At 72.2% G+C, this 56,098-nt stretch carries 51 protein-coding genes and 1 pseudogene; 36 read left to right on the plus strand and 16 right to left on the minus strand.

The features are described from left to right. Window positions 1-182 precede the first annotated feature (182 nt). The 12 genes from ACBJ59_RS08395 (at window position 183) to ACBJ59_RS08450 (ending at window position 11,185) form a co-directional block, all read left to right on the plus strand. Window positions 183-1,103 (plus strand): phosphate/phosphite/phosphonate ABC transporter substrate-binding protein, encoded by a 921-nt coding sequence (locus ACBJ59_RS08395; protein ID WP_375109580.1) that lies wholly within the window; start codon window positions 183-185, stop codon window positions 1,101-1,103. Further along, window positions 1,100-1,858: a phosphonate ABC transporter ATP-binding protein gene (phnC, locus tag ACBJ59_RS08400; protein ID WP_375109581.1), complete on the plus strand. Its 759-nt coding sequence runs from the start codon at window positions 1,100-1,102 to the stop codon at window positions 1,856-1,858. The genes ACBJ59_RS08395 and phnC overlap by 4 nt, the downstream gene beginning before the upstream one ends. 188 nt (window positions 1,859-2,046) lie before the next feature. Next, window positions 2,047-3,630: a PhnE/PtxC family ABC transporter permease gene (locus ACBJ59_RS08405; protein ID WP_375109582.1), complete on the plus strand. Its 1,584-nt coding sequence runs from the start codon at window positions 2,047-2,049 to the stop codon at window positions 3,628-3,630. A gap of 71 nt (window positions 3,631-3,701) precedes the next feature. Beyond that, on the plus strand, window positions 3,702-4,421 hold the full coding sequence (locus ACBJ59_RS08410) for a GntR family transcriptional regulator (protein ID WP_375109583.1): 720 nt from the start codon (window positions 3,702-3,704) through the stop codon (window positions 4,419-4,421). Between the two features lie 5 nt (window positions 4,422-4,426). Then, window positions 4,427-4,870 carry a phosphonate C-P lyase system protein PhnG gene (gene phnG / locus ACBJ59_RS08415; protein ID WP_375110210.1) on the plus strand — a complete coding sequence of 148 codons (444 nt, stop codon included), beginning with the start codon at window positions 4,427-4,429 and terminating at the stop codon, window positions 4,868-4,870. Next, window positions 4,867-5,547, plus strand: coding sequence for a phosphonate C-P lyase system protein PhnH (gene phnH, locus ACBJ59_RS08420; protein WP_375109584.1), 681 nt, complete (start codon window positions 4,867-4,869; stop codon window positions 5,545-5,547). Before phnG ends, phnH begins: the two co-directional genes overlap by 4 nt. Then, a complete protein-coding gene (locus ACBJ59_RS08425; RefSeq protein ID WP_375109585.1) occupies window positions 5,548-6,654 on the plus strand; it encodes a carbon-phosphorus lyase complex subunit PhnI in 1,107 nt (368 codons plus the stop codon). Continuing rightward, window positions 6,651-7,508 carry an alpha-D-ribose 1-methylphosphonate 5-phosphate C-P-lyase PhnJ gene (locus tag ACBJ59_RS08430; protein WP_375109586.1) on the plus strand — a complete coding sequence of 286 codons (858 nt, stop codon included), beginning with the start codon at window positions 6,651-6,653 and terminating at the stop codon, window positions 7,506-7,508. Before ACBJ59_RS08425 ends, ACBJ59_RS08430 begins: the two co-directional genes overlap by 4 nt. Then, on the plus strand, window positions 7,505-8,341 hold the full coding sequence (locus tag ACBJ59_RS08435; RefSeq protein ID WP_375109587.1) for an ATP-binding cassette domain-containing protein: 837 nt from the start codon (window positions 7,505-7,507) through the stop codon (window positions 8,339-8,341). Before ACBJ59_RS08430 ends, ACBJ59_RS08435 begins: the two co-directional genes overlap by 4 nt. Beyond that, window positions 8,338-9,093, plus strand: coding sequence for an ATP-binding cassette domain-containing protein (locus ACBJ59_RS08440; RefSeq protein WP_375109588.1), 756 nt, complete (start codon window positions 8,338-8,340; stop codon window positions 9,091-9,093). The genes ACBJ59_RS08435 and ACBJ59_RS08440 overlap by 4 nt, the downstream gene beginning before the upstream one ends. Continuing rightward, the gene (locus tag ACBJ59_RS08445; RefSeq protein WP_375109589.1) at window positions 9,090-10,280 is read left to right on the plus strand and encodes an alpha-D-ribose 1-methylphosphonate 5-triphosphate diphosphatase; all 1,191 of its coding nucleotides are present in this window, start codon (window positions 9,090-9,092) and stop codon (window positions 10,278-10,280) included. The genes ACBJ59_RS08440 and ACBJ59_RS08445 overlap by 4 nt, the downstream gene beginning before the upstream one ends. Window positions 10,281-10,309: 29 nt before the next feature. After that, window positions 10,310-11,185 carry an inositol monophosphatase family protein gene (locus ACBJ59_RS08450; RefSeq protein WP_375109590.1) on the plus strand — a complete coding sequence of 292 codons (876 nt, stop codon included), beginning with the start codon at window positions 10,310-10,312 and terminating at the stop codon, window positions 11,183-11,185. Here ACBJ59_RS08450 and ACBJ59_RS08455 read toward each other — a convergent pair. The 3 genes from ACBJ59_RS08455 to ACBJ59_RS08465 all read right to left on the minus strand — a co-directional run bounded on the left by ACBJ59_RS08455 (window position 11,182) and on the right by ACBJ59_RS08465 (window position 13,535). Then, window positions 11,182-11,430 carry a hypothetical protein gene (locus ACBJ59_RS08455; RefSeq protein ID WP_375109591.1) on the minus strand — a complete coding sequence of 83 codons (249 nt, stop codon included), beginning with the start codon at window positions 11,428-11,430 and terminating at the stop codon, window positions 11,182-11,184. The genes ACBJ59_RS08450 and ACBJ59_RS08455 overlap by 4 nt on opposite strands. An 8-nt stretch (window positions 11,431-11,438) precedes the next feature. Beyond that, a complete protein-coding gene (locus ACBJ59_RS08460) occupies window positions 11,439-12,431 on the minus strand; it encodes a hypothetical protein (RefSeq protein WP_375109592.1) in 993 nt (330 codons plus the stop codon). A 111-nt stretch (window positions 12,432-12,542) separates the two neighbouring features. After that, complete coding sequence (locus tag ACBJ59_RS08465; RefSeq protein WP_375109593.1) at window positions 12,543-13,535, minus strand: LacI family DNA-binding transcriptional regulator; 993 nt, start codon at window positions 13,533-13,535, stop codon at window positions 12,543-12,545. Window positions 13,536-13,546: 11 nt separating this feature from the next. Between ACBJ59_RS08465 and ACBJ59_RS08470 the strand changes: the two genes are divergently transcribed. The 12 genes from ACBJ59_RS08470 (at window position 13,547) to ACBJ59_RS08525 (ending at window position 27,865) form a co-directional block, all read left to right on the plus strand. Next, window positions 13,547-14,704: a trans-sulfuration enzyme family protein gene (locus ACBJ59_RS08470; RefSeq protein ID WP_375109594.1), complete on the plus strand. Its 1,158-nt coding sequence runs from the start codon at window positions 13,547-13,549 to the stop codon at window positions 14,702-14,704. A 41-nt stretch (window positions 14,705-14,745) separates the two neighbouring features. Next, window positions 14,746-16,005 (plus strand): ABC transporter substrate-binding protein, encoded by a 1,260-nt coding sequence (locus ACBJ59_RS08475; protein ID WP_375109595.1) that lies wholly within the window; start codon window positions 14,746-14,748, stop codon window positions 16,003-16,005. Then, window positions 16,002-16,889, plus strand: a complete 888-nt coding sequence (locus ACBJ59_RS08480; RefSeq protein WP_364117693.1) for a sugar ABC transporter permease — start codon at window positions 16,002-16,004, stop codon at window positions 16,887-16,889. Before ACBJ59_RS08475 ends, ACBJ59_RS08480 begins: the two co-directional genes overlap by 4 nt. Continuing rightward, window positions 16,886-17,710, plus strand: coding sequence for a carbohydrate ABC transporter permease (locus ACBJ59_RS08485; RefSeq protein WP_375109596.1), 825 nt, complete (start codon window positions 16,886-16,888; stop codon window positions 17,708-17,710). Before ACBJ59_RS08480 ends, ACBJ59_RS08485 begins: the two co-directional genes overlap by 4 nt. A 204-nt stretch (window positions 17,711-17,914) precedes the next feature. Next, window positions 17,915-18,205: a DUF485 domain-containing protein gene (locus ACBJ59_RS08490; protein ID WP_375109597.1), complete on the plus strand. Its 291-nt coding sequence runs from the start codon at window positions 17,915-17,917 to the stop codon at window positions 18,203-18,205. Window positions 18,206-18,222: 17 nt separating this feature from the next. Continuing rightward, on the plus strand, window positions 18,223-19,821 hold the full coding sequence (locus ACBJ59_RS08495) for a cation acetate symporter (RefSeq protein WP_375110211.1): 1,599 nt from the start codon (window positions 18,223-18,225) through the stop codon (window positions 19,819-19,821). A gap of 321 nt (window positions 19,822-20,142) precedes the next feature. Beyond that, entirely contained in the window at window positions 20,143-21,537 is a 1,395-nt protein-coding gene (locus ACBJ59_RS08500; protein ID WP_375109598.1) for an ABC transporter substrate-binding protein, read from the plus strand. Between the two features lie 40 nt (window positions 21,538-21,577). Then, entirely contained in the window at window positions 21,578-22,471 is an 894-nt protein-coding gene (locus ACBJ59_RS08505; RefSeq protein ID WP_375109599.1) for a carbohydrate ABC transporter permease, read from the plus strand. Continuing rightward, window positions 22,468-23,295: a carbohydrate ABC transporter permease gene (locus ACBJ59_RS08510; protein ID WP_375109600.1), complete on the plus strand. Its 828-nt coding sequence runs from the start codon at window positions 22,468-22,470 to the stop codon at window positions 23,293-23,295. Before ACBJ59_RS08505 ends, ACBJ59_RS08510 begins: the two co-directional genes overlap by 4 nt. Next, a complete protein-coding gene (locus tag ACBJ59_RS08515) occupies window positions 23,292-24,641 on the plus strand; it encodes a GH1 family beta-glucosidase (protein ID WP_375109601.1) in 1,350 nt (449 codons plus the stop codon). The genes ACBJ59_RS08510 and ACBJ59_RS08515 overlap by 4 nt, the downstream gene beginning before the upstream one ends. A gap of 3 nt (window positions 24,642-24,644) precedes the next feature. Then, entirely contained in the window at window positions 24,645-26,354 is a 1,710-nt protein-coding gene (locus tag ACBJ59_RS08520; RefSeq protein WP_375109602.1) for a hypothetical protein, read from the plus strand. Beyond that, on the plus strand, window positions 26,351-27,865 hold the full coding sequence (locus ACBJ59_RS08525; protein WP_375109603.1) for an FAD-dependent oxidoreductase: 1,515 nt from the start codon (window positions 26,351-26,353) through the stop codon (window positions 27,863-27,865). The genes ACBJ59_RS08520 and ACBJ59_RS08525 overlap by 4 nt, the downstream gene beginning before the upstream one ends. 61 nt (window positions 27,866-27,926) lie before the next feature. Here ACBJ59_RS08525 and ACBJ59_RS08530 read toward each other — a convergent pair whose 3' ends face one another. Then, entirely contained in the window at window positions 27,927-29,579 is a 1,653-nt protein-coding gene (locus ACBJ59_RS08530; RefSeq protein ID WP_375109604.1) for a beta-N-acetylglucosaminidase domain-containing protein, read from the minus strand. A gap of 44 nt (window positions 29,580-29,623) precedes the next feature. Here ACBJ59_RS08530 and ACBJ59_RS08535 point away from each other — a divergent pair, with 44 nt between their 5' ends. The 6 genes from ACBJ59_RS08535 to ACBJ59_RS08560 all read left to right on the plus strand — a co-directional run bounded on the left by ACBJ59_RS08535 (window position 29,624) and on the right by ACBJ59_RS08560 (window position 38,713). After that, on the plus strand, window positions 29,624-31,459 hold the full coding sequence (locus ACBJ59_RS08535) for an MBL fold metallo-hydrolase (protein WP_375109605.1): 1,836 nt from the start codon (window positions 29,624-29,626) through the stop codon (window positions 31,457-31,459). Continuing rightward, a complete protein-coding gene (locus tag ACBJ59_RS08540) occupies window positions 31,456-32,499 on the plus strand; it encodes a LacI family DNA-binding transcriptional regulator (protein WP_375109606.1) in 1,044 nt (347 codons plus the stop codon). Before ACBJ59_RS08535 ends, ACBJ59_RS08540 begins: the two co-directional genes overlap by 4 nt. 107 nt (window positions 32,500-32,606) lie before the next feature. Beyond that, entirely contained in the window at window positions 32,607-33,566 is a 960-nt protein-coding gene (locus ACBJ59_RS08545) for an ROK family protein (protein ID WP_375109607.1), read from the plus strand. A 10-nt stretch (window positions 33,567-33,576) separates the two neighbouring features. Continuing rightward, a complete protein-coding gene (locus ACBJ59_RS08550) occupies window positions 33,577-34,152 on the plus strand; it encodes an SIS domain-containing protein (RefSeq protein WP_375109608.1) in 576 nt (191 codons plus the stop codon). Next, complete coding sequence (locus ACBJ59_RS08555; protein ID WP_375109609.1) at window positions 34,137-36,731, plus strand: alpha-mannosidase; 2,595 nt, start codon at window positions 34,137-34,139, stop codon at window positions 36,729-36,731. Before ACBJ59_RS08550 ends, ACBJ59_RS08555 begins: the two co-directional genes overlap by 16 nt. Continuing rightward, window positions 36,728-38,713, plus strand: a complete 1,986-nt coding sequence (locus ACBJ59_RS08560) for a hypothetical protein (RefSeq protein WP_375109610.1) — start codon at window positions 36,728-36,730, stop codon at window positions 38,711-38,713. Before ACBJ59_RS08555 ends, ACBJ59_RS08560 begins: the two co-directional genes overlap by 4 nt. A gap of 12 nt (window positions 38,714-38,725) precedes the next feature. Here ACBJ59_RS08560 and ACBJ59_RS08565 read toward each other — a convergent pair whose 3' ends face one another. Then, the gene (locus ACBJ59_RS08565; protein WP_375109611.1) at window positions 38,726-39,370 is read right to left on the minus strand and encodes a TetR/AcrR family transcriptional regulator; all 645 of its coding nucleotides are present in this window, start codon (window positions 39,368-39,370) and stop codon (window positions 38,726-38,728) included. Between the two features lie 22 nt (window positions 39,371-39,392). Here ACBJ59_RS08565 and ACBJ59_RS08570 point away from each other — a divergent pair, with 22 nt between their 5' ends. After that, the gene (locus ACBJ59_RS08570) at window positions 39,393-40,313 is read left to right on the plus strand and encodes an NAD-dependent epimerase/dehydratase family protein (RefSeq protein ID WP_375109612.1); all 921 of its coding nucleotides are present in this window, start codon (window positions 39,393-39,395) and stop codon (window positions 40,311-40,313) included. Window positions 40,314-40,440: 127 nt separating this feature from the next. Here the strand turns inward: ACBJ59_RS08570 and ACBJ59_RS08575 are convergent, their stop codons facing one another. Beyond that, entirely contained in the window at window positions 40,441-41,691 is a 1,251-nt protein-coding gene (locus tag ACBJ59_RS08575; protein WP_375109613.1) for an erythromycin esterase family protein, read from the minus strand. Window positions 41,692-41,820: 129 nt separating this feature from the next. On the opposite strand from ACBJ59_RS08575, the gene ACBJ59_RS08580 reads away from it, so the two are divergent. Then, window positions 41,821-42,543: a TioE family transcriptional regulator gene (locus ACBJ59_RS08580; RefSeq protein WP_375109614.1), complete on the plus strand. Its 723-nt coding sequence runs from the start codon at window positions 41,821-41,823 to the stop codon at window positions 42,541-42,543. A gap of 82 nt (window positions 42,544-42,625) precedes the next feature. On the opposite strand, the gene ACBJ59_RS08585 is transcribed toward ACBJ59_RS08580, so the two are convergent. After that, entirely contained in the window at window positions 42,626-43,117 is a 492-nt protein-coding gene (locus ACBJ59_RS08585; RefSeq protein WP_375109615.1) for a 2'-5' RNA ligase family protein, read from the minus strand. A gap of 111 nt (window positions 43,118-43,228) precedes the next feature. On the opposite strand from ACBJ59_RS08585, the gene ACBJ59_RS08590 reads away from it, so the two are divergent. Continuing rightward, a complete protein-coding gene (locus tag ACBJ59_RS08590; RefSeq protein WP_375109616.1) occupies window positions 43,229-43,948 on the plus strand; it encodes a DUF6882 domain-containing protein in 720 nt (239 codons plus the stop codon). A gap of 119 nt (window positions 43,949-44,067) precedes the next feature. Here ACBJ59_RS08590 and ACBJ59_RS08595 read toward each other — a convergent pair whose 3' ends face one another. From ACBJ59_RS08595 to ACBJ59_RS08625, 7 genes are all read right to left on the minus strand, one after another. Beyond that, complete coding sequence (locus ACBJ59_RS08595; protein WP_375109617.1) at window positions 44,068-44,655, minus strand: ATP/GTP-binding protein; 588 nt, start codon at window positions 44,653-44,655, stop codon at window positions 44,068-44,070. Then, window positions 44,636-45,013 (minus strand): DUF742 domain-containing protein, encoded by a 378-nt coding sequence (locus ACBJ59_RS08600; protein ID WP_364135420.1) that lies wholly within the window; start codon window positions 45,011-45,013, stop codon window positions 44,636-44,638. Before ACBJ59_RS08600 ends, ACBJ59_RS08595 begins: the two co-directional genes overlap by 20 nt. Next, window positions 45,010-45,429, minus strand: coding sequence for a roadblock/LC7 domain-containing protein (locus ACBJ59_RS08605; protein WP_364135417.1), 420 nt, complete (start codon window positions 45,427-45,429; stop codon window positions 45,010-45,012). The genes ACBJ59_RS08600 and ACBJ59_RS08605 overlap by 4 nt, the downstream gene beginning before the upstream one ends. Further along, on the minus strand, window positions 45,426-47,834 hold the full coding sequence (locus ACBJ59_RS08610) for a nitrate- and nitrite sensing domain-containing protein (protein ID WP_375109618.1): 2,409 nt from the start codon (window positions 47,832-47,834) through the stop codon (window positions 45,426-45,428). The genes ACBJ59_RS08605 and ACBJ59_RS08610 overlap by 4 nt, the downstream gene beginning before the upstream one ends. Window positions 47,835-47,981: 147 nt before the next feature. Next, entirely contained in the window at window positions 47,982-49,508 is a 1,527-nt protein-coding gene (locus ACBJ59_RS08615) for a prenyltransferase/squalene oxidase repeat-containing protein (RefSeq protein WP_375109619.1), read from the minus strand. Continuing rightward, entirely contained in the window at window positions 49,505-50,344 is an 840-nt protein-coding gene (locus tag ACBJ59_RS08620; RefSeq protein ID WP_375109620.1) for a terpene synthase family protein, read from the minus strand. Before ACBJ59_RS08620 ends, ACBJ59_RS08615 begins: the two co-directional genes overlap by 4 nt. Further along, on the minus strand, window positions 50,341-51,687 hold the full coding sequence (locus ACBJ59_RS08625; protein ID WP_375109621.1) for a cytochrome P450: 1,347 nt from the start codon (window positions 51,685-51,687) through the stop codon (window positions 50,341-50,343). Before ACBJ59_RS08625 ends, ACBJ59_RS08620 begins: the two co-directional genes overlap by 4 nt. A 119-nt stretch (window positions 51,688-51,806) precedes the next feature. Here ACBJ59_RS08625 and ACBJ59_RS08630 point away from each other — a divergent pair, with 119 nt between their 5' ends. Further along, window positions 51,807-52,829 carry a polyprenyl synthetase family protein gene (locus ACBJ59_RS08630; RefSeq protein ID WP_375109622.1) on the plus strand — a complete coding sequence of 341 codons (1,023 nt, stop codon included), beginning with the start codon at window positions 51,807-51,809 and terminating at the stop codon, window positions 52,827-52,829. Window positions 52,830-52,839: 10 nt separating this feature from the next. Here the strand turns inward: ACBJ59_RS08630 and ACBJ59_RS08635 are convergent, their stop codons facing one another. Continuing rightward, window positions 52,840-53,793, minus strand: coding sequence for an alpha/beta hydrolase (locus ACBJ59_RS08635; protein ID WP_375109623.1), 954 nt, complete (start codon window positions 53,791-53,793; stop codon window positions 52,840-52,842). Between the two features lie 36 nt (window positions 53,794-53,829). Here ACBJ59_RS08635 and ACBJ59_RS08640 point away from each other — a divergent pair, with 36 nt between their 5' ends. Continuing rightward, on the plus strand, window positions 53,830-54,759 hold the full coding sequence (locus tag ACBJ59_RS08640; RefSeq protein WP_375109624.1) for an aldo/keto reductase: 930 nt from the start codon (window positions 53,830-53,832) through the stop codon (window positions 54,757-54,759). Window positions 54,760-55,066: 307 nt separating this feature from the next. Here ACBJ59_RS08640 and ACBJ59_RS08645 read toward each other — a convergent pair. After that, window positions 55,067-55,405, minus strand: a pseudogene (locus tag ACBJ59_RS08645) (STAS domain-containing protein); the annotation flags it as partial. Window positions 55,406-55,538: 133 nt separating this feature from the next. Between ACBJ59_RS08645 and ACBJ59_RS08650 the strand changes: the two are divergent. Continuing rightward, window positions 55,539-55,973 carry a helix-turn-helix transcriptional regulator gene (locus ACBJ59_RS08650; RefSeq protein WP_364135393.1) on the plus strand — a complete coding sequence of 145 codons (435 nt, stop codon included), beginning with the start codon at window positions 55,539-55,541 and terminating at the stop codon, window positions 55,971-55,973. Window positions 55,974-56,098: the final 125 nt, after the last annotated feature.

Here is a 56,098-nt window from a genome sequence, read left to right on the forward strand (position 1 = left end):
CCGGGGCCGGGAGGTGGCCGGAGGGTGGACCCGCACGGGACGCCGGGTGACGGGCGAGTGGGTTCAGCCGGTGTTAACCCCCCGGTTCGTGCACCGTCAGGCGCGTCTGACCTGCTCATCACTGTCGGCGACGACCGTGGCCAGCCAGATCTGCCACCTGCGACAAGCTCGGAGACCTGACTGTGAAACGTATCCTGACCGCCCTGGCCATGATCGGCGCGCTCGCGGCGGCGGGCTGCTCCTCCGCCAGCGGCAGCACCGGTGACGGCGAGGTGCTCCGCTTCGCCGTCGTGCCGGTCGAGCAGAACATCGACCCCACGGCCGAGTACAAGGACATCATCGCGCTCGTCGAGAAGAACACCGGTAAGAAGGTGGAGTTCGTCCGCTCGACCGACTACAACGCGGTCATCGAGGGCATGGTGTCCGGCAAGCTGGACCTGGCCGAGTTCGGGCCGCTGTCGTACGTGCTGGCCAGGAGCAACGGCGCCAAGATCACCCCGATCGCGTCCATGGTCGAGAAGGGCGGCAAGCCCACCTACCAGAGCTACGGCATCGTGCCCGCGAACAGCCGGATCGCCGACATCAACGGGTTCAAGGGCGCCAAGGTGTGCTTCGTCGACCCGGGCTCCACCTCCGGATATCTCTTCCCGAGCCAGGGGCTGCTGGGCGCGGGCATCGACCCCAAGACGGGCGTGCGGCCCGTCATGGCGGGCGGGCACGACAACTCCGTGCTCTCGGTCGCCGACGGCAAGTGCGAGGCCGGCTTCGCCGAGAACGCCATGGTCGACCACATCCTCATCGAGAAGGGCAAGCTGAAGGCCGGTCAGGTGAAGGTGGTGTGGAAGTCCGAGCCGATCCCGATGTCGCCGGTGGCCATGCGCGACGGGCTGCCCGCCGACGTGAAGGACAAGCTCACCCAGACCTTTACCAAGGACGCCAACAAGGACAGGCTCGTGCAGCTCGGCATCTGCAAGGACGAAGCCTCCTGCCGGGTGACGGCCGACTCGTCCGTGTGGGGCTTCCAGGCGGTCACGGACGCGACCTTCGACCCGGTACGCGAGGTGTGCGCCGCCACCCACAACGAGAAGTGCTCCACGGCATGACGGCGGTCGTACGGACCGACGGGCTGGTCAAGGCGTTCGGCGAGGTGACCGCGTGCGCGGGGATCGACCTGACCGTGGACCGGGGCGAGATCGTCGCCCTGCTGGGCCCCTCGGGGTCGGGCAAGTCCACGCTGCTGCGCCACCTCAACGGGCTGACCAGGCCGGATTCGGGGCAGGTCGAGGTGCTGGGGGTCGACGTGGTCACCGCCAAGGGGGCCGCGCTGCGGGCCCTGCGGCGCCGGGTGGGCGTGGTCTTCCAGCAGTTCAACCTGGTCGGGCGGCTCACCGTCATGGAGAACGTGCTCAACGGCGCCCTCGGCCGCGTCCGCGGGCCCCGGTACGGCGTCGTCACCTGGCCCAGGTCCGTACGCGCGGAGGCGCTGGAGCACCTGGACCGGGTGGGCCTGGCGGACCGGGCCTACCAGCGGGCCGGGAGCCTGTCGGGCGGGCAGCAGCAGCGCGTGGCCATCGCGCGGGCGCTGCTGCAGCGGCCCGAGCTGATGCTCGCCGACGAGCCCGTGGCCTCGCTGGACCCGGAGACGGCCGCGTCCGTCATGGACCTGCTGGTACGCGTGTGCCGCGAGGACGGGCTCACCATGGTGTGCACGCTGCACCAGATCGAGCTGGCGCTGCAGTGGACGCGGCGGGTGGTGGGGCTGCGGCTGGGGGAGGTCCGGCTGGACGAGCCCACCGACCTGCTGGACGCGGTCCGCCTGCGCGGCCTGTACGTGTCCGACCCCGTGACGGTGCCATGACCGCCCGCACGGCTCCCGACCGCCCGGCCCCGGCCGGGGTTCGCGGCGTAGGCGGGTCCGCGAACTCGGGCGGCCCCGAGGGTGGCTCCGGGGGCGGTCTCGGGGGCGGCTCGCGGCGCCCTGGGCACGGTGGCGGGGGAGCGGCGAGCGGGGCCCGGGCGGCTCGGCCGCCGCGTAGCGCGCGGCGCGTGGCGGCGTGGGCGTTCCCGATCGTGTCCGTGGTGCTGGGCGTCGTCGCGCTCGACCACCTCGGCGTCGGTGTCGCCGGCCTGGTCGGCGGGTTCGGCGAGGTGGCCGCGCTGCTGGCCCGGGCCTGGCCGCCGACGCTCGCCGATCCCGCCACGACGTTCGCGCACGTGCTGGACACGCTCTGGATGGCCGTCGCCGGCACCGCGCTGGCCACGGTGCTGGCCGCCGTGCTGGGCGTACTGGCCGCCGCCCGGGGCGGTGCCGGGGGATCGTCCGCCTTCGCGAAGGCCGTCCGGCCGGTCGCGCTCGCCGTGATCGTCGCCTGCCGGGCCATCCCCGACGTGGTGTTCGCGGTCTTCTTCGTGGCCGCGGTCGGCATCGGCCCGCTGCCCGGCGTGCTGGCGCTCGGCCTGCACTCCGTGGGCATGCTGGGCAAGCTGTTCGCCGAGGCGGTCGAGCAGGCGGACGCGGGCGTGCGCGAGGCCGTGGCCGGCACCGGCGCCGGTCGTGTGCAGCGGCTCATGACGGGCGTGCTGCCGCAGGTGGCGCCCTCCTGGGTGGCGGCCATCCTGTACCGGCTGGACATCAACTTCCGCGGCTCCGTGCTGCTGGGCGCCGTCGGCGCGGGCGGCATCGGGCTGGACCTGAAGACCGCGTTCGGGTTCACCGACTACCGCGAGGCCACCGGGATCGCGCTGGTGACCGTGGCCGTGGTGCTGCTGGTCGAGGCGGTGTCGGTGGCGCTGCGCGGGCAGCTGCTGGGCGCGGGACGTACCGGGGCGATTCCCCCCGTACGCGGGACCCGGGTGCCGTGGACGCGCGGCCGGCTGGCCGCGCACCTGACCGGATGGGGCGGGCTGGTGCTCGCGGCGGTGGCGTTCTGGCAGGTCGGGGCGGGTCCGGCGGCGCTGGCCGACGCGGCCGGCGGCTCCGTGCGGGCGCTCGGCGAGTTCTTCCCGCCCGACTTCGCGCCCGTCTCCGGGCTGCTCGGCGAGGGGCTGCTGGAGACGGCCGCCATCGCGCTCGGCGCCACCTTCCTCGGCACGCTCGCCGGCGTCCCGCTCGGCCTGGCAGCCGCGCGCGCCGTCGCCCCCAACGACGGGGTACGCCTGACCGCCCGCGTCCTCCTCGTCGGTCTGCGCTCCATCCCGGACCTGCTGCTGGTGCTGGTGTTCGTGGCGGCGTTCGGGCTCATGGACGGGCCGGTCGCCGGGACCCTGGCGCTGGCCGTCTTCACCGCCGCCCTGGTCGCCAAGCTCGTCGCCGACGACGCCGAGGAGCTGCGCCGGGGGCCGCGCGAGGCCGTGCTGTCCGCCGGGGCCGGCCCCGTGCAGGAGCTCACCGTGGCCGTGCTCGGCCAGCTCACGCCCCGCCTGGCCGCCACCACTCTCTACGCGCTCGACGTCAACCTGCGGGCCTTCTTCATCCTCGGCATCGTGGGCGCGGGTGAGCTCGGCTACGCGCTGAGCCAGCACATCAGGGCGCTCGATCACGATGTCGTCACCGCGATCGTGCTGCCGGTGTTCGTGCTGGTCCTGGCCGTGGAGGCGGTCTCGGCCCGGCTCAGATCCGTCCTGCGTTGATGACCTGCCCGCTCCTGCGGCGTCGTCCGCCGTTCACCTCCCGGTCAGGGGCGGCGCCGAGGCTGCTTGTCATGACAAGCACGCAGCGCTACCTGGAGATGGCCGACATCCTGGAGGCGGAGCTGGCCCACGTACCCGTGGGCGCGCAGGTGCCGAGCGAGCACGTGCTGGCCGACCGCTTCCACGTCAGCAGGCCCGCCGCCCGCGCGGCCCTGCAGGAGCTGGAGCGGCGGCTGCTGGTGCGGCGCGTCCAGGGGGTCGGCACCTTCAGGCGCGGGCGGGTGGAGTACGTGATCTCCGCGCACTTCCCGCCCTCGTTCAGCGAGACCGTGCGGATGGCGGGCGCCGAGCCGGGGTCCCGGCTGGTGAGCTGCGGGGTCCGGCGCGCGGTCGAGCAGGAACGCTCCAGGCTCGGCCTGGCCGGCGGGGCGGCCGTGTGGACGGTCGAGCGGGTGTTCAGCGTGAACGGCGAGGTCGCCGCGTACGCCACCAGCGTCCTGCCCCGGCGCCCCCTGCTGAACCTGGACAGGGAGCTCGGCGACGAGGTCTCCCTGCACAAGGTCCTGCGCCGCCGCTACGGGCTCACCGTCGTCCGCGCCCGCTACCGCATCAGCCTCGACGTGCCCCCGCAGAGCATCGCCGAGCACCTGACCGGGGGCAGCCGGGGGCCCGTCTGGCTGGCCGAGAGCGTGAACCGCGCCGTCGGCGGCCCGTACGTCGAGTACGCCCGCACCTACCTGCGGCCCGACGTCCTCGACGTCACCTTCGAGATCGAAGAGGAAACGCATTGACCGACGTGATGACCGACCCGATGAGCAGGGAGGAACGCGCCGGGCTGCTCGCCGCCGCGACTCCCGGCGAACTGCTGCCCCTCGCCGAGCGCCTGCTCCAGGGCGGCGACCTGGGCGAGCCGACCGTGCTGCACCCGCCCGAGGTCGGCATGGTGATGCTGACCGTGCGCGAGCCGGTGGCCGAGGAGCGCTTCCACCTGGGGGAGGTGCTGGTCACCTCGTGCACCGTCGAGGTGGCGGGGGCGGCGGGCTGGTGCATGCGCGGCGGTGACGACCGCGTGGCCGCCCTGGCCGCCGCCCTCCTGGACGCCGCCGCGGCGGCCGGGCTGCCCGCGGCCGGGGACGTGCACGCGCTGTGCGCGGCCGTCGCCGAGCGCCGGGCCAGGGAGGACGCGGCCGAGTGGGCCGAGGTGTCCATGACCCGCGTGGCCTTCGAGGAGCTGACATGACCAGCACCGCCGTACAGGGGATCGGCGTCCACGTCCGGGCGGTGACGCCGACGGCGGCGCGGGCGCAGGCCGACTTCCGCGCGCTGCTGAACGTGCTGTCCCGGCCGGGCGTCCTGGACGTCGTCGGACGTACGGACGGGCCCGCGGCGCTGGCCGTGGCCGCCGGGCTGGCCGACGTCGAGGTGCCCACGGCCGTACTGGCCGCTCCGGGCGCGGAGCACTGGGCGAGGGTCCTGCACCTGGCCACCTCGGCGCCGCCCGCCGCGCCGGCGGAGGCCCGCATGGTGGTCGCGCTGCGCCCGCCGACGGCCGAAGAGATCGCGGCCCTGCCCCGGGGCGACGCCCTGCACCCCGAGCGCGGCACCCGCCTGATCGTCGCGGTCACCGGCCTGTCGTCGCAGGAGGCCGGGGAACGGAACGTTCCCGGCCCGCAGGTCCCCGGCCCGCAGGTCCCGGGCGCGGAGGGGCCCGGGGTCGTGCTGGTACTCAGCGGGCCCGGGGTGCCGGGGACGCGGCGGCTGCGGGTCACGGGGCTCGCCCGGGAGGTCTTCGCCGCCCTGGCCGCGGCCAACGCCGGCTTCCCCGCGGGCGTCGACACGTTCCTCGTCGCCGCCGACGGGACCGTCGCCGGGCTGCCGCGCAGCACCCGCATCGAGATCGAGAACGGAGAGCACTGAATGGGGTACTCAGGTGCCAGCGGCGGCCACGAGGCCATCCTGGCGGCCGAGAAGCTCGTCGAACGCCACAGGTACGGCGGGCCCAGCGCCTGGCTCGGCATCGACCAGATCACCGGCCGGCTGCGGCCGGCCGTGGACCGCATCATGGGGGAGGGCGGCCTGTGGGCGCCGGAGCTGGCGGCCAGGGCGCTGCGCCAGTCCGAGGGCGACGTGCAGGAGGCGGCGCAGCTGATCCGGGCACACCGCTCGACGCTGCCCCGGGTGGCCTACTCGGAGCCGGTGCACGCCGACGAGCTGCGGGTCTCCCGCCGCATCTCGCCCGCCTTCCGCAACCCGCCCGGCAGCCAGCTCCTCGGCCGCACGCTCGACTACGTGGGCCGGCTGCTCGACCTCATGCCGGAGGAGCAGGCCAGGGCCCGCGTCGAGGAGCTCCAGGAGCCCGCCGCCCCCGACGGCCACGAGCACGGCCATGAGCGCGGCCACGACGGTACGGACCCCCGGCGCCCGCCGCGCCTGCTCGGCCTGCTCCGCTCGATGGGCCTGCTGGTCGACAGGAGCACCGAGGGTGACCCCGAGCCGTACGACATCACCCGCTCCCCCGTACGCCCCGGAATCCCGCGCTCGGCCCGCCTGACCGCGATGGCCAGGGCCGAGACCGGCGCGCTGGTCCACCTCTGGTACTCCAGCACCTTCCAGCCCGGCCGGCACAACCACGAGTTCCCCGGCGAGGTACGCCACGGCACCCTGCCCGTCAGGGTCCGCCACCCGCTCACCGGCGACCCGGTCACGGTGGCCGAGGTACGGGTCACCGAGGTCGAGACGATCGACGACCTGGACCGCGCCGAGGAGGACCGCAGCCGCCTGGACATGGGCTACGGCATGTGCTTCGGCCACAACGAGCGCAAGGCCATCGCCATGGCCGGGCTCGACCTGCTGGTCCACCGCGACGGCGGCCGGACGAGCCTGGAGCAGGAGGTGCTGCTGACCCTCGACGGCATCGAGGCGTCCGGCTTCCTGGAGCACCTCAAGCTGCCCCACTACGTGGACTTCCGCTCGGTGCTCGACCGCAAGCGCGCGGTGCGCGCGGCCATGGAGGAGGCCCGATGAGGACGATCACCGACCTGGCCGGGGACGGCGGCCCCCGAGGCATCTTCGACGAGCTGTCCAAGCGCGAGGTGCGCAGGGCCGCGCTCACCGCCGTGGCCGTGCCGGGCTACCAGGTGCCGTTCGGCTCGCGCGAGATGCCGGTCGCCCGGGGTTGGGGCTCTGGCGGGCTGCAGGTCACGCTGGCCCTCGTCGGCCAGGACGACCGGCTCAAGGTCATCGACCAGGGCGAGGACGGCGGCGTGAACGCCTCCAACCTGCGCCGCCTGGTCGTCGGCCACGTCGGCTGCGAGGAGGAGACCGACACCGGGAAGGCCAGCCTGATCCAGTCCAGGCACCGCATCCCCGAGACGCCGCTCCGCGCCGACCAGGTTCTCGTGCTGCAGGTGCCGGTGCCCGAGCCGCTGCGCGCGGTAGAGCACGACGTGCGCGAGCAGCGCAGGATGCACGCCGAGGCCGACTACTCGCGCATGTGGGTCGGCCTGTACGAGGACATCGTGCGCAACGGCGTCGTCACCAAGACGGCCGGCTACCCCTGCACGGTCAACGGCCGGTACCTGATCTCGCCCACGCCGATCCCCAGGTTCGACGTGCCGAAGCTGGACCGGGCCGAGCACCTGACGCTGTTCGGGGCCGGGCGGGAGAAGCGGATCTACGCGGTGCCGCCGCACACGCGGGTGGAGCCGCTGGTGTTCGACGACATCCCGTTCGAGGTCGAGCACACGCCGGGCGCCGGCTGCCGGCACTGCGGCTCCGAGGGGTCGTACCTGGTGGAGGTGCCGTCCGTGGACGGCTCCGTGGCCTGGGTGTGCAGCGACACGGACTTCTGCGCGCGGAACAGGGAGATGGAGCGATGAGCTGGGCGTTGAAGGTGGAGGGGCTCGGCAGGGTGTACGGCGAACAGGGGCCGCGGTCCCTGCCCGGCACCGGGCCCGAGCACGGCACCTCGGTCTCGCCCGCGACCGGCGCCGTGGTGGCCGCCTGGGACGTCGGCTTCGAGGTGGAGCCGGGGGAGGCGCTGGGCATCGTCGGCGAGTCGGGCTCGGGCAAGTCGACGGTCATGCGCTGCGTGGCCGGCGACGAGCGGCCCAGCCGGGGCAGCGCGTACCTGCGCGGCTACGACGACGGGGCGACCGACGTGCTGGCGCTCGACGACAGCGCCCGGCGGCGGCTGCGCATCGACCGCGTCGCCGTCGTCTACCAGGACCCGGCCTACGGGCTCGACCTGGACACGAGCGCGGGCGGCAACATCGCCGAGCGGCTGACCGCCGCCGGCGGCCGGCACTTCGGCCGCATCCGGGAGCGGGCCGCCGAGCTGCTGGAGCTGACCGAGGTGCCGCTGTCCCGCATGGACGACCCCGTACGCACGTTCTCCGGCGGCATGCGCCAGCGCGTGCAGATCGCCAAGGCGCTGGCCAACCGCCCGCCCGTGCTGCTGCTCGACGAGCCGACCACGGGCCTGGACGCCTCGGTCGCGGCCGGCGTGCTCGACCTGCTGAGGAACCTGCTCGAACGGCTCGGCGTCGCCGCCGTGGTCGTCTCCCACGATTTCGGCGTCATCGAGATGCTGACCAGGAGGGTGATGGTGATGCAACACGGCCGCGTGGTGGAGACGGGCCTGACCGACCAGCTGCTGGAGGATCCGCAGCACCCGTACAGCCAGCGGCTGGTGGCGGCGGCGCGCGGATGAACGTCCTGCGGATCAGGGGACTGGTCAAGTCGTTCACCCTGCACACGATCGACGGCCGCACGGTGGGCGCGCTGCGCGGCGTGGACCTGGACGTGGCCCGCGGCGAGCACGTCGCGCTGGCCGGCTCGTCCGGTGCCGGCAAGTCGTCGCTGCTGCGCTGCGTCTACCGCACGTACGTGCCGACGGCCGGGCACATCCTGCTGCGCACCTCCGCCGGCGCCACGGTGGACCTCGCCGCCCTGCCCGACGCCCAGGTCGCCGAACTTCGGGGCCGGGAGCTGGGGTACGTCTCCCAGTTCCTGCGCGCCGAGCCGCGCCGGGCCGTGCTCGACGTGGTGGCACGCGCCGGGGCCGCCCGCGGCCTCGACGCGGACGCCTCCCGGGACGCCGCCGCGGCCGCCCTGCGCCGGCTGGGCATCGACGAGCGGCTCTGGGCCATGCACACCACCGTCCTGTCCGGCGGCCAGAAGCAGCGCGTGAACCTGGCCGCCGGCACCATCTCGCCCCCCAGGCTGCTGCTGCTCGACGAGCCGGTCTCCGCGCTCGACCCGGTCAACCGGGAGGCGGTGCTGTCCATGATCGCCGACCTGACCGGCGCGGGCGTGGCCGTGCTGTCGGTCTTCCACGACCTCGACGCCATCGAGCGGCTGGCCACCCGGGTCGTGGTGCTCGCGGACGGCCGCGTGGCCGCCGAGGGGCCGCCCGCCGCCGTACTGCGTGATTCCGAACCGAACCTGGAGGTGGCCCGATGAGAGTGCTGGCCCATGCGAAGGCCGTGCTGCCCGACCGCGTCATCGACGACGCGCTCGTCGTCGTCGAGCACGGACTGATCACCCACGTCGGCCCCGCCCGGCCGGGCGCGGTGCCCGCCGAGGCCGTGGACCTGCGGGGCGCGCTGCTGCTGCCCGGCATCGTGGACACCCACTCCGACGGGCTGGAGACCGAGCTGCGGCCCAGGCCGGGGGCGGAGTTCGAGGTCGGGTTCGGGGTGTCCAGCTTCGAGGGGCGGGTGCGCGCCGCCGGGGTGACCACGGTGTTCCACGGGGTCGCGTTCGAGTCGCACAACCGCAAGGGGCGGACCGTCGACCGGGCGCGCCGGCTCGACGCCGCCATCCGCGAGCGCGCCGCCTCCGGGCACGCGCTGGTCGACCACCACATCCTCTACCGGCTCGACGCCCGCGACCCCGAGGGCCTGGCGGCCCTCGAAACCTGCCTGTCCGGTACGCCCGCCCTGTCCGGTACGCCCGCTCCGCCGCTGGTCTCCTTCGAGGACCACACGCCGGGGCAGGGCCAGTACCGGGACTCGGCGGTGTACCGGCGCTGGCTGGAGGGCACCGAGGGCATCTCGTCCGAGGAGGCCCAGCGGCGGGTGGAGACGCTGGTCGCCGAGCGCGACTCGCGGATCGGGCACCGGCAGATCGCGCTCGGGCGGCTGGCGGAGCACGCGGCGCTGGGGCGGGCGCGGCTGCTCGCGCACGACCCGGTGACGCCCGAGGAGATCGACGTGGCGGTGGCCAACGGGGTCGCGGTCGCGGAGTTCCCGACCACCCTGGCGGCCGCCAGGGCGGCCCGCGAGCGCGGCCTGCGCGTGGTGGCCGGGGCGCCGAACGTGCTGCGCGGCGGCTCCCATTCCGGGAACGTGGCGGCGGCCGAACTCGTGGCGGCCGGGCTGGTGGACGGCCTGTCCAGCGACTACCTGCCCTCCGCCCCGCTGGCCGCCTCCCTGCTGCTGGCCTCCCAGGGCGTCGCGTCACTGCCCGCGGCCGTGGCGCTGGTCACCTCCGGCCCCGCCTCCGTCGCCGGGCTGGCGGACCGGGGCGGGCTGGTCGAGGGGCAGCGCGGCGACCTGGCCGTGGTGACCGTGGACCGGGGGTGGCCGACCGTGCGGATGACCGTCACAGCGAGTGATCGTGTGCTGCCGGCGGGGGTAGGACGGTGACGGGGACACCTCTGGGAGAGGGGACGGCGATGCCGGTCGCTGACGACGCCGGAGGGGCGGGTTCGGTGCCTTCGGGGCGGGGCTGGAGTGCCGGGGTGCCGGGGGAGGCGCATCCGGCGCTCGCCGCCGCCGCGTCCGCCGCGCTGGAGGCGTACACCGCCGCCACCGCCGAGCACGACCGCGCCACCCTGGCCGCCGTCGTGGCGGACGGCGCCGACGGCACCCCCACCATGCGCATCGACGTGCTCGTCGAGAACGCCATCCTGGCCGCCCTGGCCCGGCACCCGGTCAACGTCCTGACCGAGGAGACCGGCTGGGTGGACCACGGCTCGGCGCTGACCCTGGTCATGGACCCGGTGGACGGCTCCGCGAACGCCGCCGCCGGCGTGCCCCTGGCCGCGTTCTCGGCGGCGGTGGCCGAGGACGGCGTCTTCACCGAGGCGCTGACCGTCTGGCTGGACACCGGGCGCAGCTGGTGGGCGAAGGCCGGCGTGCCGTCGCCGCTGCGCACGACCGGCCGGACGGAGCTGGCCGGCGCCGCCGTCTCCCTCCTCCGGCCCCACCCGGCCAACCCGGGGGCCGCGGCGGCGTGGTGGGAGGTGGCCCGGCGGGCGGCCCGCGTCCGGATCCTGTCCACGAGCTGCCTGGAGGGCGCCCTCGTGGCCCAGGGCGCGACGGACGCCTTCGCCGACGCCGCCACCGACACGCACCGGCTGGTGGACATCGCGGCCTCGGTCGTGCTGGCGGAGGCGGCCGGCGGGGCGGTCAGGGACGTGTTCGGGCGGCCGATCGGCCTGGACACCGACCTGACCAGGCGCTGGAGCGGCGTCGTGGCGGCCACCCCGGACCTGGCGGACGAGCTGGCCGCGGTCCTCCACGACGCCTACCAGGCCGGACGTGCCTAGGACGGCTCCTCGTGACCCGTGAGTCTCGCGGCCACCCGGAAGTCGATGCGGATGTCGCGGTAGGTGACGCCTGCCTCCACCCGCTCGGGCAGGTTCGTATGGTCGCTGCCCCAGGCGCACTCGCCGGCGGGCTCCGCCTCCGCCCGCACGGTCACCTCCGGGGGCGTGCGGAACCGCAGCTCCCTGGCCGTGGCGGAGGCGCTGATCTCGACGTCCGGGTCGCGCGGGTGCTCCGGTCTGGCCATGGTGCTCCTCACTCGTCCTTGTGGCGGATGATGTGCCCGGCGGTGTCGGTGACGTGGCCGAGCAGGTCGCGGCCCGCGCGGAGGGACTTGCGGGCCAGGGCGGTGGCCAGCTCGGACGTGCTCAGGTGGTCCGCATGTTCGTCCGGCTGCTCGTCCGGCTGCTCGCCTGGCCGCTCGTCCGGCTCCCGGTCCTGGGGCTCGCCGTCTTGCGGTTCGACGTCCTGCGGTCCGACGTTGTGGGTTTCGCCGACGTGCTGGGGCGCGGGGCGTGGCGGGGCGCCGTTGGCGGCGGCGGCGGGCACGCCGTAGGCATCGGCGCCGGCCCGCTGCACGAACGGCCCGGCGGCCGACCCGACGCCCTGGACGGCTCCCGTGGCCACGTCCTGGACGGCGCCCGTGCCGACGTCCCGCACGGCGCCCGTGGCGTCCTGGACGACGCCACCGACCGCCGGGCCGACATCGCGCACGACGTCACCGGCACCGGCGCCCACGTCCCGGACCGCGCCCCCGGCTCCCGCGCCGACGTCCCGTACGGCGTTCGCGGCGCCGGCGCCGACGTCGCGGACCGCGTACGCGGCCCCCGTGCCGACGTCGCGGACCGCGTGCCCGGCTCCCGCGCCCACGTCCCGGACCGCGTATCCCGCACCGGTCCCGAGGTCCTGGACGGCCGTCCCGAGGCCCCGCGTGATGTGCTCCAGGATCTGCGGGTTGTCGTCGATCGTCTTCAGCACCCGGTCGATGATGCGCGCCACGTTGTCCAGCCGCACCTTCAGCAGCGCCTGCGCCTCCACGCCCTTGATCCCGAGCTCGACGCTCCCCAGCAGCACGTCGGCACCCACGTTCAGCCTGAGCAGATCGAGCACCTCGGCCTGCAGCGACACCTTCGCCCGCAGGTCGCGCACGGTCAGGTCGATCTCCTCGACCCTGACCACGGGAACGTCCAGGTAGACGTCCGGATCGGTGGCCTCCCTCGAGGCGTCGCCGTCGCCGCTCCCGGACATGGTCTTCTCCTTGAGCCGCCCCGAGTCGTACAGCCGGGTGGCTACCCACCGCGTACCGGGCTCAGCCCGCGCCAGGCGGAGACGTGACCCCCTCTTGGCAGGGTCCTGAAGTCAGCGGGGCGGGAGCTCGCCGGATCCCCTTGGCACCAGCTCCACCGGCACCTTCACCCGCCGCGCCGCCGGCGACGGGTTCAGCAGCAGGTCCACCGCGCTGCGCGCCAGGCGGGAGGTGTCGTAGCGGACCACCGTCACCCCCGGGTTGAACACGTCGGCCAGGGCGAAGTCGTCGAAGCTCACGTACGCGGGCCGCTCCGGCCGCTCCCGGAGCGCCTGAAGGATGCCGATGGCGGCGCGGTTGTTGGTGGCGAAGAACGCCGTGGGCGGCGCCGGCAGGTCCAGCAGCCGGGTGACCTCGTACGAGACCTGTCCCGGGTCGAACACCCCCCGCACCACCAGCGCCTCGTCGGCCGGCACCCCGGCCGCGGCCAGCGCCGTACGGTAGCCGGTGGCCCGGTCGTGCACCGAGCTCAGCCCGTCGTCGTCGGAGATCAGCGCGATCCGGCGGTGGCCGCGGGCGAGCAGGTGCTCGGTCGCGGTCCTGGCGCCCCACACGTCGTCGAGCAGGACGACGTCGGCCGCCTCCAGGCCGAGCGGCACGCGGTCCACGAACACCGTGGTGAGGCCGGGGTGCTCGGCCAGCCAGGAGTGGTCGGCCGCCGACGGGACGACGATCAGGGAGTCGACGCCGCGCGCGTACATGGACTCGATGAGCATGCGCTCCTTCGCCGCGCTCTCCTCGTACGAGCCGAACACCACCAGCGCCTCGTGGTGCGCCGCGGCGGCCTCCACGGCGGCGGCCAGGCGCGAGTAGAACTCGTTGGAGATGTTCTCCATCACGAGCCCGAGCGTCAGCATGGTGGCGCCCCGGGCCAGCCGGGCGGCGGCCTCGTTGCGGCGGTAGCCGAGCGCGCTGATCGCCGCCTGCACCCGCTGCTGCAGCGAGGCCCTCACGTGCGGCTCCTGGTTGACGACCCGGGAGACGGTCTTGAGGCTCACGCCCGCCTGCCGGGCCACGTCCGCCATGGTCGGCCTGCGAGGTGTCATATTGTGCCCCCATGGATGACGATTGGATCTGTGGCCGGTTGGGTGAGGACGAGCCTTGGGCCCTGGGCGCGGTCAACCCGCCGGTGTTCGAGAACTCGCTGTTCACGTTCGCGACGGCGGAGGAGCTGGGCGAGGCCATCAGGAACGAGGACGAGCGGTACGTCTACTGGCGGGGGACCAACCCGACGGTCGATCTCGCCCAGCGTAAGCTGGCCGCCCTTGAGCGGGGAGAGCGAGCCAAGTGTTTCGGCTCGGGGATGGGCGCGATCTCGGCGACCATCTCGTCGCTGGTGTCGGCCGGCGACCACGTGCTGGTGCTGGGCGCGGTCTACGGGCCGACCACCCAGTTCCTGCGCTATCTGGAGAAGTTCGGGGTCACGCATACGCATGTCGACGACCTCGCGGGATGTGACAGCGCTATCAGGGCGAGCACCCGCCTACTCTACTTCGAGTCCCCGTCCTACATGGCCTACCGCGTGGTCGACATCACCGAGGTGACCGGGTGGGCGCGGGAGCGGGGACTGGTGACGGTGATGGACAACACGTGGTCCACGCCGCTGTTCCAGAAGCCGCTGACGATGGGGGTGGACCTCGTCGTGCACTCGTTGTCGAAGTACATCGGCGGGCACAGCGACCTGGTGGGCGGGGTGGTCGTGGGCCCGGCGCGGCTGGTCCGGCCGCTGGCGCTGAAGGAGTACCAGCTTTACGGGGCCGCCATGTCGCCGCACGACGCGGCCAAGGTGATCAAGGGGCTGCGCACGCTGCCCGTGCGGATGGCGGCGCACCAGGAGCGGGGGCTGGCGGTGGCGGCCTTCCTGGAGGATCACCCGGCCGTGCGGGAGGTGAACCATCCGGGGTTGCCGTCGCATCCGGGGCACGCGATCGCGGTGCGGCAGATGTCCGGGTTCTCCAGCCTGTTCAGCCTCGTGCTCGACACGGAGTCGCGGGAGGAGGTGGCGGCCTTCCTCGACAAGTTGCGACATTTCAGGATTGGGGTGTCTTGGGGTGGGTTCGAGAGCCTGGTGAACGCGCCCGCGCTGTCCACCGAGGAGAGCGTGCGGGCCACCATGGGCATCCCGGTCGGCCTCGTCCGCCTCTCCGTCGGACTGGAGCCCGCGGACACCCTGATCAAGGATCTCGGTCTGGCGCTGGAGGGGCTGACCGCCTAGCGTGATTGACAGCGCTGTCTGACCCTCGCGGGAGGCTCGTCATGAGAAAGCCCCTCCTCCTGGCGGCCGCGGTCGCCGTCACGCTGGTGTCCGCGGCATGCGGCTCCGGCTCGTCGTCCTCGGGAGAGGTACGGCTGCGAATGATCGAAAGTCTGACCAGTCCAGAGCGTACGAAGCTCATCAAATCCCTCGTCGCCGACTTCGAGCAGGCCAACCCGGGCGTCACCGTCGAGCTGATCTCCCCGCCCCTCGACAGCGCCGACCAGAAGATCACCCAGATCCTGCAGACGAAGAAGGACCTGGACGTGCTGGAAGTACGCGACCACACGGCCAAGTCCTTCTCCAACAACGGCTGGCTGGCCGAGCTGCCCACCACGGCCTGGGCCGGCTGGTCCGACCTGACCGAGCTGGCCCAGAAGAAGGCGGTCGAGGTCGGGGGGAAGGCCTATCTGATCCCGTACGGGTTCTACCAGCGGACCCTGTTCTACCGTACGGACTTCGGCATGACCCAGCCGCCCACGACCTGGGAGGAGCTGTACGAGGCCGGGAAGAGGATGACCTCGGGCGACCGGTTCGGCTACTCGTTCCGGGGCGGCAAGGGCGGCGCCGACTACGCGGTCATGATGATCAGCGCGTACAACGGCGAAGCCCTGAATCCCGAAAAATCCTTCTATCTGAAGGACAAGCGGACGATCTTCTCGACCCCGGAGGCCGCCACGGCCCTCGACCTCTTCGTCAAGATCTACAAGGAGGCGTCGCCCCCCGACTCCGTGTCCTGGGGATTCCCGGAGATGGTCCAGGGCTTCACCTCGGGCGTCACCGGCATGCTCATCCAGGACCCCGAGGTGATCAAGACGGTGGAGGAGAGCGGCGTCACGGCCTGGTCCACCGCCCCGATCCCGAAGGGCCCCAGCGGGTACGCCTTCCAGCCCGTCGGCTACGCCGGCTGGGGCGCGACCTCCTTCACCAAGCACCCGAAGGAGGCGGTCAAGCTCGTGCAGTTCCTGTCGGAGGCCCAGCAGAGCATCGCCTTCGCCAAGGGCAACTCGCTCATCCCGATCTCCAAGCAGGCCCAGAGCGACCCGCAGTTCTCGCAGGGCGCGTGGAAGGCGTACCTGCAGGCCCAGCAGGACCCGAAGCAGGTGATCACGATCAGGCCGGTGGACTATCCGGGCTGGAGCCAGTTCCTGGTGGACTCCGACCGTGACGTCCAGGCCCTCATCACCGGCAAGAAGACGACCGCCGAGGTGCTCAAGTCCTGGGACGCCTTCTGGGTGGACCAGGCCAAGAAGGTGTCGTGAAGCGTACGTTCACCCTGCGCCGGGCCCGGTTCATCGCGCTGTGCCTGCTGCCCGGCGTGGTGTTCGTGGCGCTGTTCACCTACTACCCGATGATCCGGGGCGCGGTGATCGCGTTCCAGCGCTACAACCTGTTCGACCTGACCGCCACGCCGTTCGTGGGCCTGGAGAACTTCCGGGCGGTGCTGGCCGAGGACCGCTTCTGGACGGCGCTGCGGAACACCGGCACGTGGGTGGCCGTGTCGCTGTTCTTCCAGTTCTTCCTCGGCTTCGGGCTGGCGCTGCTGCTGCGCCGCCACTTCCGCGGCCGGGGCCTCTACCAGGCGTGGGTGTTCTTCCCCTGGGCCATGTCGGGGTTCCTGATCGGGCTGCTGTGGCGGTGGATGTTCAACGGGCAGTTCGGGGTGATCAACGACCTGCTGCTCAAGACGGGGATCATCGACCAGCGCATCGGCTTCCTGGCCACGCCGGGCTGGGCGATGACCTCGGTGATCGTGGCGAACATCTGGTACGGCGTCACGTTCTTCGCCATCATGATCATGGCCGCGCTGCAGTCGGTGCCCCGCGAGCTGTACGAGGCGGCCTCGGTGGACGGGGCCTCCCGGCTGCGCCAGTTCTGGCACGTCACGCTGCCGCACATCCGGCCCACCCTGGCCCTGATCGTGCTGCTGCGGATCATCTGGATCCTGAACTTCCCCGACCTGATCTACTCCATGACCGGCGGCGGCCCGGCGGGCAGCACCGACATCATCACGACCTTCCTCATCCAGCAGGTCATCGGCGGCGACTACGGCCGGGCGGGCGCGGTCGGCCTGCTCATCCTCGGCCTGCTGCTGTCCTTCAGCGTCTTCTACCTGAACGCCACGAGATTCGAGAGGTCCCGATGAGGCGCGTCGCGGTCGCGGCCAAGGTCGTCGTGCTGGGCGCCTGGCTGCTGATCACCCTGTTCCCCCTCTACTGGATCGTCATCACCTCCCTGAAGCCCAAGCCCGAGATCTTCTCGGTGCCGCTGCGGTACTGGCCGGGGAACGTGACGTTCGAGCACTACGCCGAGCTGTTCTCCTTCGCCGACTTCGGGGCGTACCTGCTGAACTCGCTCGTCGTCTCCCTCGTCGCGGCCGCGGCCGTGACGGCGATCGGGGTGCTGGGCGGCTACACGCTGGCCCGCTTCGCCTTCCCGGGCCGCGGGGCGCTGATGCTGGCGTTCCTGGTCACCCAGATGATCCCGCTGTTCATCGCGCTCGGGCCGCTCTACCTGCTGATGTCCGACCTCGACCTGCTCAACCGGCTGGCGGGGCTGATGCTGGTGTACGTGGCGATGCTGGTGCCGTTCTCCACGATCATCATGCGCGGCTTCTACGAGCGGGTGCCGGTGGCCCTGGAGGAGGCCGCCCAGGTGGACGGGGCCTCGCGGCTGGTGGCGATGGTCCGGGTGGTCATCCCGGTCATGCTGCCCGGGATCGCGGCGACGTTCATCTTCGCGTTCGTGCAGTGCTGGAACGAGCTGTTCCTGGCCATCACGTTCATCGACAGCGAGGACGCCAAGACGATCCCGGTGGCCATGAACTCCTTCATCACCCAGTACGACATCGACTGGGGCTCGATGGCCGCCGCCACGGTCGTCTCCGTGCTCCCCACGCTCGTCCTCTTCGCCGCCATCCGCCGCTACATCGTCGAGGGCCTCACGGCGGGGGCCGTAAAGGGGTGAAAGGGATAGCCGACCGCTCGTCGCGCTATACAGACCTTTCGCCGCAGGCCATCACCAACTAATCGCCGGACCGCAGCGGCTCACCGAACGACCCTCCTATGGATCTCCACGCCGGGTAGGTTGCGCTCTTACGTTGGGCGTGATCCGCATCACAGTGGAGGTCTCGTGACGACACAAGAACATGACGCATCGGTCTATGAACAAATGCAGGAGAGCAGTGAGTTCCAGGAACTGAAGCGGCGCTTCCGCCGCTGGACCTTCCCCATGACCGTGGCGTTCCTCGTGTGGTACCTGCTCTACGTGGTGCTGTCCGGATGGGCGCGCGGGTTCATGGGGATCAAGTTGCTCGGCGACATCAACGTCGGCCTCGTCTTCGGGTTGTTGCAGTTCGTCTCCACCTTCCTCATCGCGTGGGCGTACGCCAGGCACGCGGAGAAGAAGCTCGACCCGATCGCTGACAAGCTGCGCCACCAGGTGGAGGAGAAGACTCAGTGAGCTCGACGACCCTGGGGATGATCCTCTTCCTCACCTTCGTGGCCGCCACCCTGGGAATCACCTTCTGGGCGAGCCGGCAGACCAAGACGGCCGCCGACTACTACGCCGGCGGCCGGTCGTTCAGCGGCGTGCAGAACGGCCTGGCGATCGGCGGCGACTACATGTCGGCCGCGTCGTTCCTCGGCATCGCGGGCATCATCGCCCTGTCCGGCTACGACGGGTTCCTCTACTCCATCGGGTTCCTGGTCGCCTGGCTGGTGGCGCTGCTGCTGGTGGCCGAGCTGATGCGGAACTCCGGCAAGTTCACCATGGCCGACGTGCTGGCGTTCCGGATGAGCCCCCGCCCGGTCCGCACGGCGGCGGGCGTGTCCACGATCGTGGTGAGCATCTTCTACCTGCTGGCGCAGATGGTGGGCGCGGGCGCGCTGGTCGGCCTGCTGCTCGGCATCACCGGCTCGGCGGGCAAGGCGTGGACGATCGTCGGCGTGGGCGCGCTGATGATCGTGTACGTGGTGTTCGGCGGCATGAAGGGCACCACCTGGGTGCAGATCGTCAAGGCCGTGCTGCTGATGAGTGGTGCCGCGCTGGTGACGCTGCTGGTGCTGGGCAAGTTCGGCTTCAACCTGTCGGCGCTGCTCGGCCAGGCGGCCACGGTCAGCGGCCCGAAGGCGGACCCCGGGAGCTTCCTCATCCCCGGCCTGAAGTACGGCACCGAGGCGCAGGGCCTGGCGGGCAAGATCGACCTCATCAGCCTGGGCCTGGCCCTCGTGCTGGGCACGGCCGGTCTCCCGCACATCCTCATCCGCTTCTACACCGTCCCCACCGCCAAGGACGCCCGCAAGTCGGTCCTGTGGGGCATCGGCATCATCGGCATCTTCTACCTCCTGACCCTGGTCCTCGGCTTCGGCGCGGCGGCAGTGGTCGGCAAGACGGCGATCGCCGCGGGCGATCCGGCGGGCAACACCGCGGCACCCATGCTGGCACAGCGGATCGGTGAGGAGATCTTCGGCTCGTTCGGCGGCACGATCCTGCTGGCCCTCATCGGCGCCGTGGCCTTCGCGACGATCCTGGCCGTGGTCGCCGGGCTCACGCTGGCCTCCTCCTCCAGCTTCGCGCACGACCTGTACGCGCACGTCTTCAAGCGCGGGACGGCCAGCGAGCGCCAGGAGGTCGTGGTGGCCCGCGTCTCGGCGCTGGTCATCGGCGCGGTGGCGATCGGCCTGGGCATCCTGGCGCAGGGCCAGAACGTGGCGTTCCTGGTGGCGCTGGCGTTCGCGGTGGCGGCCTCGGGCAACCTGCCCGCGATCCTCTACAGCCTGTTCTGGAAGCGGTTCAACACCGCCGGCGCGGTCGCCGCCATCTACGGCGGCCTGGTGTCCGCCCTGGTGCTGGTGGTCTTCTCGCCGGTGGTGTCCGGCTCGGCGACGGCCCTGTTCAAGACGGCCGACTTCGCCTGGTTCCCGCTGAGCAACCCCGGCATCATCTCGATCCCGCTGGGCTTCATCTGCGGCTGGCTCGGCACGATCCTCAGCAAGGAGTACAACTCCGCCAAGTACGCCGAGATCGAGGTCCGCTCGCTCACCGGTGTCGGCGCGGAGAAGGCCACGGGGCACTGACGCCCGCTCCCCAGGGCAGGCGCCCCGTTCCCCTGCCCCCACGGGCGCCTGCCGATCGGAGGGCCTGGCCGGATCAACCGGCCGGGCCCTTCGCGTGTGCGGGATCCCCGTCTGGGAAGGGGTTGTGGGCGTCCGGTGGGGCATCCCACACCGCTGTCGTCCTTAACGGGATAGAAACGCAGTGAAATGAGTGGTTGACGGGATTTCAGCGGTATGGGTACGTTCTCAGATGTGTGAACGTTGCCACACTGGCTTGGCGCCACGTGGCCGTCATCAGCATGCCTGATGCCCCGCTTGATCAGTGTGGAGGCGAAACCCCCAATGAGAACCCCGCTCGTCCGTTGGTCCGTCCTGTCGGTGTCCCTGGCACTGGCGCTCACCTCGTGTGCCAAGGGCACCGGTGGTGGCGCGTCGGCGCCTTCCCCGTCGGCCGGCCAGTTCAACCCCGGTGCCTCGTACTCGGGCACCATTTCGGTCATGGGCTTCGGTGCGACCGACGAGATCGGGACGACCCGCGTCGACCTGGCCAAGAAGTCGCTCGGCGGCGCGGACGTGAAACTGATCGAGGGCGACCTCGACATCCAGCAGTTCCTGTCATCGGTGGCGGCCGGTGACCCGCCGGACATCATCTACGCCAACCGTGACCAGATCGGCACCTTCGCCTCGCGCGGCGCGATCATGCCGCTGACGGCGTGCGTCCAGGGTGAGCAGATCGACACCTCGATGTACAACAAGAACGCCCTCGGCCAGGTGACGTTCGGCGGCGAGGTCTGGGCCGTCCCCGAGTTCAACCAGGTCCAGATCACGATGGCCAACGCCGACCTGCTCAAGGAGGCCGGGCTGACGATCGCGGACGTCAACGGCTCCAACTGGGACAAGGCCACCGCCGCCGCCAAGAAGCTGGTCAAGACGCCGGGCGGCAAGCTCAAGGTGATCGGCTTCGACAGCAAGCTGCCGGAGTTCCTGCCGCTGTGGGCCAAGGCCAACGGCGTCGACCTGCTGTCCGCCGACGGCAAGACCGCCCAGCTCAACACCCCCGAGGTGGTCAAGGCGCTGGAGTTCGCGGTCGGCATCTACAACGCCCAGGGCGGCTTCGCGAAGGTCAAGGCCGCGCGCGACTCGGCCGACTTCTTCGGCAAGGGCAACCAGTTCGCCAAGGGCGAGCTCGGCGCGATGCCGATGGAGCAGTGGTACGTCAACGTGCTCAACGACGTCTCGCCCAAGGCGCCCCTGGCCTTCGACACCTTCCGCACGCCGCAGGGGCAGCCGCTGGCCTACTCCTCCGGCTCGTCGTGGGCCATCCCCAAGGGCTCCAAGAACGCCGGGGCCGCCTGCCGCTTCGCCAAGACCATGACCCTGGTCGACACCTGGAAGGCCGCCGCCCAGGCCCGGCTGGACAAGCGCAAGGCCGAGGGCAAGCCGTTCACCGGCATCCTCACCGGCAACGTCCAGGCCGACGCGGAGATCGAGAAGATGCTGACCTCGGGCGGCGAGCCCTGGGACTCCGGCGTCAAGGCGTTCTACGAGGCCAACAAGAACACCTTCAGCCTCCCGGCCAACCCGGCCGACTCGGAGTTCAAGACCGCCTGGCAGGACGCGGTGAACCGGGTGCTCAACGGCCAGGAGGAGCCGCAGGCCGCGCTCGACAAGGCCCAGCAGGACGCCCAGAAGGCGCTGGACGAGGCATGGGCCGGCTGGACGAAGCGTACGAACTGAGATGTCCCCCTCCCGCACCAGAGCACCACGCAGGCGGTCCATGCGGTGGATCGAGACCCGGGCGGCCCTGCTGTTCATCAGCCCCTGGATCCTCGGCTTCCTGATCTTCACCGCGTGGCCCGTCGTCAACAGCGCCTACCTGTCGCTGACCGACTACGACGTCATCAACGACCCGTCGTTCGTCGGCTTCGACAACTACGTGACCCTCTTCGAGGACCCGAAGGTCGGGCTGGCGCTGCGCAACACGTTCCTGTACACCGTGATGTCGGTGCCGACCCAGCTCGTCGTCTCCCTCGGGCTGGCGCTGCTGCTCAACAGCGCCACCAAGGCCACCGGCTTCTTCCGCACGGCCTTCTTCCTGCCCAAGATGACGCCGCCGGTCGCGGTCGGCATCCTGCTGCTGATGCTGTTCAACGGACAGAACGGCCTGATCAACGCCTTCCTCGGCGTGTTCGGCATCGACGGCCCGGCCTGGACCACCGACCCCGACTGGGTCAAGCCGGGCCTGGTGCTGATGAGCCTGTGGACCGTCGGGGCCTCGGTGGTCATCATCCTGGCCGCCCTGCGCGGCGTCCCCCAGGAGCTGTACGACTCCGCCCTCGTGGACGGCGCCGGCTGGTGGAAGCGCACCCTGCGGATCACCGTGCCGATGATCAGCCCCACGCTGTTCTTCCTGTTCATCGTGGACAGCATCAACGCCCTGCAGTCGTTCACCGAGGCGTACACCGCCTTCTTCGGCTCGGGCAACACCACCTACAGCAACGACGCCGCGCTGTTCTACGCGATCTACCTGTTCCAGCAGGCCTTCGAGTTCCTGCACATGGGCTACGCCTCGGCGCTGGCCTGGTTGCTGTTCATCGTGATCATGGCGATCACCGCCGTGCAGATCCTGGTGACCAGGCGGTTCGTCCACTACGAAGGGGGGAACCCGTGAGGCGCGCCAGGAGGATCCTGACGTGGACCGCGCTGACCGCGTTCGCCGTCGCGTTCATCTATCCGTTCGTCTGGCTGCTCAGCGCCTCCTTCAAGCCGCGCAGCGAGGTGTTCGACCACCGGATCATCCCCGAGACCTTCACCCTCGACAACTACATCAGGGTGTGGCAGGAAGCGCCGCTGGCGCTGTGGATGGCCAACACGCTGCTGGTGACGGTGCTGGCCGCGGTGGCCGTGACGATCACCAGCGCGATGGTCGCGTGGGGCTTCGCCTACTTCCGCTTCCCCGGCCGGGGGCCGTTGTTCGGCCTGCTGCTGGCCACCATGATGCTGCCGGGCGCGGTCACCATGATCCCGGTGTTCCTCATCTGGAACTCCCTCGGCATGGTCGGCACCCTGACGCCGCTGTGGGCGCAGAACCTGTTCGGCAGCGCGTTCTACATCTTCCTGCTGCGGCAGTTCTTCCTCGGCCTGCCGCGCGAGCCGTTCGAGGCGGCGAAGATCGACGGGGCGAACAACTGGAAGATCTTCACCCGGATCGCCCTGCCGCTGTGCAAGCCGGCGGTCGTGGTGACGCTGCTGTTCGAGTTCCAGGCGGCCTGGACCGACCTCATGCGGCCGCTGATCTACCTGCGCGACTCCACCGACTTCACCGTGCCGCGCGGGCTGAAGGCGCTGCTCGACCAGTTCGGGTTCGGCGGCGACTGGCACTGGGAGATCGTCATGACGGCCAGCGTGATCACCACGATCCCGATGATCATCCTGTTCTTCCTCGGCCAGAAGCACTTCGTCAAGGGCATCGCCACCACGGGGAGCAAGGGATGAGCTTTCCCGACGGGTTCCTGTGGGGCGCGGGCACGTCCGCGTACCAGATCGAGGGCCACCACGGCAGGGGCGAGTCGGTGTGGGACGAGTTCTGCCGCCGGCCGGGCGCGATCGAGGGCGGTGGCGACGGCTCCCGGGCCTGCGACTCCTACCTGCGCTGGCGCGAGGACATCGAGCTGATCAAGGAGCTGGGCCTGCGGGCCTACCGCTTCTCGACCGGCTGGTCCCGGGTCATGCCCGGCGGCGACCGCCCCGACCCGAAGGCGCTCGACCACTACGAGCGTTTCGTGGACGCGCTCCTGGAGGCCGGCGTGGAGCCGGTGCTCACGCTCAACCACTGGGACATGCCCGCGGGCCTGACCTGGGCCGAGCGGTCTTCCGTAAACGCTTTCCGTACGTATGCGGAGGCGGTCGCGGGTCGGTTGGCCGACCGCGTGACCTGGTGGATCACCCAGAACGAGCCGTGGATCATCGCGCTGCTCGGCTACCAGCTCGGCCTGCACGCCCCCGGTGTGGCCGACCTCGGCACGGCGGTGAAGGCCGGCCACCACGTGCTGCTCGGTCACGGCGCGGCGGCCGACGTGCTGCACGCCCACCCGGGCACGAAGGCGGGAGCGGCGCTCAGCCTCTTCCCCTGCGACCCGGCCACCGACAGCGAGGAGGACCGGGCGGCGGCGATCGGCTCCGACGGCTACGTCAACCGGTGGTATCTCGACCCGCTCCTGGGCGGCAGTGGCTACCCTGCGGACATGCGCGAGCACTGGGAGCGGGCACTCGGCCACGGCCTCGACTTCGTCCACGACGGCGACGAGGCCGCCATCGGGGGCCGCAGCGACTTCCTGGGCATCAACTACTACACCCGCCGGGTCATGGCCGCCGCGCCGCCGGCCCCGTTCCCCTGGAAGGTGGTCGGGCCCAGCGGCGACGTGGCCAGGACCGACGAGGGCTGGGAGATCAACCCGGGCGCGCTGCGCGACCTGCTGATCGGGCTGAGCCGCCGCTTCCCCGGCACGCCGCTGATGATCACCGAGAACGGCGGCGTCTTCGGCGACGGCCCCACCCACGACGGCCAGATCCACGACAACCGCAGGGTCGCGTACCTGCGCGACCACGTCGAAGCCGTCGGCGCGGCCATCGACGCCGGGGCCGACGTGCGCGGATACCTGCACTGGTCGCTCATGGACAACTTCGAGTGGGCACTGGGCTACCGGCCCAGATTCGGGCTCGTCCACGTCGACTACGCCAGCGGCGCCCGGACCGTCAAGGACTCCGGGCGTTACTACGCCCGGCTCATCGCCGGGGGCGGCACCGCCCCCGCCCTGCCGAGGATTGAGGCGTTCGGCTAACCCATGCGGATCACCACCACTGACACGGCCTACCACCTGGACAGCGGTCACTACCACCTGACCGTCTCGCGCACCGACCCCAGCGCCGAGCTCGTGGGCTGGATGACGCTCAGCCTGCTCGCCTCGGTCAACACCCGGGGCGGGCGCGACGAGACGTACGAGACCCTGCCGCCCGTGCTCGCCGAGCGCGAGGGGGTGGCCGTCTTCGACTTCCCCCAGCGCACCACCGAGTGGGAGACCAAGACCGTCCGGCTGACCTGCACCCCCGAGACGATCGCGCTGGAGGTGCGGGTCGAGGGCGACGGGGTGCTGAGCGACGTGACGCTGCTCGGTGGCCGGGCCGTGCTCAACACCCGCGCGGCGGGCACGTTCCGGTCGGGGGTGCACGCGCGCGGCGTCTTCAGCCCCACGCCCGCCCATCCCGTGAGCGTGGTGCGGCCGGTGTCCGCGCCGGTCGCGCTCACCGTCATCGGCGACGCCTCGCCCGGCCGGCTGCACGCCGTCTTCTCCCCGCCGCCGCTGGTGCTGGCCTTCTGCAAGGACGAGCCGACCGGCGCGACCGCGGTGCCGGACGGGCAGTGGCTGGGCGCCTCTGTGCGCGCCGGGATCAGCGACCTGACCTTCACCGAGCTCTCGTACGAGCCGCTGGACGGCGGGGCGCTGCTGCGCCTCGACTACGAGGGTCACACCGAGGTACGCGGCGCGTGGACCTCGCCGGCCGTCGTGTTCCGCGCCGCGTCATCCCCCTGGGAGGCGATCTCCCACCACCGCGCCGACCTCGTCGGGCACGGCCTGGCCCCCGAGGGCCCGACCGGCGAGCGGCACGCCTGGTGGAGCGAGCCGATCTTCTGCGGCTGGGGCGCCCAGTGCGCCAGGGCCGACGGCGTCTCGCCGGTGGAGCTGTCCCGGCAGGACCTGTACGACGGGTGGCTGGCCCGGCTGGAGGAGCACGGCATCGTGCCCGGCACCGTCGTGATCGACGACCGGTGGCAGCTCACGTACGGGAACCTGGAGACCGACGAGGCCAAGTGGCCGGCGCTGCGCGAGTGGATCGCCGCCCGGCACGAGCGCGGCCAGCGCGTGCTGCTGTGGTGGCGGGCGTGGTCGCCCGACGGGCTGCCGGCGGAGGAGTGCGTGACCGACGCGGGCGGGCGCGCGGTGGCCGCCGACCCGTCGAACCCGGCCTACCGGCTCCGGGTCCGGGCCGTCATGGAACGGCTGCTGGGCGAGCTCGGGGCCGACGGCTTCAAGATCGACTTCACGCAGTGGTTCCCCAGCGGGTCGCACCTGAAGGCGTACGGCTCCACCTGGGGGCTCGCCCTCCTGCACGAGCTGCTCGCCACCATGTACGAGGCCGCCAAGCGCGTCAAACCCGACGCCCTCATGGTCACCCACACGCCGCACCCGGCCTTCGCCGACGTCAGCGACATGATCAGGCTCAACGACGTGCTGGAGTTCGACGCCCGCGGGGACGCCGTGCCCGCCGTCGACCAGCTCCGCTACCGGCACGCGGTGGCCGCCCACGCCATGCCGGGCCACCTGATCGACACCGACCAGTGGCCCATGCCCAGCCGGGCCGACTGGCTCGCGTACGCGCGGGAGCAGCCCTCCCTGGGCGTCCCCGCCCTGTACTACGTGGAGTCCATCGACAACTCCGGCGAGCCGATCAGCGGCGACGACCTGCGCCAGGTGGCCGAATGGTGGCGCCGGTGAGGCAGGCGGAGGTGGTCGTGTACGGCGCGACCTCGGCGGGCGTGTGCGCCGCCGTGGCCGCCGCCCGGCGCGGCCTGGACACCGTGCTGCTCGAACCCGGCCGGCACGTCGGCGGCATGACCTCGGGCGGGCTCGGCTACACCGACATCGGGGACGCCCGCGTGCTGGGCGGCATGGCCGCCGAGTTCCGCCGGGCCGTCGCCGACGCCTACGGGGTCGCGCCCGGCCACTACGCCGGGCCCGAGCCGCACGTCGCCGAGGCCATCTTCCTGTCCTGGCTGGACGCCGCCGGCGTGGAGGTGGTGTTCGACGCCCCGCTGCGCACGGTGGTCACCTCCGGCGACCGCGTCTTCTCCGCCGTCACGCACCGGGGGGACTTCGCGGCCGGGGCCTTCGTGGACGCGAGCTACGAGGGCGACCTGATGGCCGCCGCCGGGGTGGGCTACCGCGTCGGCAGGGAGGACCGGTCCCTGCACGGGGAGAGGTTCGCCGGGCGGCGCGAGGTGGTGCCCGGGATGCACAACTTCCCGTCGTGGATCTCCCCGTTCCGGGCCGACGGCACGCTGCTGCCGCAGGTCGCCGACGGGCCGATGGCCGAGGTGGGCGAGGGGGACGGCGGCGTCATGTCGTACGGCTACCGCGTCTGCATGAGCACCGCCGCCGACCGGATCCCGTTCGAGCGGCGGCCCGGCTACGACGAGGAGCACTGGGAGCTCGGGCGGCGGCTGTTCCGCCACTGGCGCGAGCGGGGGATCGAGCCCCGGCCCGGGCGCCTGGTGGGCCTGGAGCCGAACCTGCCGGGCGGCAAGTGCGACGGCAACTCGCTCGGGCCGTTCTCCCTCAGCGTGCTCGACCGGTCGGCCTGGGCCTATCCCGACGCGGGCCCCGCCGAGCGCGAGCGGATCCGCCTGCACCACCTCCACCACGCCCAGGACCTGCTGTACTTCCTCGCCCACGACCCCGAGGTGCCCGCCGCCGTGCGGGCCGAGCTGGGGCGGTGGGGGCTGCCGGCCGACGAGTTCGCCGACACCGGCCACCTGCCGCACCAGCTCTACGTGCGGGAGGCGCGGCGGATGCTGGGGAGCAAGCACCTGACCGAGCACGACCTCGTCCAGGGGCGGCCGCAGGAGGACGTGATCGCGATGGGCTCGTACCATCTCGACGTCCGGGAGGTGCAGCGGACCTGGCGGTGGGTGTACGAGCACCCGGACCCGGTGCCCATGGTGGTGACCGAGGGGTACCTGTCGGTGGGGGTCGATCCCTACCAGATCCCGTACGGCGCGATCGTGCCCCGGCGGGAGGAGTGCGCGAACCTGGTCGTGCCGGTGTGCGTGTCGGCCTCGCACGTGGCCTTCTCCTCCATCCGGATGGAGGTGCAGTACCAGATGCTCGGGCACGCGGCCGGGCTCGCCGCCGCGCAGGCGGCCGGCAGCGGGAAGGCGGTGCAGGACGTGGACGTGGCCGCGCTGCAGGAGGAGCTGGCCGCGGCCGGGCAGGTCCTGTCGCTCTGACCTCGAAGGGCGGCCCCGCGGGACGGCCCGCCCCGGTGAGCCGGGACGGGCCCTCGGGATCTCAGGCGGCCTCGCCCGCCTGGTCGAGCACCTGCCGGACGAACGGCGGGACGACCTTGCGCAGGACGTTCGCCTCGTGCGCCTCGGCGCGGGCCAGCGCCTCCGCCGCCGCGGCGGGCGTCCCCGAGCCCGACAGCAGGTCGAGGGCCGCCAGCCCCGCCGCCCCCATGTCTTTGGCGGCCGACACCCAGCGGTCCAGCTCCCCGGCGATCGGCCCCGCGACGTCGGCGGGCAGCCCGGCCAGCCGGGTCAGCTCGGCCCGCAGCTCCGCACGCGACCGGCCCTCCAGGGCCGCGGCGCACAGGGCGGTGAGCCTCGGGCTCTGGTCGGCCCCGGGCGGCCAGGCCGAGCACGCCTCCACCAGCGGCAGCAGCTCAGCAGCCCCCGGCAGCAGCCGGACGGCCCGCGCGTGGGACCTGGCCGGGTCGTAGGCCGCCAGGTGCCAGGCGTAGTCGGCCACCGTCGTCAGCGCGATGCGCGAGGCCGCCGCCTCGACCATCGGGTTGGCCGTGATGCCCTCCAGCGGCACGTCACCCAGCTCCGTGGCCCGCCCGACCAGCGGCCCGAGGAAGACCCGGGAGAAGTCGAAGTCGTTGACCGGGAAGTTGTCCCACAGCGCCACCCGGTGCCCGTAGGAGGCCGCGGCGGCCGTCATGTCGTAGGCGGAGATCTCGCCCACCACCACGTCGGACCCGGTCCACCAGACCAGCACGTCCGCCGGCAGCTCCGCCGCCAGCCGGTCGCGGTACGCCGTGCGCCCGGTCCCCGCGTAGTCCGTGGGCACCATGGTCAGCGGCCGGTCCGCGCCCCGGGGGACGAGGAACCCGGCGGCGAAGTCGCGGCAGACCGCCGCGTGCGCACTCGCGCTCGCGCCCTCCGCCGTGCCGTACGCCTCCCGGTCGGGCGCGTGGCCCAGCTCGGGCGGGATGTCGTCGAAGAGCAGCGCGAACTCCCTGACGCCCACCTCCCACACCTGCTCGGCCTTGGCCCGCAGCGCCTTGCGCTCGGCCGGGTCGCTGTAGACCATGGACAACCCCGGGCTGAGCGCGAACACGAACCTGACGTGCTGCGCCGCCGCCTCCGCGACCAGCTCGGCCAGCCTCGCCAGCTCCTCCTCCGGGTACGGCTCCCGCCACCGCTCCCGGTGGTACGGGTCGTCCTTGGGCGCGTAGACGTAGGCGTTGAGCTTGTGCCTGCCGGAGAAGCGCAGATGACCGAGACGGTCGGCGTGGGTCCACGGGGTGCCGTAGAAGCCCTCGATGGTGCCCCGGAGCGGCAGGTCGGGCCAGTCGCGCACCTCGGCCTCCGGCACGCACGACCGGTGCTCGGGACACGGCGCCGCGGCCAGCGCGAGGAGGGTCTGCGCGCCGTAGAAGGCGCCGGCGGGATCCGCGCCCACGATCAGCACGGAGCCGTCGCCGGCGGTCAGCGTGTACCCTTCGGCCGGCAGCTCCGCCCCGGCGTCGACGCGCACCTCCACGCGCACCTCCGAGAGGACCGGGGCGTCGTCCGTCCCCGCGAACGAGGCGCTCAGGGCGGTGACGGCGCGGTCGGCGGCGGCGTCGCCGTGGATCCGGCAGCCGCTCAGCTCAAGATGCGAAACACCGAAAGTGGCCTTTTTCGGACAGGGAACAATCCACTCCAAGGCATCCATTGTGGGAACGATACCGGATAGGATTGCGCCTCGTGGGAAGCGATGTGACCGAAGTTCTGCCCGGGGTGCTCCGGATCGAGGACACCTGCAACGTGTACGTCATCAAGGCTCCTGTCGCCCCCGGCGAGGAGCGCACCGGGATCGCCGTGGACTTCGGTTCGGGACGCGTGCTCGACCTCCTCGAGGAGCTCGGGCTCGACCGCCTCACCGACGTCCTGATGACCCATCACCACCGTGACCAGGCGCAGGGGCTGCACCGGGCGGCCGCTGCGGGGGTCGCGATCCACGTGCCGCCGGTCGAGCGCGACCTGTTCGAGAAGGTCGGCGAGATGTGGTCGGGGCGCCAGATCCTCAACGACTACGACCTGCGCGACGACCGGTTCTCGCTGCTGGAGCCCGTTCCGGTCACCGATGTGGTCCCCGAATATCGGACGGCCCGTTATGGCGGGGTCGATGTCCGGGTGCTGCCCACCCCCGGGCACACCACCGGCTCCGTCACGTACGTGGTGGGCCGGGCCGCGTTCACCGGTGACCTGATCTACGCCCCCGGCAAGGTGTGGTCCCTGGCCGCCACCCAGTGGTCCTACACCGAGAACGAGGGCCCCGCCATGGTGGTCATCAGCTCCGAGCTGCTCCAGAAGGAGGAGCTCGACGTGCTGCTGCCCTCCCACGGCGAGCCGATGACCGACCCGAAGGACGCGCTCGCCCGCCTGTCCACGGCCATGCAGCGCTACGTGGACTTCCGCCGCCCCCACGCCTGGGACGTGCGCGGCCTGCTGGCCAACCCGTTCGTCCAGGTGACCCCCCACCTGCTGATGAACCGCAGCAGCCAGTCCTACAGCTACGTCCTGCTGTCGGAGTCGGGCGCGGCCATGGTGTTCGACTTCGGCTACGACATGTCCACCGGTCTGGTGAAGAGCACCGCCCGCGAGGCCCGCCGTCCCTGGCTGGCCTCGATGCCCGCGCTGCGCGAGCACTACGGCGTCACGAGCGTCGAGGTCGCGATGCCCACCCACTACCACGACGACCACGTCGCGGGCATGCCGCTGCTGCGCGACGTCGAGGGCACGGCGATCTGGGCCCCGTCCCACATCGCGCCCATCCTGGCCGCGCCGCTCCACCACGACCTGCCGTGCCAGTGGTTCGACCCCATCCCCGCCGACCGGGTGCTCGGGCTGGGGGAGACGGTGCGCTGGCGCGAGTACGACATCACGGTGCACGACCTGCCGGGGCACACGCTGTTCGCGGCGGCGTACGAGTTCGAGGTGGACGGGCACCGGGTGCTCGTCACCGGCGACCAGCAGGACGGGATGGGCATCCCGGACGAGCGCCAGGAGATCCTGAATTTCCAGTACAAGAATAGGTTCCAGATCGAGGACTACCGGAAGAGCGCCGCGCTCTACCGCCGCCTGCGCCCCGACCTCATGGTCAGCGGCCACTGGCGGCCCCGCTGGGTGGACGACGACTACCTGCACATGATGACCGAGCGGGGTGAGGAGCTGGTGGCCCTGCACCACGACCTGCTCCCGCTGGACCGGCTCGACCTCGGTGCCGACGGGGTGCTGTGCCGGTTGACCCCGTACTATACGAGCGTCCCCGCGGGCGGCGAGGTCGTGCTGACGGCCACCGTGCGCAACCCGTGGCCGGACAAGGCCGTGGCGACCATCGAGCCGGTGGTTCCGCCCGGCTGGCGGCGCGAACAGGGATCCCTGACGCTTAGGCTGCCCGGAGGGGGTATGGAGCAGGTGCATCTCCGTCTCGGCGCCGACGTCGTGCCGCGACGCCGAGTTCGCCTCGCAGTCGACCTGACCATCGGCGACCTACGCCTCGGGCAGCACGCCGAGGCGCTGGTCGATGTGGTCGCGGAAGGGAATCCATGACCATAGAACGGCGCGGCACCCCCCTCGGCCGTTCCCGCCGTCCCACGATCAAGGACGTCGCGGAGGCCGCCGGCGTCTCGCGCTCCACGGTCTCGCGGGCGCTGACGGGGCGCGGATACGCGGCCAGCGACGTGCGCGAGCGCGTCCTGCGCGCCGCCGCCGAGCTGGGCTACGTGCCCGACGTCATGGCCCGCACCCTCAAGCAGCAGGTCAGCAGGTCACTGGGGGTCCTGGTGAGCGACCTGCGCAACCCCTTCTACGCGGAGCTGGCCGCCGGGGCCAGCAGGGAGGCCCGCGAGCGCGGCTACACGATGGTGCTGGCCGACACGAGCCTGTCGGCCGAGGCGGAGAGCGAGGCCGCCGAGGCCCTGGTCGCGCTCCGGGTGGCCGGCGTGATCGTGACGCCCAACTCCTCGACCGTGTCCACCTACCTCTCCTCCCACGGCATCCCGGTGGTCGAGGTGGACCGCCAGTTCGCGGCCGGCTCGACCGACGGCGTCGTGGTCGGCAACCGCGTCGGCGCCCGCACCGCCACCGCACACCTCGTCGGTCTGGGTCACCGCCGGATCGCCCTGTTCATCGACGAGACCGACTGGACCACCGGCTACGAGCGTTACCAGGGCTACCTGGAGGCGCTGGCGGCCGGTGACATCAAGGTCGACCCCGCCCTGGTCGTCTCCTCCGGCTGGGACGTCACCGACTCCCGGCGCCGGGCCCTCGACATGCTGCGCGGCCCCGACCGTCCCACGGCGGTCTTCGCCGCCAACAACGTGCTCGCCGAGGGCGTCTGGCGGGCGATCAGCGGGCTGGGGCTGAGCGTGCCCGGCGACATCAGCCTCATCGCGTTCGACGACGCGCCCTGGATGAGCATGGTCTCGCCCACGGTCAGCGCGGTCTCCCAGGACACCTTCAACCTGGGCGCGACCGCCGTGCGCAGGCTCGACGAGCGGATCCAGATGCCGGAGGCCGACTCCGTCACGACCGTGCTCAACGTGCGCCTCATCCAGCGGGAATCCACCGCACCGCCCCCCGTTATCTGACATTTCCGTCATCTCCCGCGTTGACCCACGGGGAAAGGTCGCCCTAGGATCCCGTGTGGGAACGATGTCACAGCCACCTTGCGGCAGTCGTTCTCGTCGGAGGCCCAATGCAGCACGATCTTCCCCCCGTTCTGTCCCTGGACATCGGCGGCACCAAGCTCGCCGCGGGCGTGGTGACAGGCGATGGCCTGATCCACGGCTGGCAGGTCACCCCCACCCGCAGGGAGGAGGGACCGCGACCCGTCCTGGCCAGGCTGTTCGACCTGGGCAGGAAGGCGGTCGCGGAGGCCGGCCTGCCCGAGGTGGCGGCCGTCGGCATCTCCTGCGGCGGCCCGCTCGACGCCGCGGCCGGGGTGCTGGAGTGCCCGCCGCACCTGCCGGGGTGGATCGACGTCCCGATCGGGGCGATGGCCGCGGAGGCGTTCGGCGTCCCGTCCGCCCTTGAGAACGATGCCACGGCCGCCGCGCTGGGCGAGTTCCGCTACGGCGCGGGGCGCGGCACCAGCACGATGCTCTATCTCACGATCTCCACGGGTGTGGGCGGCGGCTCCGTCATCGGCGGGCGCCTGCACCGGGGCGCGGCCGGCAACGGCGGCGAGCTGGGGCACGTCATGGTGCGGCCGGGCGGCCGGAAGTGCTCGTGCGGCCGGCTGGGCTGCCTGGAGGCGTACGCCTCCGGCACCGCCATCGCCGAGCGCGCCCGGGAGGCCCTGGCCACCGGCCGGCCCTCGTCGCTGTCCGCCGTCGAGCGCCCGACGGCCGAGGACGTCTCCCGCGCCGCCGAGGCGGGCGACCCCCTGGCGAGCGCGATATGGGACGAGACCACATGGGCGCTCGGCAGCGCGATCACCGATTTGGTGAACGCGTTCGAGCCCGAGCTCGTCGTCCTCGGCGGCGGCGTCACCCGTTCCGGCGCCCGGCTCCTCGACCCCGTGGCCGCCGCCGTCGCCCGGGACGCCATGCCGCCTGCGGCCCGTGCCGCGCGCATCGAACTCGCGCGGCTCGGCGCGGGCGTCTGCGTGGTGGGCGCCGGCGCCGTCGCCCATGACCTCCTGTCCGGACTCTGAGGAAAGACGCATGCCTGAACTTCCCCCGGTGCTCGCCGAGCACGTAGCAGGGCACCTCGCCGCCGCACACGGCATGGCGGCCCTGCTGCCCGCCGTCGAGGCCGCCGCGGACCTGCTCATCGAGACCTTCACCCGCGGCGGGACCGTGTACACGATGGGCAACGGCGGCAGCGCCGCGGACGCCCAGCACCTCACCGGCGAGCTGATCGGCCACTACAAGCGCGACCGCCGGCCGCTGCCCACGGTGACGCTCACGACCGACGCCACCGTCATGACCTGCATCGCCAACGACTACGCCTACGAGGACGTCTTCGCCCGGCAGGTCCAGGCGCTGGCCCGGCCGGGCGACGTGGTGGCCGCTTTCACCACCAGCGGAAACTCGCCTAATGTGGTCAACGCCCTCGAAACCGCGCAGGTCAACGGCGCGGTGACGGTACTGTTCGGTGGCGGTGACGGCGGGAAGGCCGCCCAGCACGCCGACCACCTCCTCCTCGCCCCCAGCTCCGAGACCCCGCGCATCCAGGAGATCCACACACTGATGCTGCACATGATCAGCGACAAGGTCGACGCATGGGCGGCCGCGTGACCAGGCGCCCCGACCCCATGTCGCGGGCCCCCATGTCGAACGCCCCCTCCGGCAGCCAGCCGCGCGGCCTCCCGCGGGCCCCCCGTCCCGCGGCCACCCCCGACCGCACCCTGCACATGATCGGCAACGCGCACCTCGACCCGGTGTGGCTGTGGCCGTGGCAGGAGGGCTACCAGGAGGCGCGGGCCACGTTCTGGTCGGCGATCCACCGCATGGACGAATACCCGGACTTCGTCTTCACCTGCGACCAGGTCGTGCTGCTGTCGTGGGTGGAGGAGTCGGACCCCGAGCTGTTCGACCGGATCCGGGAGAAGGTCGCCGAGGGCCGGTGGGTGATGACCGGCGGCTGGTGGGTGGAGCCCGACTGCAACATGCCGTCGGGGGAGTCGTTCGTCCGCCAGGGGCTCTACGGCCAGCGCTACCTGAAGGAGAAGTTCGGGGTCACGGCGTCGGTCGGCATGAACGTCGACCCGTTCGGCCACAACGCCATGCTGCCCGCGATCCTGCGCGGCCAGGGCATGGACTCCTACTGCTTCCTGCGCCCGGGGCCGCACGAGAGCGAGCTGCCCGGCACGATGTTCTGGTGGGAGGCGCCCGACGGGAGCCGGGTGCTGGCCTACCGGATCCCGTTCGAGTACTGCAGCCCGCCCGGCGAGGTCGCCGGCCAGACCGAGAAGGCGCTGGGCCAGCTCGACCGCTCGCTCGGCGACCTGATGATCTTCTACGGCGTGGGCAACCACGGCGGCGGCCCCACCAAGGCGAACATCGAGTCCATCCACCGCTACGACCGGATGGGCACGTTCGGCGAGCTGACGATGTCCTCGCCGCGCCGCTACTTCGACGAGATGGCCAAGCGCCTGGGCGAGCAGGGCCTGGCCGAGCTGCCGGTGTGGCGCGACGACCTGCAGCACCACGCGGCCGGCTGCTACTCCTCGCACTCCGGCATCAAGGCGTGGCAGCGCAGGGCGCAGGCGGCGGTGCTGTCGGCCGAGCGGTGGGCGGCGATCGCCGGCCACGACGCCCGCGCCGACCTGGAGCGGGCCTGGAAGCAGGTGCTGTTCAACCAGTTCCACGACGTGCTGCCCGGCTCGGCCATCGAGCCCGCCTACGACGACGCCCGCGACCAGCTCGGCGAGGCCGTCGCGATCTCCAAGCGGATCATCACCAGGGCGCACAACGTGATCGCCCGCGACGTCGCCGTGCCCGAGGAGGCCGGCACGCAGCCGGTCGTCGTCTTCAACCCGCACCCGTGGCCGGTCACGACCCGGGTCGAGATGCAGTACGGCCTGGCCCCCAACGGCGTGCACGTCGTGGACGCCGACGGCGCCGACGTGCCCTGCCAGCGCACCCAGTCGGTCGCCACCACCGACGACAAGGGGCGCGGCGCCACCGTGTTCCGGGCCGAGCTGCCCGCGCTGGGCTACCGCCTCTACCGCCTGCGCCAGGGGCCGGGCGAGGTCCCGGCCGGCACGCTCCTGGCCTCCGAGCACCACCTCGAGAACGACGTGCTGCGCCTGGAGCTCGACCCCGTCACCGGCTGGCTGTCCAGCCTGGTCGACAAGCGCACCGGCGTCGACCTGGTGGCCGGGGCGACCGGCGAGCACACGCAGATCTGCGAGGACCCGACCGACACCTGGGGCCACCGCGTCATCTCCTACGACTGGCCGGGCGAGGCGATGGTCACCACCGACATCGTGCTGCGCGAGCACGGCCCGCTGCGCGCCCGCATCCGGGTCGAGCGCGAGTGGGGGCGCTCCACGATGGCCGAGGAGTTCATCCTGGGCGCCGGGGACGACGACGCCGTCGAGGTGCGGGTCACGCTCGACTGGCGGGAGCAGGCGCACCTGATGAAGCTGCGCTTCCCGGTCGCGCTGGAGAGCCCCGTGGCCACGTACGAGATCCCGTTCGCCCACCTGAACAGGCCCATCGACGGGGCCGAGGAGCCCGCCCAGTCGTGGGTGGACCTGTCGGGCGCCGTGGCCGGCAGGCGCGCCGGGCTGGCCGTGGTGAACAACGCCAAGCACGGTTACGACGTCTCCCCGCCGGGGCCCGGGCGCAGCCACAGCATCGGCATCACCGCCGTGCGCAGCCCGGTCTACTCCTGGCACGACCCGCGGCTGCTCGACCCGGACGGCTACTACTCCTACCAGGACCAGGGGACGCAGCGGTTCTCGTACCTGCTGGTGCCGCACGACGGCGACTGGCGCGCGGCCGGGCTGACCCGGCGGGCCGCGCTGCTCGGCTCACCGGTGCGGGCGATGCTGGAGAGCTTCCACGACGGCCCCCTGCCCAGCGCCCGCGGCTACCTGGACGACGGGGGCGGGCAGGTCATGGTGACGGCGGTGAAGCTGCACGAGGACGCGCCGCGCGACCTGGTGGTGCGGGCCGTCGAGAGCACGGGCCGGCCCGCGGTCGCGACGCTGAGCATCCCGGTGGCCGGGATCCGGCTGACGGCCGACTTCGGGCCGAGCCAGATCCGTACGTTCCGGATCCCGCTCGACGATCCGCTCTCGGCCGTGGAGACGGACCTGGTGGAGCTGGGGGTGCGCAAGGGCGCGTTCACGGTGGAGCCCTGGTGATCGCGGACGCCGCCGAGCCGTCGCCGCTCGTTTCCTCCCCGATCGTCCTCTCGCCGCCCTCCGAGCCGCCCTCCGAGCCGCCCTCCGAGCCGCCCTCCGCCGCCGGGGCCGGCACGTCGCCCGTGGTGGCGGTCGCCGACCCCGACGGGGGCGAGGTGCTCGTCGAGGTGCCGGGCGGCGGGCCGTACACCGTCGGGTGGCAGTGGGGCGAGCGCCTCCCGACGGGCCGCCGCGAGCTGCGCCTGCACCTGCGGTACGACGGCACGGAGCCGGCCTCCGGGACCGTGCGCGTCAGCAGGTCGGTGGCCGCCGTCGCCGACCCGTGGTGGCTGATCCCCGGCCTGTTCTACGGCGAGAACCGGCCGGCGGCGTGCCAGCGCGTGTTCCCCCGCTTCGAGACGGGCGCCGACCGGCCCGAGGAGATGGTCTCGGCCCGGTGGGGCTTCCGCGCCGACCGGGCCGCCACCCCCGCCGTCATGGTGTGGGGCGACGCCTCCGGGACCGCCCTGATCGCGGACGAGGAGTCGGCGCTCGGCCCGACCGGCCTGGCCATCGGGCACGAGGCGGGGCGGGCGACGATCGAGCTGCTGTTCCCGTACCAGGAATATCCGGTCACCTACTACGGCTCGGCGCTGCCCCTGCCCGCCGAGGCGGCGGCGCACGTGTGGCGGCCCGGGGAGTCGCACGTCCTGACGCTGGCGACGTGCCCGCTGCCGGCCGACCGGCACGCGTACGCGCCGGTGCTGCGCGAGGACCGCGACCTGCGCCTGCCCGCCGCCCCCGTCGAGCCGTGGGAGGACGTGGCCTCGGCCGCCGACATCGCCGCCGAGGGCCTGTACCGGTGGCACTACGACCCCGACCCCGGCGTGCTGCTGGAGACGGTCGGGTTCGACCGGGAGGTGAGCGGCACCAACGGCGAGCGGGTGGACCGGCAGGCCATGCACGTCGGCTGGGTGAGCGGGATCCCGTGGGCGGCGGCGCTCCTGGAGCACGGTCTGCGGAGGGGACGTCCTGACCACGTCGCCGCCGCCGAACGGGTCATCGACTTCATCTGCGCCAACCTGTCGCCGTCCGGCACGTTCTGGGGCGTCTGGTACCGGCGATCGGGCTGGTCGCAGAGCTGGAGCCACGTCAAGGACGCCCTGCACGCGCGCACGCTGGGGGAGGCGACCCTGTTCCTGCTGCGCGCGCTGCGCCACCGGCCGAACCCGGCCTGGGCGGCGGCGGCCCGCTCCAACCTGGACGCGATGGCCGCCCGCCAGCGCCCCGACGGCAACCTCGGCACCCTCCACCACGCCGCCACCGGCGAGGTGCTGTCCTGGTCGGGCGCCTCCGGCTTGACCTGGGTGGCCGCCCTGGCCGAGTCGGGGCACCCCGCCCACCTGCGGGCCGCCGAGCGCGCCGGCGACTACTACGCCTCGTTCGTCGAGGACGAGTTCGTCTACGGCGCGCCCGAGGACGTGGACCTGGCTCCGACCTCGGAGGACGGGTACGCGGCCGTGATGGCGTACATGGCGCTCCACCGGCGCACGGGCGCCGCCCGCTGGCTGGACCTGGCCCGCCGCGCCGCCGACTGGATGCTCACCTTCCGCTACACCTACAACGTGCGCTTCGGCCCCCGCACCCCCCTGGGCGTGTACGGCTTCGCCACCCGGGGCGCGGACCAGGCGTCGCCGTCCAACCAGCACCTGCACGCGTACGGGCTGGTGTGCACCGCCGAGCTGGTGGAGCTGTCGGAGGCGCTCGGGGACCCGTACTACGCGGAACGGGCGCACGAGACGCTCGACTGCTTCCGCCAGCTCCTCCCGGCGGCCGACGGCGACCTCAACGCCTACCGCGGCATGATCACCGAGCGCTACTACCAGACGGACTGCTTCCAGCCGAAGGGCATGTACCTGACGCTGTCGCACGCCTGGAGCGCGGGCGTGCTGCTGCTGGCCTGCGAACAGGTCCTCGCGTCCCGGCCCGCGCAGGCGAGGTAGCACGGGCGGAGGTCAGGCAGGGGGCGGGACGCGCAGCGTGGCGGCCGCGTGCCGCACCCACGCCGCCAGGAACCGCTCGGGATCGAGGTCGCCCGGCGTGTGGCCGATCATGATGCGCAGCAGCGGGTAGTAGGTCAGCGACGAGAGCAGCACGGCCGCCGTCGCCTCCGGATCCTCGGCCTCGACGTTGCCCAGCTCCCGCTGCACCCTGATCCAGGCCGCCCCCTGCGCGTAGACGCCCGCCAGCACGCCCTGCCACATGCGCTCGAACAGCTCCGGGAACCCGTCGAACTCCCGCAGCATGATCCGGATCAGCCCCCGATCCTCCTCGATCACCTCCCAGACCACCCGCGCCATCCGCTCCAGCGCCACCCGCGGCTCCTCGGCGGCCGCGTCGGCGGTCGCGTGGGCGGGGTCGCGGGCGGTGGTCGCCTCACTACCCCGAGCGGCGATGCGCTCCAGGTCGAGCCGCACCGCCTCCTCCAGCAGCGCCTGCTTCGACGGGAAGTGCTTGTAGAGCGCACCCGAGCCGGTCGTCAGCCCGCAGGCCGCCTGGATGTCGGCCACCGAGGTGGCGGCGTAACCGCGGGTGGAGAACAGCCGGACGGCCTCGTCGATGAGGCGCTGCCGGGTGACGCCTGGTGTGGATCTCGCCATGGTAAGAGAGTACTCTCTCACTATGCGCGTATTCGTGACGGGCGGCACGGGCGCGATCGGCGGCCACGCGGTGCCGGCGCTGGTCGCGGCGGGACACGAGGTGACCGCCCTGGCCCGCACCCCCGCCAAGGCCGCCGCGCTGGAACGGCAGGGGGCGACGGCCCTGACGGGGGTGTCGCTGTTCGACCGGGCGGGGCTGGCCGCGGCGTTCGCCGGGCACGACGCGGTGGTCAACCTGGCGACAGCCATCCCGTCCATGAGCCGTTTCATGAGCGCGCGGGCGATGCGCGACAACCTGCGCGTCCGCGTGGAGGGCTCCGCCGCCGTCGCGGACGCCGCCCTCGACGCCGGGCTCGGCCGCGTGGTGCAGGAGTCGGTCAGCATGCTCTACCGCGACCAGGGCGACCGCTGGATCGACGAGGACTCCCCGGTCGACCACTACCCGCTGACCCGCGGCAACTTCGCCGCCGAGGCCAAAGCCTGCCGCTTCGCCGCGACCGGCGGGGGAGCGGCCGTGATCCTGCGCCTCGGCTGGTTCCTCGGCCCCGGCGCCGAGCACAGCGAGCAGCTGTTCGCCCAGGCCCGCCACCACGTCGGCATGATCCTGGGCCACCCGGCCGGCTACGTCTCCTCGATCCACCTGTCCGACGCCGCCTCCGCCGTGGTGGCGGCGCTGGGGGCGCCCGGGGGCACGTACAACGTCGTGGACGACGAGCCCCTGACCAAACGCGCCTACGCGAACGCGGTGGCCCGCGCCGCCCGCACCCGCCCGTGGGTCCGGGGGCCGGGGCGGGCCGCGTACCTCTTGGGCGACCGCCTCACCTCGCTCACCCGCTCGCTCCGGGTCAGCAACGCCCGCTTCCGCAAGGAGACCGGCTGGGCGCCCCGCTACCCGAGCGCCCGCGAGGGCTGGCTCGCCACCGCCCGCACCCTGACCCCCTGATCCTGGCGATGCCGAGAGCGCTGACCATCGGCCCGAGAGGCTCGCCTCGGAAGTGGGGAAGGCACCGAACGTCCCGAGGGCCGGCATCGAGATCACCTGCCGCTCGGCGTGGTTCCCGAAACGGTCGTCAGCCGTCCTCCGGGCGCTGGGCGACGTCCTTGACGAAGACGATCCCGTCGATGTCGGTCAGGTGGCCGGGGCTCAGGGGGAAATAGCCGTAGTTCCAGGCTATGTCGGTGCGCGGGCTCGGCTGGTGATCGCCGAGGGACTCGGCCAGCGCGCGCGGGTCGACGAGGTAGCGGTCGCCCGGGAGCGTGGACAGGATGCCCTCGACGGTGTCGGGGTGCGGGGTGGGCAGGCCCTGGTGGCGTACGGAGCCCAGGGCCGAGGCCAGGAAGGCGTAGCCGTCGCCGAGCCGGGCCCCGGCGATCGACCCCGCGCTCCACCAGTCCAGCGCCATGTCGGCGAGCTGCCAGGTGCTCTTCTCCCGCTGGAGGTGGCGGTTGTGGGCGTTGACGAGCGTCGGGCCGTACGGGGCGAGGGCGAGGAGGTTGTCGGCCATCATCGCGTCGCGCAGGGCCATCAGCCGCCACACCCGGTCGGCGGACGTGTCGGCCATGCCGGCGTGGTAGCGGAGCAGGCCCGCGGCGGTGCGGCCGCACAGGGACGCCCGCCACCACTCGTCCGGCGAGGTCGCGGGGATGAGGTGCGGCGCGTGGGCGGTGAGCAGCGCCACCAGGTCGTCCGTGAGCAGGCGCAGCTCGGCGACGTCGGGGGAGCGGCCCACGGACCGGGACGGGTCCATGGCCGCGGCGGGGTCGGTCCAGCGGGCGTCGTCGCCGACCAGGCGGTCGAGGGTGTCCGGGGAGCAGGGGAGCGGGACGCCGTGGCGGGCCAGGTAGCCGTGGAGCGTGGTGAGGGCCTGGCGGGGGGTGGCGGCGACGGTCATCTCCAGCGGGCCGTCGAAGCCGAAGAAGCGCAGCCGGTCCGCCGCGGGGCGGTCCTCGTTGTACGCGCGCATCCACCGTACGAGCTCGCGGTTCCCCTTGAACTCCCCGGCTCCGTGGCTGAAGCCGCGCTCCATGACGTCGTCCAGCGTCCCGGAGCCCTCCGTGACGTAGGCGTCCACGGCCAGGCCCGCCATGCAGTCGCTCTCGAGGGCGAACGACCGGAAGCCCGCGTGCTCGACGAACTCGCGGAAGATCGCGTTACGCAGCTCGAGGTACGCCTCCTCGCCGTGCATGGCCTCGCCCAGGCCGAGCAGCCGGGGCGGGGCCGGCAGCGAGCGGACGAACGCGGTGACGGCGGAGACCCCCTCGCCGTCGAGGTCGCGGGCGGCCCCGACGACGGACTCGCGGACGGACGGATCAGCGGCCATGACCGTTCCTGTTCTCCTCGCCGGTACTGAATTCATGCCTTCAACGGTATCGTTGAACTCGCTGTTGAAACTTGTGCGGCCGTTCATGCCATAGCCGCAGCTTAACCCTCAACACAGGCGAGGTGCACCATGCCCGACGGGCGACTCCGGCCGGTGGACCTGGCGCGCGAGCACGGCCTGTCCACCCAGGCGGTGCGCAACTACGAGGAGGCCGGCATCCTGCCGCCGGCCGGGCGTACCGCGAGCGGTTACCGTGCCTACACCGACCTGCACGCCTGCGCGCTGCGGGCGTTCGTCGCGCTGGTGCCCGGCTTCGGGCACCAGGCGGCCACGTCGATCATGCGGGCGCTGCACCGGGACGCGACCGACGAGGCGCTGCGGACGATCGACGAGAGCCACGCCCAGCTCCTCGACGACCGCCGCACCCTCCAGGCCGTCGAGCAGGCACTGCGCGACCTGGCCCCCTCCGTCCGCCCGGGGGCCTCCGATCCGCCGAGCCCCGGCGTCACGTTCATCGGCCCGCTGGCCAGGAGGCTGGGGATCCGGCCGGCGACGCTGCGCAAGTGGGAGCGGGCCGGGCTGGTCCGGCCGCGCCGCGACCCCCATACCGGTTACCGCGTCTACACGGCGGCCGACGTACGCGATGCCCAGCTCGCCCACCAGCTCAGACGCGGCGGCTACCTGCTGGAGCAGATCGCCCCGCTGCTGGCGCAGGTGCGCGCGGCGGGCGGGCTGGCACCCCTGGAGACCGCCCTGCGCGACTGGCGGGACCGCCTGTCGGCGCGCGGCCGCGCGATGTTGCGGGGGGCCGCCGAGCTGGACGCGTACGTGCGCCGGCGCGAGACCGGGTGAAGAACGTGCCTCGCGGAGCCCGGGGCGAATGGCCAAGCTCAGCGACGCCATGCAGGTCACGATGGCCGGCCAGTGGAGGGCGTCAGGCGAACGGGAAGAACTCGGTCTCCTGCCAGAACTCGTCGTCCCCGCGCACCAGCATCGACACCCCCGTGACCCGCGCCGCGAGCGGCAGCGCGGCGGCCGCGGCGGCCTCGTCCACCGCCACGCCGTGCCCGAGGGTCAGATGCGGCACGATCGCGTCGTGCAACCCGCCATAGGGAGGAGCCTCCGGCCACCGGGCGACCACGTCCTCCGTCAGCCGCACGAACGGCCCCGCCGGGTCCGGCGCGAGATAGACGACGTCGGGGAACCGGCCGATCCGGTGAAAGCTCACGTCGACGGCCGGCTGCCGGGCGAACAGCGCCCCCAGCTCGCGGCGCACGCCTTCGTCGACCCGGCTCACGTGCAGGAACGGCACCAGCACGGTGACGTGCGCCATGATGCCGATCTCCCGCTTCCGCCACCGCCGCACCAGCGGTTCGGCCTCCGGCACCTTGACGATGAGCGCCGTGTCACCCGCCTTGAACTCCATCCTCCGGCTCCCCTCGCCCGCGTGACCACGGAACGATCACTCGACACCGTACATTCGGACAATCCCTAAAGAATCTCGCAAATCCCATCGGGGCGCTCTAGTGTGCGGGACGTGCAGAACTCGCTCACCTTCCCCAACCTCCTCGACGACGCGGCCCTGCTCTCCCTCGAGCACCAGCTCCATCTCGAAGAGGTCCTCGGTGACCACAGCTGGCACGTGGACCTGCAGCGGCAGCACTTCGAGTTCACCGGCGACCGTACGATCACGTGCACCGGCCTCCACCTGCTCGGCAGCGCCGCCCCCGGCCCGGGCACGTGGTTGTGGGCCTGGGCGAACCAGTCGGGCTTCCCGCCCGCGGTGGCGGCGACGTCCGCGCGGCTGCGCGACTTCGGCCGGCAGTACGGCATCCAGGAGCTCGCCTCCCCGGAGGTCCCGTTCAGCGCGCTCCCCGGCTCACCGGAGGAGCCCCACCTCGTCGCCGCCCTCCTCACCGAGGCGGCCAAGGCGGTGACCGGCCACTGGACCTCGTACAACGGCGACGCCGGCGGCGGGACGCGGGCGGCGTTCCTGGTGGAGCATCCCGGCTTCCGCCTCCCCCCGCCCGAGCCGGCCCGCGTCATGCGCGTCATCCAGCAGGCGATCATGGGCCTCACGCTGACCGATCATAGGCGCGCGCTGCACAGCTACGCCGTGAAGCGGGGGCTCGGCGCGGAGTTCGGCTCCGACCAGGCCCGCCTCACGGGGCCGGGCTTCGAGGCGGTCGCGGACTTCGACGTGTACGGCCGCGTGGCCGGCATCAGGGCCAGCATGTCGTCCCCGCAGGGCAGCTAGAGCCCGCTCCGAAATGCGGTGCGCGTTCCTCCGCCCGGCAGCCCGTGGTGAAGCCCGCGCGCCCCGAACAAACGCGGCCCGGGCCGAAGGCGAGGACCACGCTTGTCGGGCCGGGGGTGTCAGCTGCCGACCGGTTCGGCGCGGAGGCGGGCCGAGTGCTGGACCAGGGTGATCAGGACCTCCCGGCTCGAATCGCGCTTCCGGGCGTCGCACATGATGATCGGGACCGACGGGCCGAGCTGCAGCGCCAGCCGTACCTCCTCCAGCTCGAACGTCGGCGCCCCCTCGAAACAGTTGACCGCCACCACGAACGGCGTCCCCCGCCGCTCGAAGTAGTCGACCGACGGGAAGCAGTCCGCCAGGCGGCGGGTGTCGGCCAGGATGACGGCGCCCAGGGAACCTTCCGCCAGTTCGTCCCACACGAACCAGAACCGCTCCTGCCCCGGCGTCCCGAACAGGTACAGGACGTAGTCGTTGCCGAGGGTGATCCGGCCGAAGTCCATCGCCACGGTGGTGGTGCGCTTGGCCTCCACCGAGGTGAGGTCGTCCACACCGATCCCGCGGTCGGTCAGCACCTCCTCCGTACGCAGCGGCCGGGTCTCGGAGACCGCGCCCACCATCGTCGTCTTGCCCGCGCCGAACCCGCCGGCGACCAGAATCTTGATCGCCGTCGGCAGGCGCGGACGCTCAGAGCGAGCGAAGACCATCGAGCACCGCCCTGTACATCTTCATGTCGTGCATGTCCACCTCGGATCGTGGTTCCTGGGCAGAGACGAGTTCGCGGTCGAACAGGTCGCCGAGCAGCACCCTGATCGTGCCGGCCGGCAGGTCCAGGTAAGCGGCTATCTCGGCTACGGACTTGGGTTCGCGGCAGAGCTGCAGGATGCGCAGGTGCTCGGGGTCCAGCCCGGCGTCGGGTCCCGGCGGCGGGCCGACGGCCAGGGCCATGGAGATCAGGTCGAACCTGCCGTGCGCAGGCTGGGTACGGCCACGGGTGACGACGTAGGGCCGGATGATCTCCGGATCCACCCAGTGCTCGTCCGTGGGCTCGTCCGGGCCTCTCACCGGTCGCTCCTGGCGATGGCCTCGGCGTTGCGGGCTCCCGAGGTGAGGTACTGGCCCACCCGGGCGACCATCATCGCCATCTCGTACGCCACCAGCCCGATGTCGGCGTTCTGCGCGCACAGCACGGCCAGGCAGGCCCGCTCGCCGGCCGTGGTGACGATGAGGAACTGGTTCTTCCACTCCACGACCGTCTGCCGCACCGGGCCGGCGGAGATCTGGTCCGAGACGCCCTTGGCCAGGCTCTGCAGCCCGGAGGCGACGGCGGACAGGTGCTCGCCGTCGGTCCGCTGCAACCCGGCGGAGGAGGCCATCAGCAGGCCGTCGGACGACAGCACGATGGCGTGTTCGGCCTCCTTGACGCGGCCGCAGAGGTCGTCGAGCAGCCAGTTGAGGTCGGTGCCGGACGTGGGAGTCATGCCTCACCTCCGGGCTGGGACTGCTCGTCCAGCATCTTGGCCGCTTGCGACCGTCCAAGACGGGTGCCTGACTGCAGGGATCCCATCATCGCGCGGATCTCCTCCGGCGAGCGCTCGTCATCGTCCTCCTCGAGGTCGGGCTGCGTGGGCGTGTCATCACGCAGCGCTGGCGCCAGGTTGGCCTGGGGCACGCGCAACGGCAGCCCCGACGGTGTGAACTCGGCCACAGGCTGCTGCTCCGGTTCGGCCGGCGTTTCGGGTCGTGGTTCCGGGGTGGGCTCCGGTGCGGGTTCGGGCCGGGAGACGGCGGGCTGCCGCGGTTCGGCGGGCGGGCGGGAGACGGGCGGGCGGGAGTCAGGCCGCTGGGGGCCGGACTGCTGGGGGACCGAGGGGGCCGGGACGGCGGTGGGGCGAGTGGGGAACGTGCGCACGTTCTCGGCCGTGGCCGGGCGCGCCGCCGTCGCCACGGCCGGCTGCCGGCGCGGCAGACGCTCCCGCCCGTCGCCGTCCTGCGGCTCGGGGGTCGGGTCGAGCTGTACGAGCTCCTGCGGCAGCAGCACCACGACCGTCGTGCCACCGTACGGCGACGCCTTGAACACCACCTGGATCTCGTGCCGCCGGGCGAGCTGGCTGACCACGTAGAGCCCCAGGCGGGCGGTGCCCGTGATGCGGAACTCGGGCGGGTCGGCGATGCGCTCGTTGGCCGCGTCGAGGTCCTCGGGCTTCATGCCCAGGCCGCGGTCCTCGATCTCGATCACGTACCCGTTGGCCACGAGCTGCCCGCTGACCTGCACGTTCGTGTAGGGCGGGGAGAACGACACGGCGTTCTCGATCAGCTCGGCGAGCAGGTGGATGACGTCACCGACGGCCCGGCCGACGAGCACGACGTCGCCCATCGGCAGCAGCGTGACCCGCGTGTAGTCCTCGACCTCGGCCAGCGCGCCGCGGACCACGTCCACCATGGGGACGGAGCGCCGCCACGTACGGGCGGGGGAGGAGCCGGACAGGACGATGAGGTTCTCCGCGTTGCGCCGCATGCGGATGGCGAGGTGGTCGAGCCGGAAGAGCTCCTTCAGCTCCTCGGGGTCGGTCTCGCGGCGCTCCATCACGTCCAGGACGGTCAGCTGGCGGTGCACCAGGCCCTGCGTCCTGCGCGCCAGGCTGAGCAGGATGTCGCGGATGCTGCGGCGCAGCTCCGCCTGCTCGGCGGCGACGGCGACCGCGGTGCGCTGCACGGTGTTGAACGCCTGGCCCACCTGGCCGATCTCGTCGTCGCCGAAGTCGAGCGACGGCGCCTCCTTGGCCACGTCGACCTCCTCGCCGCGGCCGATGCGCTCGACGATGCCGGGCAGGCGGTCGTCGGACAGCTCGTGCGCCGCGTCGCGCAGCTTCTTGAGCTGGGCGAGCAGCTGCCTGGTCGTGGTGATCGACAGCACGATCGAGGCGACGACGGCCACCAGCCCCAGGCCACCGGCCAGCACGAGGCGGACGATGACGCCCACGGCACCGGGCACGGCCCGCTCGACCAGCCGGTCGCCGCCGTCGGCGATGAGCTTCTCCAGCGACGCGCGGGCGGGCTCGGTGACGGCGCGCCACTCCGAGCCGGTCACGGCCGGCATGACGCCGGTGTCCGGCTGCTGGGCGAGCCGCTGCTCCAGCACGCGCAACTGTTGCACCGCGCGGCTGTTCGCCCAGACCTGGTACGCGGCCGCGTCCTCGGGCACGAGCTGCGCCGCGGCCTTCTCCAGCGAGATGCGGTAGAAGCCGGACAGCTGCACGAACTCGGTGTGCTCCGCCCGGGTGAACCCGCCCTTGGCCAGCGCTCCCGCGACGAGTGCGTCCTCGCGGGCCAGGTACTCGCTCGACTGGCTGATCGCCAGCATGGTCCGGGCGTCCTTGGCGATCTCCTTGTCGTCCAGCGAGGCCACGGAGTCGAACATGCGATAGAGCGAGTCGATGACGTTGTTGTAGGAGTCGGTCGCCTGGGCACGGTCGAGCCGGCCGCTGTCGATCGTCTTCCGTACCGCGGCGAGCCCCTTGACGGTCTCGAGCGCCTCGTCGATGCGACGCGTCAGCGCGGCGTCCGCCGCGAACCGGACGGTGGTGCTGGTCGCCGACTCCACCAGAGTGTCGTGCGCCGTGTCGGTCTTGGCACGCTGGTCACGCAGGTTCTTGTCGGGCAGCCGTCCCGAGCCGCCGAGAGCCTCCGCCGTGAGCCGGCGCTCCCGTTGGAGCTCGGCGAGGAGCACCTCGCTGGGCTGTACGGCGCCGCTGTCGACCGTGGTGGCTCCCACCAGGTTCACGCCTTCGCGCAGAGTGACCCAGGCGGCGAAACCCCATAGTGCGACCAGTGACACCAGCAGGGCTGTCACCTTGGCCCGCACGCTTGAGTTGCGCAAACGCATATAAACCGTCCAGGTCAGAGGGCCGCGTCAAGCCAGATGTCAAGACTTACACGTGTATATCTAGGATCCGGCACCCGGGATACCCTAGCAACGCCGCAAAGCCTGCTCAAGGCGGGTAAATCCTAATACGTGGCATTAAGTCCGAATTTACCGGGTTTCTATAACGCGAGTTCCCAGGTGCAGGGCCGCCAGGATGGCCGCTCGTACGATGGCTATTGGAGTGTAAAGGTCCTTGTCATGCCACAGCGACGGATAGTCCGATATTTCGCCTGTACGCTGCAAGTACGCATGCCCTCGGGCCGTCGCCTCCTCGTACCGGCCGTCGACCGGGCGGCCCAGCACCCTCTCGGGCAGCAGCAGCGTCTGCATCGCGTAGGCGGTCTCCTCCAGGGTGCCTTCCCAGCGTCCCCACGATCCGTCGGCGCGCTGCGTACCCAGCACCCACTCCCGCGCCCTGGCCACGGTGGCGGCGTGCTCGGGGCCGCCGTACTCGCCGAGCGCGAGCACGCAGCTCAGCGTCGCGTAGTACGGCGAGGCGTGCCAGCGGTCCTCCCAGCTCCCGCCGGGCTGCTGCCGCTCGGCCAGCAACCCGGCCAGCCGGGTCCTGACCTGCGCGTAGGCGCCGGCTCTCGTGGGGCTGGTGGCCGCGTACGAGCCGAACGCGTCGAGCACGTGGGCGTTGACGCTGATGGAGAAGCCGTCCTCGCCCTGCCAGGTGCAGAAGTGGGTGCCCGTGTCGAACGCCAGCAGGCTCTCCGGATCGCGGGACATGCCGTGCAACGCCAGGGCGTGCAGCGCGACCGCCGTCGTGTCGGCGTCCGCGGGCAGCCCGGGGCCCGCCGGCGTGCCGGCCGGGCCGATCGCCGCCCGCAGGTCCGCCACCATCTCCGGCGGCACCTCGGCGGGGATGCCCGCCCGTGCCAGCCAGGTCAGGACCCAGCCGCGCTCGAACACCGTGATGGGGAGGCCCACGGGGACCGGGCCGCCGTACCGGGTGACGACGGCCTCCAGGTGGTTCCGCGCGAAGTCGGCCTCGAGCGCGGAGCCGTTGGCGAGCCACGCGGCGGTCGCGGCGGGAGAGGCGCCGATCGTGCCGATCACCGTAGGGCGCACGGATCGCGCGCCGCCCGCCGCCAGACCCGTCACCTCCAGGGCGTGCAGCAGCTTCTCCGGCAGGTCCGCGCCGGACTCCACCGCCCGCCGCACCCGTTCGACGCGGCTGTAGTCCAGGCCGGGAGGCAGGGGGAGGGGCGCGCCGGCACCGTGGGCGTTGATGAGGGTGACCAGCGCGGGGACGATCAGGTCGACGGCCGGCATGTCGGGCAGGTCGACCGCTTGGGGCAGCAGCTCGCGCAACGCGGCCAGCCCTCCGCGCGCCGCCTCCGCGGCGCGCTCCACGTCCTCGGCGGTGAGCCCGCCGCCGCCGTCCGACGCGACGGTGAGCAGGGCCTCCGTGGCGCTGAGCGCCGGAACCAGCCCGTAGCCGTCGGGGGCGCCCCACGAGCCGTCCGGTCGCTGGGTGCGGAGCAGGTAGTGGACCCGCTCGCGATGGCCGGTCAGCCACGGGGCCAGGGTGACGAGCCGTCCCGTCTCGTAGACCGACGCGGACACCTGGCCCCACGGCTTGAACATCAGCGTGGCCACCAGGGTTCCGGCCTCGCGGGTGACGTTCACAGTTCTCCCCAGTAGTCGCTGACGCCGTAGAAGCCGGAGTTGAAGCCCATCTGTCGTTCCAGGTACAGCGCCGTCCTGGGGTCGCTCCCGCGCAGCGGGACGATCAGCTCCGTCGCCGCGCGCGCGTGCCGTGCCATGCGGTCGGTCACCTCGGTACGGTCGGCCCCCAGCGTCAGGGCGTTGGCGTCGCCCCAGCGGGCTTCCCGGTCGTGCGTCGTCAGGTCGTTCAGCAACCGCAGGTAACGTTGCACCTCGTCGCTCGCCGCGCGGATACGAGGGAGCTCGGACAGCGTCGCCGGGTCGCCGAGGGACAGCCAGTGCGACAGGTTGACGAAGGAGGAGCCACAGCTGTCGGCGTTGGCGAGGTACTCGTCCAGGCCGGGCACCGCCCGGGATTCGCGCCACTCCCACTCCCGCTCCATCGCGGTGAGCATGCGTTCGAGCTGGCCGCGCCAGCGCGGGTCGGCGCCGAAGTCGTCGCGGAGCTCGGCGAGGAACCGGGCGAGCGGGCTGTCCGGGTCCTTCCCGGCGGCCACGGCCACGCACTCCCCCACGATCCCGGCCACCTCGCCCCGGGACGTGGCGACGTGGTCGACGAGCAGGTCCGCCGCGAACACCCACAGCGCCGCGCGGTTGACCGCCCGCAGCTCCGCCGCCGTGGCCCAGGGCGAGCCGAACGCGCCGACCAGGCCCAGCGAGTGGAAGAAGCCGGCGTCGAAGGGCCTGGCGGGGAAGAGCTCAGGGTGCCGAGCGGCGTGGCGGGCCAGGTCGCGGGCGCACTCGACGCCGAGCGCGCAGGTCCTTCCGAGGTCCGCCGCCGTGGTGAGGCCGCTCATCCGCGCCCCGCGGGAACGAGCGTCATGGACAGCCCCGTGGCCGGCCGCAGCGTCGAGGCCAGCCGGGGGAGCACCGGGCCGTCGGCGTGCAGCACCGGCCGGTACCTGCACAGGATCCCGGCGATCAGCAGCAGCGCCTCCATCGTGAACAGGCGCGGCCCCAGGCACGAATGCGGTCCCGCCGCGAACGGGAAGTACGCGTACCGGTGCCGCCCGCGCCCGTTCTCCGGCGCGAACCGCTCGGGGTCGAACTCCAGCGGCCGGTCCCAGAACTCGGGCAGCCGTTGCGTCAGGAACGGGCTCAGCACCACCGTGGACCCCGCCGGGATCTCCACCCCGCCGATCGTGTCCGTCCGGACCGCCGTCCGGGGCAGGATCCAGCCCGGCGGGTAGAGGCGTACGAGCTCGTCCAGGAACATCCGGAGGTAGGTGAGCGCGGGCAGGTGCGCCGTGGTGACGGGCCCGGTGCCGACCACCCGTTCGATCTCTTCGTAGACCTTCGAGGCGATCTCCGGATGCGCGTCCAGCACCGGCCAGACCCAGGTCAGCGCGGTGACGGAGGTCTCGGTGGCGGCGCCGTGGATGGCCACCATGTCGTCGCGGATCAGCCGGTCCGCGTCCGTCTCCCCCTTACGGGCCTGGCACAGGAGGGAGACGAGGTCGTTCTCGTGCTCGCCGCGCGCCTTCGCGTACCGGATGCGGGGGTACACGACCTCGTCGATGGTCCTGATCGCCTGCCGGAACGCGCTGTCGCCGGGCAACGGGAACCGCTGGGGCACGAACGGCAGCAGCAGCCGGATCGAGCGGGCGGTCACGCCCGTGTCGTAAGCCGGAGCCAGCCGCTCGATGTCCGTGTCGGAGATCGTCGAGCCCAGGAACAGCCGCACGATCACGGGGTGGACCAGGGCGGAGATGGTGTCGGCGATGTCGATGGGCCGCCCCGGCACCACGATCGTGTCGATGAGGCCGGTGACGATCTCGGCCATGCGCCGGGTGAGCGAGTCGACGTAGCGGGCGGTGAACATCGGCTGCAGGATGCTCCTGCTGGCGGTCCAGCCCGCGCCGTCCGACAGGATGCCCTGGCCGAGCAGGGGTCCCAGCGGGTCCCAGAACATGCCCGCGCGGAGGTAGTTGGGCTGGTTCGTCTTCAGCACGTGCTGGACGTGGTCGGGGTGGGTCACCAGATAGGGGCGAAAGGGGCCCATGTTCAGCCGGACCAGCTCACCGTTGGCCTGCTTGCTCGCCTCCTCGAAGGCGCGTAAGGGAACGCGTGCGTGCCTGGTCAGGGTGCGGAGAAAGGGCAGGGTTGGGGCTTGACAGGTCGGCAGGCCGCCGAACGACACCGGACCTCCATCACATCCGTCTCACATGACGGATATTTCCTGACAAAAGTTAAGCTCTCCGTGGAGTATCACACGACACTCTGTGTAGATTCAAGATCGTACTGACTAGGAGCGCACGCATGGCAGCCGACCCCCTCGACCCCGTCCGGCCTGGCGGGGAGGTCATCGCGCGCTGCCGGAGGCTGTTCGAGCCCGCGCTTCGCGAAGCAGTCTCCGTCCTGCACCCGTGGGGCGCGATGATGGCGGCGTTCACGCTCGGGTGGTCCGACGTCGACGGACGGTGGCAGGACGACGGCGGTGGCAAGGGCGTGCGGCCCGCGATCGCTCTGCTCAGCGCGGAGGCGGCCGGTGGTGACGCGGAGCCGGCGCTGCCGACGGCGGTGGCCGTCGAGCTGGTGCACGCGTTCTCGCTGGTGCACGACGACATCATCGACAACGACGAGCGGCGCAGGCACCGCGAGGCGCTCTGGAAGGCGTACGGCGTGGGGCCGGCGCTGCTCACCGGTGACGCGCTCCTGGCCCTGGCCATCAGACAGGTCGCCGGGCGGCCCGACGCGATGGGCTACCTGTCGGCGGCCCTCGTCGAGCTCGTACGGGGCCAGACCACCGACATGGCCTTCGAGCAGCGCTCATGGCATGGGCCCGACCAGGTCTCCACCGCCGAATACCTGGAGATGGTGGCGGGCAAGACGGGCAGCCTGCTGGGGGCGGCCGCGGCGGCGGGCGTCGCGATGGGCGGCGCTCCGCAGCTCGCCGACCGCATGTGGGACATGGGGCGGGATCTGGGCATCGCCTTCCAGATCGTGGACGACATGCTGGGCATCTGGGGTGACCCGGGCCTGACCGGCAAGCCCGTGCACAGCGATCTGCGACGCGAGAAGAAAACGCTTCCGATCCTCGCCGCCCTGTCCTCGGAGCGGACGGCCGCCCGCGAGCTGTCGACCATCCTCGTCTCGAGGACGATGGACGACGACGCCGTACGCCGCGCCGCCCACCTGGCCGAGGAGGCGGGGGGCCGGGCGGCGGCCCAGGCATTGGCGGAGCGCCACCTGGCATCGGCCATGGACGTCCTCGACGAATGCCTGCCGGACGCCACGGACCTGCGTGCCCTGTGCGAGTCCCTGGTGAACCGGGTCAACTAGGGCGTGATCTCTAGGAGGCGCCGGCGCCGATGGCCGACATGAGCATCGGATAGGCCCGGTGCAGCTCCCTCTGCCAGGACGTGTGATTGTGCCCGCCCCGGGAGAAGTGGGTGCGCGCCGGGATGTCCAGCTCCTCCAGCCGCCCGGCGAACGACCTGGCCGCCCGGTTCGCCAGGTCCTCCACCAGGTCGCCCTGCCCGGCCGCCACGTACAGCTCGACGCCCTTGAGCCGGTCGGCCAGATCGTAGGGGTTGTGCGCGCGCCAGACGTCGCGCTGCTCCTCCGGGTCGCCCCAGATGCGCTTCCAGTCGGTGCCGAAGCAGCCGATCGCCGTCCCGGCCATCACGGCCTGCGGGACGCCGGGGCCGAGGATGTGCAGCGCGCCGCTGAACGAGGCCGCCGCCTCGAAGCCGCCCTTGGCCGCGTACAGCATGGCGCCCTGCCCGCCCATCGAGTAGCCCGCGACGGCGCGCCGCCCGCCCGCCCGGTAGCGGGCTTCGAGCAGCGGGAGCAGCTCCCCGAGGTGGTAGGTCTCCCAGCGCGGCGGGCCGCCCGCGCCGCCGTTCCACCAGTCGGAGTAGCTGCCGCACCTGCCGCCGTCCGGCATCACGACCAGCACGCCGGTGCCGCGGGTGAGCGCCTCGACGTCGGTCTTCGCGGTCCAGGAGGTGTGGTCGTCGAGCCCGCCGTGCAGCAGCCACAGCACCGGCCAGTCGGTACGCGACTCCCAGCGGTCGGGGAGCAGCAGGCGCACCTTCGTGGTCGCGCCGAGCGCGTCCGACCTGATCGTCAGCTCCATCCTGCGCTCGTCGAGCCGCCGCTCCGCCACCACCTCCACGGGCGTCCGGGCGGGCTCCGGCGCCGGCGGCTCCTCCTGACCGGGCAGCCACACCGCCACGCCCACCAGGCACAGAAGGGCGGCGATCAGCGCGCCGACCAGGCAACCAGGTAACCGGGGCCGCATCGAGCCTCCAACATTGGCTGCGCGGATAATAGCGGGATGAGATCAATAGGCACTACGGACCTGTCCGTTTTCCCGATATCGCTCGGCGCGAATGTCTTCGGCTGGACGGCCGACAAGGAGACCTCGTTCGCGGTCCTGGACGCCTACGTCGAGGGCGGCGGCAACTTCATCGACACGGCCGACGTCTACCCGTACTGGGCCACCGGTGAGTCCACCTCCGAGATGATCATCGGTGAGTGGATGGCCGACCGCCGCAACCGCGACTCCCTCGTGCTGGCCACCAAGGTCGGCATGCTGGAGGGGCTGCAGGGGCTGGCTCCGGCGACGATCAGGACGGCGGTCGAGGACTCGCTGCGGCGGCTGCGTACCGACTACATCGACCTCTACTGGGCGCACGTGGACGACCACGACACGCCGCTGGTGGAGTCGCTGGCCGCGTTCGACGCGCTGGTCCGCGAGGGCAAGGTCCGCCACGTCGGCGCGTCCAACTACGGGGCCGCCCGGCTGGCCGAGGCGCTGAAGACCTCTCAGGAGGAGGGGCTGGCCAGGTACGTGGCTTTGCAGCAGCCGTACAACCTGGTCGAGCGCGGCTACGAGGGCGAGCTGCGGGACGTGGTAACCCAGGAGGGGTTGTCCAGCACGCCGTACTTCGGGCTGGCGCGCGGGTTCCTGACCGGCAAGTACGCGCCCGGGGTGAGCGTGGACAGCCCGCGGGCCGGCAAGGCGGCCGAATACCTGGAGACCGAGCACGGGCCCAGGACGGTGGAGGCGCTGGTGAAGGTGGCGGGGGAGCGGCAGTCCGCGCCGGCGACGGTGGCGCTGGCCTGGCTCGCCGCCCAGCCGACGGTCACGGCGCCGATCGCCAGCGCGCGGAGCGTGGAGCAGCTGCGGCCGCTGATGGAGGCGGCGGCGGTGACGCTGAGCGAGGAGGAGCTGACCATCCTGGACGAGGCGTCCCGCCCCTGACACCCGCGCTTCACGGGCGCTTCACGGCGCTGCATGGCGTCTTAGGGTGCTTCGCGGCGCTCTGGATGCTTCGGGGTTGTCTGGGGTGTTTCGCGGTCCTGGGGGTGCTCCGGGGTGCCGGGGGTGTGCTCTGGGGTGCTTCGCGGGGCGGGACCGTTGCCGCGCCCGGGCTCGCTTGTGTGCGGAGGCCGGGCGCGCGACGTCGGTGAGTCCGGAGCTGTCGCTAGGACGAGGCCAGCCCGTGCCGGCGGCACCATTCCTCGACGCTTCCGGCCTCGCCCTCGACCGCGTGCGACCAGTGCGCGTCGGCCGCGATGGCGTCCTGGACGGAGGAGTGGGAGGCGAAGACGGCGGTGAGCCCGGTGATCTTGAAGATGCGCGAGATACGATCCGTCGTCATCACGAGCGAGAGCGACCCGTCCAGCGTACGCAGCCGCTTGAGCCCTCCGACGAGGACGCCGAGACCGGTGGAGTCGAGGAACTCCACGCCGCTCAGGTCGGCGACGATGTGCACGACGCCCTTGCCCGCGAGGTCCACCACCTGCTCGCGCAGCTTGGGAGCGGTGAACACGTCCACCTCGCCGCCGACCTTGAGCACGGCGCAGTCGCCGACCGGTCCGACCACTTCGATGACGATGTCCTGCATTTGCGCCTCACCATCAGTCGTGTCATTGACTACATTGACGGGGAACTCTGTAGATTTACAGTACTTCCGCGATCGCCCTCCCGTCAATCACGGACTGTCGGTGTCATCGCCAGGAATGACAGGGGTTGAGGAGATGAGGGTAGAAGAGGCCATTGGCCGGCAGATCGCACGGCTGCGTGCCGAGCGCCGCATGTCGCTGACCGAGCTGGGCGAGGCCCTGGGCCGCTACCTGGACCGGCCCTGGAGCCGCCAGGCCGTCCACCAGGCCGAGCGCGGCCAGCGCTCCTTCACCGCGGCGGAGCTGACCGCCCTGGCCCTGGTCCTCGACACCTCGGTGCCGGTGCTGTTCCGGGCGGAGGACGTACGGATCGAGCTGCCCGGCGGGGCGGTCTCCCCCGAGGACTACCGGGGGATCCTGCTGAGCAGGGAGCCCGACATGCCGCTCGACGGGGTCGAGGAGCTCATCGTCGCCCTGCACGACATCGGGGAGGTGCTCTCCCGGCCCGCCCTGGCCCGCCTGGCCCGCATCGGCCGCGTGGCCGACCAGGTCGCCGGCCCGGAACGCTGACCGCGACACCTCGGGGGCCCCGCCCCCGCGCACCTCCGACCCTGCACATCCCGCCATCTGCACCCCCGCACCCGGCGCACCTGCACCCCCGCACACCTCTTGCCCCATAAACCCCAAGCACCCCG

Source organism: Nonomuraea sp. MTCD27 (assembly GCF_041950495.1).
Classification (GTDB): domain Bacteria; phylum Actinomycetota; class Actinomycetes; order Streptosporangiales; family Streptosporangiaceae; genus Nonomuraea.

Excerpts from the sequence above, each read along its gene's own strand:
- phnC (WP_375109581.1), top strand. The coding sequence starts at position 1,100 with ATGACGGCGGTCGTACGGACCGACGGGCTGGTCAAGGCGTTCGGCGAG.
- ACBJ59_RS08410 (WP_375109583.1), top strand. The coding sequence starts at position 3,702 with ATGACAAGCACGCAGCGCTACCTGGAGATGGCCGACATCCTGGAGGCG.
- phnH (WP_375109584.1), top strand. The coding sequence starts at position 4,867 with ATGACCAGCACCGCCGTACAGGGGATCGGCGTCCACGTCCGGGCGGTG.
- ACBJ59_RS08425 (WP_375109585.1), top strand. The coding sequence starts at position 5,548 with ATGGGGTACTCAGGTGCCAGCGGCGGCCACGAGGCCATCCTGGCGGCC.
- ACBJ59_RS08430 (WP_375109586.1), top strand. The coding sequence starts at position 6,651 with ATGAGGACGATCACCGACCTGGCCGGGGACGGCGGCCCCCGAGGCATC.
- ACBJ59_RS08435 (WP_375109587.1), top strand. The coding sequence starts at position 7,505 with ATGAGCTGGGCGTTGAAGGTGGAGGGGCTCGGCAGGGTGTACGGCGAA.
- ACBJ59_RS08440 (WP_375109588.1), top strand. The coding sequence starts at position 8,338 with ATGAACGTCCTGCGGATCAGGGGACTGGTCAAGTCGTTCACCCTGCAC.
- ACBJ59_RS08445 (WP_375109589.1), top strand. The coding sequence starts at position 9,090 with ATGAGAGTGCTGGCCCATGCGAAGGCCGTGCTGCCCGACCGCGTCATC.
- ACBJ59_RS08450 (WP_375109590.1), top strand. The coding sequence starts at position 10,310 with ATGCCGGTCGCTGACGACGCCGGAGGGGCGGGTTCGGTGCCTTCGGGG.
- ACBJ59_RS08455 (WP_375109591.1), bottom strand. The coding sequence starts at position 11,430 with ATGGCCAGACCGGAGCACCCGCGCGACCCGGACGTCGAGATCAGCGCC.
- ACBJ59_RS08460 (WP_375109592.1), bottom strand. The coding sequence starts at position 12,431 with ATGTCCGGGAGCGGCGACGGCGACGCCTCGAGGGAGGCCACCGATCCG.
- ACBJ59_RS08465 (WP_375109593.1), bottom strand. The coding sequence starts at position 13,535 with ATGACACCTCGCAGGCCGACCATGGCGGACGTGGCCCGGCAGGCGGGC.
- ACBJ59_RS08470 (WP_375109594.1), top strand. The coding sequence starts at position 13,547 with ATGGATGACGATTGGATCTGTGGCCGGTTGGGTGAGGACGAGCCTTGG.
- ACBJ59_RS08475 (WP_375109595.1), top strand. The coding sequence starts at position 14,746 with ATGAGAAAGCCCCTCCTCCTGGCGGCCGCGGTCGCCGTCACGCTGGTG.
- ACBJ59_RS08485 (WP_375109596.1), top strand. The coding sequence starts at position 16,886 with ATGAGGCGCGTCGCGGTCGCGGCCAAGGTCGTCGTGCTGGGCGCCTGG.
- ACBJ59_RS08490 (WP_375109597.1), top strand. The coding sequence starts at position 17,915 with ATGCAGGAGAGCAGTGAGTTCCAGGAACTGAAGCGGCGCTTCCGCCGC.
- ACBJ59_RS08495 (WP_375110211.1), top strand. The coding sequence starts at position 18,223 with ATGATCCTCTTCCTCACCTTCGTGGCCGCCACCCTGGGAATCACCTTC.
- ACBJ59_RS08500 (WP_375109598.1), top strand. The coding sequence starts at position 20,143 with ATGAGAACCCCGCTCGTCCGTTGGTCCGTCCTGTCGGTGTCCCTGGCA.
- ACBJ59_RS08505 (WP_375109599.1), top strand. The coding sequence starts at position 21,578 with ATGCGGTGGATCGAGACCCGGGCGGCCCTGCTGTTCATCAGCCCCTGG.
- ACBJ59_RS08515 (WP_375109601.1), top strand. The coding sequence starts at position 23,292 with ATGAGCTTTCCCGACGGGTTCCTGTGGGGCGCGGGCACGTCCGCGTAC.
- ACBJ59_RS08520 (WP_375109602.1), top strand. The coding sequence starts at position 24,645 with ATGCGGATCACCACCACTGACACGGCCTACCACCTGGACAGCGGTCAC.
- ACBJ59_RS08530 (WP_375109604.1), bottom strand. The coding sequence starts at position 29,579 with ATGGATGCCTTGGAGTGGATTGTTCCCTGTCCGAAAAAGGCCACTTTC.
- ACBJ59_RS08540 (WP_375109606.1), top strand. The coding sequence starts at position 31,456 with ATGACCATAGAACGGCGCGGCACCCCCCTCGGCCGTTCCCGCCGTCCC.
- ACBJ59_RS08545 (WP_375109607.1), top strand. The coding sequence starts at position 32,607 with ATGCAGCACGATCTTCCCCCCGTTCTGTCCCTGGACATCGGCGGCACC.
- ACBJ59_RS08550 (WP_375109608.1), top strand. The coding sequence starts at position 33,577 with ATGCCTGAACTTCCCCCGGTGCTCGCCGAGCACGTAGCAGGGCACCTC.
- ACBJ59_RS08555 (WP_375109609.1), top strand. The coding sequence starts at position 34,137 with ATGGGCGGCCGCGTGACCAGGCGCCCCGACCCCATGTCGCGGGCCCCC.
- ACBJ59_RS08565 (WP_375109611.1), bottom strand. The coding sequence starts at position 39,370 with ATGGCGAGATCCACACCAGGCGTCACCCGGCAGCGCCTCATCGACGAG.
- ACBJ59_RS08570 (WP_375109612.1), top strand. The coding sequence starts at position 39,393 with ATGCGCGTATTCGTGACGGGCGGCACGGGCGCGATCGGCGGCCACGCG.
- ACBJ59_RS08575 (WP_375109613.1), bottom strand. The coding sequence starts at position 41,691 with ATGGCCGCTGATCCGTCCGTCCGCGAGTCCGTCGTCGGGGCCGCCCGC.
- ACBJ59_RS08580 (WP_375109614.1), top strand. The coding sequence starts at position 41,821 with ATGCCCGACGGGCGACTCCGGCCGGTGGACCTGGCGCGCGAGCACGGC.
- ACBJ59_RS08585 (WP_375109615.1), bottom strand. The coding sequence starts at position 43,117 with ATGGAGTTCAAGGCGGGTGACACGGCGCTCATCGTCAAGGTGCCGGAG.
- ACBJ59_RS08595 (WP_375109617.1), bottom strand. The coding sequence starts at position 44,655 with ATGGTCTTCGCTCGCTCTGAGCGTCCGCGCCTGCCGACGGCGATCAAG.
- ACBJ59_RS08605 (WP_364135417.1), bottom strand. The coding sequence starts at position 45,429 with ATGACTCCCACGTCCGGCACCGACCTCAACTGGCTGCTCGACGACCTC.
- ACBJ59_RS08610 (WP_375109618.1), bottom strand. The coding sequence starts at position 47,834 with ATGCGTTTGCGCAACTCAAGCGTGCGGGCCAAGGTGACAGCCCTGCTG.
- ACBJ59_RS08620 (WP_375109620.1), bottom strand. The coding sequence starts at position 50,344 with ATGAGCGGCCTCACCACGGCGGCGGACCTCGGAAGGACCTGCGCGCTC.
- ACBJ59_RS08630 (WP_375109622.1), top strand. The coding sequence starts at position 51,807 with ATGGCAGCCGACCCCCTCGACCCCGTCCGGCCTGGCGGGGAGGTCATC.
- ACBJ59_RS08635 (WP_375109623.1), bottom strand. The coding sequence starts at position 53,793 with ATGCGGCCCCGGTTACCTGGTTGCCTGGTCGGCGCGCTGATCGCCGCC.
- ACBJ59_RS08640 (WP_375109624.1), top strand. The coding sequence starts at position 53,830 with ATGAGATCAATAGGCACTACGGACCTGTCCGTTTTCCCGATATCGCTC.
- ACBJ59_RS08650 (WP_364135393.1), top strand. The coding sequence starts at position 55,539 with ATGAGGGTAGAAGAGGCCATTGGCCGGCAGATCGCACGGCTGCGTGCC.